This window comes from Terriglobus albidus (genome assembly GCF_008000815.1).
GTDB lineage: Bacteria > Acidobacteriota > Terriglobia > Terriglobales > Acidobacteriaceae > Terriglobus > Terriglobus albidus_A.
On record NZ_CP042806.1, the window covers coordinates 1,554,800 to 1,611,008 of the forward strand.

Sequence of the window (56,209 nt, forward strand, 5' to 3'; positions counted from 1 at the left end):
TCGCCGACATTGACCTCAACCTCAACCCGCCGGCGAAGGTCCTCTACCAGCGTCAGGTTCTCGCGGGCCTGTTTGATCTGTTCCTGTCGCTTCAGCGCTTCGTAGAACGCCCGCTGCGTATCGGCCATCACGTTCAGCCCAACGCCGCGCTCAGCCGCTCGCGCGCTTGCGGCGATGGATTCCGCTGCTTTCCGGCGGGCACTGCGCTCCGAGGGAATCTCGATCGTCTGGTAACCCGCATAGTGCTGCAACAGGCCCGGAGTGCCGGGTGTCTTGATAGGCCGCGCATACTGCCGGCCCTGAAAGACCTCGACATTCGGGTTCGTATAAGCGCGGGCCGTCTGTACCGCAGCCTGGCCACGCTGCGTCGCCGCAAGCGCCTCGTGCAGGCGTGGGCTATTGCGACGCGCCATTGCCAGCGCATCATCGAGTGTCAGCCGCAGCTCGCTGGACCCATGGGCCGCTGCCGCCTGCTGCGGTGCGGGCTCTGCCGGCATCGCAGCATCCACAGGCGTCTGGGCTACCAGCAAAGCCGCCGGCAACAATGGGAGGAGGAGCAACTTTCCAAGCGTCACACGGCTTCTATGGCAATTCGCTAGCCAAATAGAAATCCCCATGTTTCATAGGGATTTGGGCTTCCACGATGTCCCATTTGGTACACCGCTGTCCGCAATCCGGCACTCTGGACAGGCCATACCCGGGTGCCCCATATCTGCGAAGCAGATGTGGGAGTATCGAGCGAAGCTCGATCCGTTCGTTCTTCCAAGAAGTTGATGTTCTCCGAACTCGACGCGTCAGCCGGCGTTATCTCGTCCCCTAAATTGGCTCCGGAATTGCTATACAACTCAGCGATGCCCGCCGTTGCTCAGCTTCGCTGGCCCATGCCATCGCCGCCTGCATGGGAAAATGACACTATGGCCCAGCTTCCATCTGCGCTGCGATCGTCGCATGCCAAGGCGGTGCTTGTCGGTACCCTCGTGGTGTTGTTGGCCATCTTTACCTGGGCTGTTCCGCCACGCTATGTGGTGTTGCACAACATCCTGCACCATCTCAACATCCTGCCTTTTATGCTCGCCGGGCTCTTCTTCGGCTGGCGTGGCGCGGCACGGACTGTCCTGTTTGCGGCTCTTCTGTTCCTTCCTTTGATCTACCGTCATTGGTTCCGCGCCCCGCTTGACGCGCAGGATCAGGTCGTCGAGCTCAGCACCTTCGGCGCTGCCGGTATCATTGCCGGCCTGCTTGCGGACCGCGAGCGCATGCAGCGCCGCCGGGTCGAGACCACCAAGCGGGAGCTGGAGCACGTCTACACCGAACTGCGTCAGAATATCGATCAGCTTCGTAAATCAGAGCGTCTCAGCGCGGCCGGCCAACTCTCCGCCAGTCTCGCGCATGAGATCCGCAATCCCCTGGCCAGCATCAGCGGCGCCGCCGGTATCCTGGCCCGCGGACAGGCATCCGCAGAGGCTCGCGCTGAGTGTCTGGAGATTCTTACCAAGGAGTCTCAGCGCCTCAATAAGCTCCTCACGAACTTCCTCGACTTTGCCCGGCCTCGACTTCCACGCATGCAATGGATGGAGCCTGCCGAGATGGTCTCCTCCGTCGCCGCTCTCGCCCAGCACGCAGCCAGCCGTCAGAACGTGACTTTGGAGGTCCTCCATGACACGGAACTGCCGCCGGTCGAATGCGATCCGGAGCAGATCAAACAGCTTCTGCTGAACCTTGTTCTGAATGCTATCCAGGCAACCGAGGGCGAAGGAATGGTTACCCTCAACAGCTTTGTGCACGGTGGCAACCTCTGCATTGAGGTGCGCGATCAGGGGAAAGGTATAAGTCCCGAAGTTCGCGCTCGCATCTTCGAGCCCTTCTTCACAACCCGCGAAAATGGCACCGGACTCGGTCTTGCAATCGCCGCCAATATTGCCGGCCAGCACGGTGGAACGCTCACCTGCGCGCCGAATGTTGGCCACGGCGCTATCTTCCGTGTCGAGCTTCCCACCGCATCCGCGCCGTTACATCGGCCCGTGGAGGTGGCGTGAGCAATCACGTTCTTGTTGTCGATGACGACGTCAGTCTCCGGCGAGTCATGAAGCTGCAGCTTGAGGAAGCGGGCTACCAGGTCTCCGTCGCTTCCGATGGTGAAGAGGCGTGGCGCATGCTCCGCGAGTCCGAGCCTCAGCTGGTCATCACTGATCTGCGCATGCCTACAACGGGACTGGAATTGCTCTCGCGCATTACTCAGGCAGGTCTTCGTACGACGGTTATTGTTGTCACGGCCTTCGGCACGGTCGAGACTGCCGTCGAGGCGATGAAGCTTGGCGCTTATGATTACGTCACCAAGCCTCTCGACTTTGACGCGCTTGTCCTTGTTGTGCATCGCGCGATGGAACGTCAGAACCTCATCGAAGAGGTCCAGACTCTGCGTTCCGCGCTCGATCAGCGCTATGGCTTCGAAGCGATCGTCGGTCACTCCAAGGGACTTCTACGAGTTCTCGATCAGGCGGCACGTGTCGCTCAGCGTGACGCAACGGTGCTCATCCAGGGAGAGACCGGCACTGGCAAGGAGCTTGTCGCGCGCGCCATCCATCACAACAGCCGACGTGGCAAACGCCCGTTTACCGCCATCAACTGCGGCGCCATCCCTCGTGACCTCGTCGAAAGTGAACTCTTCGGCTACACCAAAGGCGCGTTCACCGGAGCTGTTGCGAACAAAGAAGGCCGGATCGAGTCCACCAACGGTGGCACGCTCTTTCTCGACGAAGTCGGAGAGCTTCCACTTGAAGCTCAGGTCAAGCTGCTGCGAGTCCTGCAGGAAGGAGAGCTTGCCAAGCTCGGCGCCACCGATCCCATCAAGGTAGATGTTCGCGTCATTGCAGCCACCCATCGTGACCTCTCCGCGATGGTCGAGGATGGAACCTTTCGTGAAGACCTCTACTATCGCCTTGCCGTCGTTCCGCTCCGTATTCCGCCATTGCGTGAGCGGAGGGAAGATTTACCGGAACTGATCGAGGTGCTCTTTGAGCGCGCTCGCAAGCGACACGCTATCGAGCATCTGCGTCTCTCACCCACGGTGCTGCAGCATCTTATCGCCTATCACTGGCCAGGGAATGTCCGTCAGCTTGAAAATGTGATGGAGCGTCTGGTGGTGCTCTCGACCTCTGAAGTCATCTCCACAGAAGACCTTCCGCCAGAGCTTACTGCTCCACCGCGTCCTGCTCCCTTTTGGCTCGACCTTCCAGAGCAGGGCATCAGTCTTGAAGCTCTCGAGCGAGACCTCATCCGCCGCGCGTTGGAGAAGTTCAACGGCAACCAGACCCAGGCTGCCCGCTATCTCGATATCAGCCGCCGCACACTCATCTACCGCATGGAAAAGCACGGCCTCGCCCCGGAATCGGCTGCTAAAGAGGATCTCTAGCTCGTATGTCCTGAGTCCTGAGTTTTCGGGGCATAACGACAAATTTGGGAATCCATACTCTGGGTGCCCCATCCACTGCAATCGGGGTCCCCAACGGACTTGTTCGTTGGGGTGATAACGCAATGGGGGGGGATATTTGCGAAACTCTTGCCCGGGCGGTTAAACACAAAACAGCCCTATAGGCTGTTTTGTGTTTGACCGCATTCGTCTAAGCCGCTTTTCGCCGATCACGCGCGCTACGGACATAATCATGGGCTGTCTGGATATGCGCATACTGCTCGCTCAGCATCTTATGCACCGGCAGCGGTAGCGCCTCCTGAACAGCTTTGGAATAGACCTTCTTGGTGCTGTCTTCGCCCTGCTCGGCTGTCGACAACAGGGTGTAGTCTCCACCGCCAAGCTTGGCCTTCAGGTCGCCCCAGGAGCGGCGCATCGTACCTGTCATCGTTCCGCTTTCTTTCACGTCGTGAAAGCCGGCATGATGCAATTCGTTTTCCAGGTCAGCCCTGAAGCGTGCCCGCTTCAGGCTTTCCGCCAGAAAGTAACGCCGCAGCATGTCATCCTTCAAGTGTTCGCCGATCGTCTGGAAACCTTCTTGTCCGTCGATCAGGATTTGAATCACTTCCCGTAATGTGCTGTTGATTCGGTTCTGCTTTTCAGCATCGCTCATTGCCATGGGTATCCTCCATCAGTTTCGAGATGTTGATGTGGCCAGTGCAGGGTCCGCCGGCTGCGTTGCGATTCTCCTCCGCCGGCGACAAGCAGGAGAAATCGCGAAAATCCTACTCCCCTGCCAGCCACTTCTGCATCTCCGCCGGCAAATAATTCACCGGCGCCATGTATCACCGTGGGATGCCTCTGATCCAGAGAGGTTTGCCCCCAAAAAGCAGATACGGAACGGCTCGCCGTTCCGTATCTATCTGTAAGAAAAAGCTGCTACAGTCCGAGTTCAAGAATTAACGCATCGCCGGATCCGTCTCACGCAACCAGTCCGGACTCTTGAGAATCTCCCGTGGTTTGGATCCTTCTGCCGGGCCTACCAGACCGTCCCGCTCCATCATGTCGATCAAATGCGCCGCGCGGCCGTATCCAATACGCAGACGGCGCTGCAGCAGGCTTGTCGATGCCTTGCCGAACTCGAAGACCAGCTTTACGGCATCGTCGAAGAGTTCATCGTTCGTATCGTCACCGTCCATCGCATCCAGGTCACGGCCTTTGTCGTCCTTCGGACCCTCCAGGAAGCCCTGGACATACTCGGCTTCGCCCTGCTGCTTCCAGAAGTCGGTAACGGCGGCGATCTCCTTTTCTGTAACAAACGGAGCGTGCACACGCTGCAGACGCGAGGTTCCTGGCGGCAGGAAGAGCATGTCGCCGCGCCCCAGCAGGCTCTCAGCGCCGTTGGAATCGATGATGGTGCGCGAGTCCACCTTGGTCGCCAGGCGGAAGCTCATACGCGTAGGCACATTCGCCTTGATCAGGCCGGTGATTACATCGACCGAAGGACGTTGCGTCGCCAGCACCAGGTGAATTCCAACAGCGCGCGCCATCTGCGCCAGGCGGGTAATCGCCTCTTCGACGTTTGCTTTATCCAGCATCATCAGATCAGCGAGCTCGTCGATGATGATCATGATGTACGGCAGCGGCTGCTGCTCTTCATCGTCCTCAAACATCGAAGGCGTGCCGTTTTCAAAGAGCTTGTTGTACTGATCGATGTTGCGAACGTGCTTGGAAGCAAGCAGTTTCAGGCGCCGTTCCATCTCTCGTACCGCATTGCGAAGCGCATTCGCCGCCAGCTTCGGCTCCGTGATGATCGGTGTGAAGAGATGCGGAATGCCCTCGTACATACCCAGTTCCACACGCTTCGGATCGACCAGGATCATGCGCACCTGTTCCGGTGTCGCCTTGAAAAGCACGCTCATAATCATGGCGTTGATCGCCACTGACTTACCCGAACCGGTGGATCCGGCAATCAGGACGTGGGGCATGGCGGCCAGGTCGGCCGTGACAATGCGGCCATTGATGTCTTTGCCCATCGCCATCGCCAGGCGGGACTTCGTGTTGGCGAAGTGTTCGCTCTCGACAACGTCACGCAGCCAGATTGTTTCGCGCTCGCTATTCGGCACCTGGATGCCGACGGTGCTCTTGCCGGCCATACGTTCGATCAGAATGCTCTCGGCCGCCATCGCCAGGCAGAGGTCATCAGCAAGGCCCGTAACGCGCGAATACTTTACGCCGGCCTCCGGACGGAACTCGAAGGTCGTAACTACTGGTCCGGGGTTGATCTGCGTGACCTGACCGTGAACGTCAAATTCAGCACACTTCTCGACCAGCGTGCGGGCCTCTTCGCGAAGAGCCTCTTCCCGCACAATAGTCGGCTCCTCACTGCGGTGCAGCAGGCTCGACGGGGGCAGCTTGTAGCCATGAACGCTCTTAGCGGTCAGGGTAACGGTCTTCAACTTCTCGTCAGCGCGCTTGCCAAATGAGATCTCTTTTTCCTCGGTCTCCGGCTGCTGAGCTGCCGGGGCAACCGGGGCAGGGAAACTGACGACCTTACGCGGCGTCTCCGGCTCGGCTTGTGCCGGATGGTGAGCCCACTCGGGAGTAGGCTCCTCGATGGTCGCCTGGTGAAGGCGTTCCTCGGCAGCGGCGGCATACGCCGCGGGCAACGCGGGCTCTCCGCTCTCGGCTGGGGCATCGACCATAGTGCGCGGCACTTTCGCCCAAACAGAGGGTGCCGGTGACCCTTCCGCCTCCACCGGATCGGCGTTGTCGCGCTCACCCAGAGGCTGCGGCTGTGCCTTCTTCCTCCCCCACCAGCCGAACAGGCTGCTGAGCAGGGAGGTGCTTTCGGTCGCAGTGGCCTTCTGCGCCTTGCGGTCGGCCTTTTCCTGGCTGCGGCGGTCGCGCTGCATGGCGCGTTCGCGCTTGCTCTCGTACTCCGCAATCGCCCGGTCTGCCCGGGAGGCACGGTTGCCCCTCCAGTTGCGCCAACGATCCTGCATCGCCTGCAGGAAGGCGAAGCGGGCCGTCGCCCATTCACGAGCGGTGTTGAAGGTGAAGGTCGTGGAGAGATAGGTGGCCATCACCACCATCAGGCCGACGACAATGCAGGCGCCAGGGAAGTTCAAGAGGGCAATGACGGCATCAGCCATCAGGCGGCCTTCCACGCCTTCAATGGGCAATGTGCTGCGCCAGAGCATATGTCCCGGCAGCAGAGCGAACATGGCCGGACCGAAGAAAATCCAGATTGCCAGGCCTGCGAGCTTGGCAACAGGAGAACCCGCCGGTCGCGAACGCATCCAGCAGTAGCCCAGCCGCATGAGTGAGAGTGGCACGGCGAACGCGGCGATCCCAAGAAGCTGCAATGTGGCGTCGCTGATAAAGGCGCCGACAATGCCTGTCCAGTTGTGTGCCGGACGCCCTGTGGCGTAGCCCCCGACGGTGTTCCATGAGGGATCGGTCGGCGTATAACTGACCAGCGCCAGCGCCAGCAGCCCACCCGCTACCAGAACGGCCAGGCCAATCAGCTCGTTCAGGCGGCGATTACGCGTTGGCGTTGTAACAAAACGGAGTGGCTTCATCGACACCTCGGAACAAAAGCGGACCGCTTCCGCGCGCTTTGCGCGCGGAAGTACCTTTCATTGTCCTCGCTTAGGGCTGGATTCCGGGCCGGAAATCACCATCCGGGGAACCTATCTGGCTACCCTTGGAACACCATTCTGGAATCTCTAAATCTCCAGAATTACCGGCATGATCAGCGGCCGCCGGCTCGTATTCTTCTGGATGTAGCGCTTCAGGTCCGTCCGGATCTTCTCCTTGATCACGCCATAGTCGCCTTTCTCTTCGTTAGAGGAGGCATCCAGGGTGCGCGCGATCACCTGCCGCGCCTCGGTCAGGATCGAAGGATCAGGTACTGCAAAGCCGCGCGCAATGATCTCCGGCGCTCCTTCCACCAGGCCGGTGAGCTTATTGATGGCAAGGATCGGCAGCAGCAGCCCTGCCTCCGAAAGGTGCCGGCGGTCACGGATTACCAGATCGTCCACTACGTCTGCCGTCGATCCATCATCGATCAGGATTCTGCCCGCCCGCACTTTGTCCCTGCGGGTGGCTGAGTCGCGCGTCAGTTCCAGCACGTCTCCGTCTTCCAGCAAGAAGGTCTGCTTCGGAATCCCGGTAGAAGCGGCAAGCTCCGCGTGGCGCTTCAGATGCCGATAGTCGCCGTGCACCGGGATGAAGTACTTCGGCTTCACCAGGTTGATCATCAGGCGAAGCTCTTCCTGGCTGGCATGCCCGCTCACATGGATGATTCCCTGGGTGCCATCGTCGAAGATCACGTTTGCATCCCGGCGGACCAGGTGATCGATCATGCGGAAGATGCCTTTTTCGTTGCCGGGAATGATGCGGCTCGAAAGCAGAACGGTGTCGCCGGGTTCAATCCGCGCGTGCTTGTGGTTATCCACCGCGGCACGGGAAAGGGCCGACATCGGCTCGCCCTGGGTGCCGGAGATCAGGACACAGACCTTCTCCGGTGGGTAGTCCTTGATCTGCCCGCCATTGATTAAAATGCCTGGCGGTATATCGATATATCCAAGGTCCGTGGCAATCTCGGTCGAGTTGTCCAGCGACCGCCCGATGACGGCGACCTTGCGGTCATGTTTGTCTGCTAGCTCGAAGGCAAGCTTCAGCCGGTGGATCGAGGAGGAGAAGCAGGAGAAGAAGAGTCTCTTCTTCGTTCGTCCGAAGATTTCGTCCAGCCGCGGCCGAACTGCCAGTTCGCTCGGCGTGTGTCCTGGCCGGTCGACATTAGTCGAATCCTGCAGGAGGGCAAGAACGCCACCGTTCCGTCCCAGCTCGGCAAACGCCTGCAGGTCGAAGGGATGGCCGTCCGGAGAAGCCAGGTCGACCTTGAAATCTCCTGTATGCAGGATTGTCCCTACCGGGGTATGGATCGCCAGGGAGACGCAGTCCACGAGGGAGTGCGTGACCCGGATCGGCTGAATCCTGAACGGTCCGATCTGAAACTGCTCGCCGGGAATCATCTCCAGCATCTCGGTGTCGTCCAGCAGCTTGTGCTCTTCCAACTTGCCTTCGACATAGGCGAGGGTGAACTCGGTGCCGTAGACGGGAACATCCCGCAGTTCGGTCAAAATCCAGGGCAGGCCGCCAATGTGGTCTTCGTGACCGTGTGTCAGCAGAATGGCCTTGACCTGCTCGCGGTTCTCGACCAGGTACCCGATATCGGGCACGACAATGTCGACACCTAAGAGTTCCTCGTCCGGAAACATGAGTCCGGCATCGATAACGAGAATATGGTCGCCATAGCGAATGGCACAGCAGTTCATGCCAAATTCGCCAAGGCCGCCGAGCGGGATGATTTGCAGCTTGTCGAGACTCATCAAATCTTCATGCTAGAGCATTTTTCCTGTTGCCGGGTATCCCGGAAGAAGAGTGCTGCGGCGTTTTCATTGCGGAAACGCCCATAAATGCGGAAACCCTACACTACGCCTACAGAAAAAATGCTCTAACGCAGCAAGTCTTCGAGTGCCGTCGAGAGGTCGGTCTTCTCGTCGCGGTACTTCACAATAATCGGGGTGTAGACGGAAAGCCCCCACTCCGTTCCTTTTCCTTTGGTGACAGCACGCGCGCCAGGAACCACAACCGCGCCTGACGGGATAATAAGCGGCTGGTCCGCCGTCGCCTTCAGAACGGTTCCGTTCACCGTGTCATAGACCGGAGTTCCGCGCGTCAATACGGTACCTGCAGCCAGTACGGCCTTTGAACGAACAATCGTCCCTTCATAAACACCCGTATTGCCACCTACCAGAACGTCATCTTCGATGATCACGGGCGAGGCATTCACGGGTTCAAGCACACCGCCGATCTGGCATGCCGCGGAGAGGTGGACACGCTTGCCGATCTGCGCGCAAGAGCCTACCAGAGCGTGCGAATCCACCATGGTGCCTTCATCCACATACGCGCCAACGTTTACATAGGCAGGAGGCATCATCACCACACCCTTGGCGAGATAAGCTCCGCTGCGTACCGACGACCCGCCGGGTACAACCCGGACGCCCTGTTCGGGGGTAAAGGTGCGTGCCGGATAGGTGGCCTTATCGATAAAACTCAGGCGGCCGCAGGACTGATCTTCGAGCTGGCCGATACGGAAACCCAACAGGATGCCGCGTTTGACCCATGCATTGACCGTCCAACCGATGGACGAGGCGGCATCGGGGGAGGCTGAGCGCAGCGTACCGGCTTCGAGCTGACCGCGGAGCTCCAGAAAAGCCTTTTCAGCATCGGGATTACCGATCGCTGCGGCTCCGGAGGCGAAGTGATGTTCAATGGTCTGCTCGAGGGTAGTGCTCAAAAAGCTATCTCCTTGAAAGGCGGTATGTCTCCAGTGTAGGTGATGGTTGTCCCACAGGCGAATTCCACCCATCGTTAAATATCTGCAGCGTAAAATGCGTCCGTGCGAGCCTTCCTGGTTCTTTCCTCTTCTCTACTTTTCATCGCATTGTCTTCACCCGCGCAGGTCGTGACTCTGCCGCTGTGGCCCAACGGAACACCCGAACCGTGGTCTCCGGGCGCCGAAGTGGAGACCATGAAGCCAACGGACAAGCTGGTTGGCGGCCATTCAGTCTCGAAATTAAGCAGTATCGAACAGCCGACGCTGGCTCTCTACCAGCCGCCGAAAGAAAAGCGTACAGGTGCAGCAGTAGTTGTTTTCCCCGGAGGCGGCTACCGCATCCTTGCTCAGGATCTTGAAGGAACAGAGGTCTGCCAGTGGCTCAATGCAGAAGGCATCGCATGTGTTCTGGTGAAGTATCGCGTGCCTGTGAAAGAGCATTATCCGGCCAGTACGATCGACCTGGAGGATGCTCAGAAGGCGGTTCGCCTTACAAGGATGCATGCGGCTGAGTGGGGCATCAATCCCTCGCAGGTAGGTGTCCTGGGCTTTTCGGCGGGTGGCCATCTTGCCGCAGTTTTGAGTAATCATGCCGATTTCAAGCGCGCCGCCGCCGAACCTGCCGACGAGGCGTCTGTGAGCGCCAGGCCCGACTTTACAGTTCTGATCTATCCGGCGTACCTGACCGATGCAAGTCTGAAACAGATCGACGAAGGTGTTAAGCCGACTTCGGAGACACCGCCCACCTTTCTGCTGCAGGCAGAAGACGACCCAGTGCACGAAGAGAATGTGCTTGTCTACTTCCAGGCCCTGAAGGAGGCCAAGATCAAAGCCGAGCTACACGTCTATGCTGAAGGCGGGCATGGCTACGGATTGCGCACAAACGGGCTACCGATTGTGAAGTGGCCTTCGCTGGTCACGACATGGCTTCACACAATCGGGGTACTGCATTAGGACGTGCCATCAAACTCAGGCCGGGATAGGTAACCCCGGGTTGTGTCCACGCAGGCTTAATGATGGCGTCAGCAGCGTATGTATGAGATCCAGCAGATAAGGCAGGCTGACAGGTTTCTGTACGAAACGCCAGGATCGGGAAAGAATCTCCGCGGCCCGGCTCTGGCCCAGGTCTTCGCCGCTGATCAGGATGACCGGCATCTCAGGTTTTGCTGCCGTGAGGGTTTGTGCCAGCTCTACGCCTGAACCCTCAGGCATGTGAATGTCGGTCAGCAAAAGATCGACGTTCGGCCGGCTGGCAAAGACTTCCGCCGCACGATGCGCATTGTGGCAACTCAGTACGGCGTAACCTGCGTGCCGCAGGAACGCTTTGTAGAGCGACCGGATATCAGAGTCATCGTCGACGAGCAGGATGGTGCGATGAGGGAACTGCGAATTCATGACAGCAACTTCTCGTACTCAGGTAAAACGTGCGTAAAGTGAATCGGCTGTAAATTGCCCGGCCGGTCCCTATGTACAGGACCCGATACTCTGACGCTGATTGAGCTGTGGAAGTTTGCCCGTTTGCGGGACATGGAAAGCCATGTCCCTGCAAGTCATTCATTACAGGTTAAAAAACGCGCAGATCTTCTCCCGTCGGTAGGACATCGACCAATAGGCCAAGTTCCCCGATGAGGATATCGAGTTTCCTGCGCGTGACGGGAGAGACCTCGGTCATAGGCAGACGAAGCCCCCCGTGGATTTTGCCCATCAGGGTCAGAATCGCTTTGGTCGGTGAGGGATTCGGTTCCCAGTAAAGTGCGTTGAGGAACTTGCTGTAGTGCCTCTGAATACGGCGAGCTGTCGACCAATCGTTATTCACTGCGGCGTCGATCATCTGTGCCATATGGCGCGGAATGACGTTGGAACCGACAGAGATGAGTCCCGATGCACCTTGAGCAATGGCCGGCAGGGCCATGCCATCGTCACCGGCAAAGACACGGAAGTTGCGAGGGGCCGTGGCGATGATCTCGGAGATCTGGGCTATGTTGCCGGAGCTTTCCTTGATGCCGATGATGTTGCTGTGCTCTGCCAGGCGAAGCACTGTAGCCGGCTCAAGGTTTACCGCCGTACGGCCGGGGATGTTGTAGAGCACTACGGGCAGGGCCGAGGCATCGGCAATTGCCTTGAAGTGAAGGTACTGACCTTCCTGGGAAGGCTTGTTGTAGTAGGGATTTGCCGTCAGGATGCCGGAGAGGCCGGGAATGCGGGAAAGCTTTTCAACACGCGCAGCAGCTTCAGCCGTATTGTTGTGGGTGCATCCGGCCAGTACGGGAACCCGCCCTGCGGCTGAGCCGACAACCGTCTCGATCAGGCGGACGGTCTCGTATTCAGTAAGCGTGGACGCTTCTCCAGTAGAGCCGGCGGCGACCAGAAAGCTGATGCCGGAGTCGATCTGCCAGTGAACCAGAGAGCTAATCGCAGGTTCGTCGAGTGTGTTGTCTGGTCGGAAGGGCGTAATCAGCGCTGTCCCGCAGCCTTGTAGTTCCATAACAAATGCTAGTTTACCGTTGTGGGCGGGTGCTTGTCAGGAAGGACGACGGCGCGTCGCGAAGGTTGGGGTAACCCAAAGTGTTGTCACCACCGCAGCCAGCAGGAAAGAGATCCATGGCCGCAGGTAGGCGGCTGGTATGGCGAGCAGGTACAGAGCAATGCTCATTACATGTTTGCGGCGAGTAGCGTGGTCGGCCGGCTCCAGTTCTCCCTGCTCAGCAAGTAGGCTGTTGACCGCGAGGCGCAAAGACATGAACCCAAGCGCCTGCACCAGGAGTGTGACGGCGTAGAGAGCGGCGGAGAAAGAAGACATTCGGTGCTCAATGACCCATCCGGTAAAGAACGGCAGCAGCGAGAGGGTGAAGAGGAAGAAGAGATTCGTCCACAGAATGCGATGGTTCACTGTGGGAATACGGTGGATCATTGCATGGTGATTCACCCAGTACATGCTGGTGAACAGAAAGCTGAGCGCATAGACGCCGAGTATCGGCAGAATCGACCGCAATCCTTCCCAGCCGTCTATATGGGGAATCTTCAACTCCAGCACCATGATGGTGATGATGATGGCGATTACGCCGTCAGAGAAGGCTTCCGTGCGGGCTGGAGTGACTGGATGGTTCGCCATGCTTTATTCGCTGGATTTTAGCTGATGCCACTCGCTAAAGGCGCCACACAAAAGCGAATGCCCATGCCCCGGAGGGCATGGGCACCTGATGCAGTTGTGAGCCTAAGCCCAGTTTCCGTTGCGCATCAGCGGTTCGTTGGAACCGTCGGCGTATACGCCATCAACATTCATATTGGCGTTGCCGATCATCCAGTCCACGTGAATGAGCGAGCTGTTGGCGCCGAGTTTGTTTAGTTCCTCCTCGCTCATCTTTTCGCCACCGATGATGCAGGTGGAGTATGCCTGTCCAAGTGCGATGTGGCTGGCAGCGTTCTCGTCGAAGAGTGTGTTCCAGAACAGCAGACCACTCTCAGCGATTGGGGAGTGATGCGGAACAAGCGCCACCTCGCCGAGCCGGGCTGCGCCTTCATCCGTGGAGATCAGCTTCTTCAGCGCATCTTCTCCTGCAGAGGCGGAGGCATCCACAATACGGCCGTTCTCAAAGTGAACCGAGATGTTCTCGATCAGTGTTCCCTGGTGCGAGAGCGGTTTTGAGGCTCGAACGCGGCCGTTCACGCGATCTTTATGCGGCGTGGTGAAGCACTCTTCCGTCGGGATATTGGGCTGGCAGTAGACGCCGTTACCTGCGGTTGTCCCGCCGCCTGCCCACAGATGGTCATCGGCCAGGCCGACCGTCACGTCGGTGAGGCCGTCGTTCGAGTGGAACCGAAGCGCGTAGTATCGCTTGTTGTTCAGGAAATCCACGCGTTCCTTCAGGCGGCCGCCATGTGCTTCCCAGGCCGCGACTGGATCGGGCTGATCGCTGCGCGAGGCTGCGAAGATGGCATCCCACAGCTTGGCTACGGCCTCTTCCTCTGGAAGGTCAGGGAAGACGAGCTTCGCCCAGGCTGGGGTTGCGCAGGCGACGATGGTCCAGTTGATTTCGTGACGGGTAATGATCTCCATCGCCGGCTTGGCGGCTTTGCTCGCGGCGACATTGGCGCGCGAGACCTTTCCTGGATCCTGTCCGGCAAGTAGAGAGGGATTGGCGCCTGTAATGCCGAGGCGGGCAGAACCGGAACGATAGGCATTGGCAATTCCTTCGGAGAGCCAGACCGCTGTTTTATCGAAACTATCGTCGGGAGCGTACCGGTAGCGCGCCAGGGTGAGCTCATCGTCATTGAAAAGTGTGGTCACCAGTGTGGCGCCGGCTTTGTAAGCGTGTTCCGTAATGCGGCGAACAAAGGGGAGGGCTTCCATGGGAGCGGTGATGACCAGTTCCTGTCCAGCGCGAAGGTTGAGGCCGACACGGACAGTGACCAGTGCAAGGGCGTCGAGCTTTTCTTCGAAGGTTTTGGGGACAACGGGAGCAAGAACGGTTGCAGAAGACATAGTGTTTCTAGGGTAGGAGCCGATGTGCCAGTCCGCAAGTCCGGAAGATGCGATCCGAAAATGAGATTCTAGAAGTACATGAAAACTCTGGTATTGCTTGCGTGCCTGATCGGTGTGAGCGGATGGACGCGGGCGCAGAAGTCACAAGATACGCCTGAAGTAAGAACGACGGTTGTTGTGGTGGGTGCTCCGGATGCCCTGGCCGAGGAGGACTCGGCAAGATCGACGCGAGTGCTGGGGATCGAAGACCGGCGCCTGGCGCTGAGCGACAGCAACGATGTGCTGCGCAGCGACCCGGCGGTGGACATCCAGCAGCGCGGAGGCGCCGGAGTGCAGGCGGATTTATCGATCCGTGGCAGCTCCTACGAGCAGACCCTGGTGCTGTTGAACGGTTTGCGCATCAACGATGCCGAAACCTCCCACTTCAACCTGGACCTTCCAGTGCCCATGGCAGCGCTTGCGACCGCACATGTACTGCATGGTGCAGGATCGACACTCTATGGCTCTGATGCTGTGAGCGGCGTCGTGAATTTTGTCACCGCTCCGGCGCAGGACGGACTGCGGTTACGGCTGCAGGCGGGCGGGGGCAGCTTCGGCGGCCAGGAACAGTCGGCGTTAGCCTCGTGGGGAAAAGGGAAGCTGAGCCAGGTTTTTGCGGCTGGACGCGACTTCTCTTCCGGGTTCATGCCCGACCGGGACTACCGCTCTGAGGAGGCCGGTTCAGAGACCCGGTTTCACTCGGTGCTGGGTGACTCCGATGTACTGCTGGCAGGCAGCGATCGCGCCTTCGGTGCGAATGGCTTCTACGGAAACTACACCTCGTGGGAGCGGACAAAGGGATGGTTTGCCGGTCTGAGCCAGCAGATCGATCCAAAGACGCAGGCGGCAGTGGCATTCCGGCGTCATACGGATATCTTTCTCCTGACCCGGAGCAATCCGCTGGGCTACAAGAACCAACACATCGATACAAGCTGGCAGGGTGTTGTGCGTCGTCAGGATGCCTTGCCGTGGAAGCCCGCGAAGCTCTTTTACGGGCTGGAGACAAATGCCGACCAGATCGACAGCACCAACCTCGGACGTCATGGACGGAATCGCGGTGCGGGTTATATGGATCTGGAAGTTCGTGGACGAGGGAAGGGAACCCTTTCGGTTGGGTTGCGTGAGGAAGTCTTCAGCGGTGGCAACGCCGTGCTGGTGCCATCGGTCGCCGGAAGCTTCTGGATGGGCCAGAGCCTGAAGGCAAGGGCATCTGTCGGCCGCGGATACAGGCTGCCGACGTATACGGACCTGTACTACAACGACCCGACAACGGTGGGAAATGCTGCTCTGAAGCCTGAGTCGGCCTGGAGCTTCGATGGAGGACTGGACTGGTATCAGGGGCACAGGTTCTCCGCTTCGGTGACGGGCTTCCATTCGCGGCAGACCAATGCGATCGACTATGTACGCGCCAGCACTTCAGAGAAGTGGCGTGCAGCTAACCTGACTGGTGTACGGCTGACCGGAGCTGAAACCGCGATTGATTGGCGGCCGGTGAGTGGACAGACAGTGCGTGTCGCTTTCACTCAAATCTCAGGTGCGCGTGAGGCGTTGCAGGGGCTGCAGTCTGTCTATGTCTTCAACTTCCCCACACAGAATGCAGGTGTGGAGTGGATCGGACGCTGGAAAAACGGTGTTCTCTTGCGGCAAAGAGTGCGTGCCGTGCATCGGCTTGCGCGGGATGTGTACCCCGTCTGGGATGCATCGGCGGCATGGGAGGGAAGACAGGTGCAACCTTACTTCCGCATGACCAACGGCAGTGACTCGCAATACCAGGAGCTTCTCGGTGTACCAATGCCTGGGCGGGCGTATATCGCCGGAGTTGTTGTGTTGTGGGGGAAGGCAAAGTAATGGAAGGATTGAAAAAATGAAGAATTGAATAAGGGTTTGAGCTTCGCTCGAATTCTTTTTCTTTGTCATTTCGCAGTGACCGAAGGGAACGGAGAAATCTGCTTCTCTGCCCACCCCGAAACCGAATTGCTGGTTAAAAACAAAACCGCGGTTCTGATCGGAACCGCGGTTTTATTTTTTGTTCCGCTTACAACTCCGAGAAGATGTCTTTGAAGTCGTAGCAGCCTCTACGAGTAGAGAGCCATTCAGCGGCGCGAACAGCACCGTCGGCGAAGGCGCGGCGGCTGAAGGCCTCGTGGGTCAGAACGATTTTGTCGCCTTTGGAGGTGGCTGTGAGGGTATGAAGACCGACGGCATCGCCTTCGCGGTGACTGGTGATGGGAGCTCTCACTCCTCCGAGAGCCTGCTCCAGGCTGATGGCTGTGCCGCTGGGCGCATCGAGCTTGGTAACGTGATGGGTCTCGTCGATCGTGAATGTGTAGCCGGCCTTTGCAAGTCCCTTGGCTAGAACGGCAGCGGCCTGGAACATCACCTGGGTTCCGATGGAGTAGTTGGTGCCGTAGAGCAGACCCGCCTCTTTGCGTTCGGCGAGGCTGCGCATGTCGGCGAGCTTCTCGTACCAGCCGGTGGTGCCGACCACAACGCGGGCGCCGGTTGCGAGACAGGCGCGCAGGTTGGGGATGACGGCTTCGGGCGTGGTGAAATCGATCACTACATCGAAACCGGTGACGAATGGAGGCGTCAGCGCGGCGGCGTTAGGGTTCTCTTTCGCGTCGAGAACGTGCACGCCATGGCCGCGCTCATGCGCGACGTCGGCGACAAGTTTGCCAGTCTTACCATGTCCGAGGACGAGGATACGCATCAAAGATCTCTCTGATCAGGCTTTTGCGGTTGCAGGTTCGGTCTGTACTGCAGTGCGAGCTTCCACATCGAAGACGTCAGGGTCGGGGTTGGCGAAGAACTTCTTGTGCAGAGAGCGCACCGCCTCTTCGACATCCGACTCTTCGATCATGAAGCTCATGTTGATTTCGCTGGCTCCCTGGCTGATCATGCGCACATTGACGTGGCTGACAGCCGTAAAAACCTGACCGGAGATGCCCGCGTGACCGCGGATATCTTCGCCTACCAGGCAGATAAGAGCTTTGTTCGGATCCAGTTTGACATCGGCGATGGCGCTGAGATCTTCGATCACTGCATCGAGACCGATCGTCGAATCGACCGTCAGCGAGATCGAAACCTCAGACGTGGAGACCATATCGACGACGACCTTGTGCCGGTCAAAGATGTCGAAGACAGCCTTCATATAACCATGCGACATCAGCATGCCGGAGCTGACGATGTCGATGATGGTCAGCTTGCGCTTCGCCGCAATGCACTTGAAGGGCGACTTGCAGGGCGGAGCGGCGGCGATGATCTTGGTGCCTTCGTTGGCCGCGTTGCGCGAGTTGAGCACCCATACAGGGATGTTCTTCTGCACGGCCGGAAGGATGGTTGCAGGATGCAGTACCTTCGCGCCGAAGTAAGCGAGCTCAGCTGCCTCTTCGAAACTGATGGTCTTTACACGGAGCGCATCGGAGGTGATGCGCGGGTCCGTTGTCATGATGCCGTTGACGTCGGTCCAGATCTCGATAGCTCCAGCGTGCAGGCCACCACCAATCAGAGCGCCGGTGTAGTCAGAACCGCCGCGGCCCAGAGTGGTCGTAATGCCCTGCTCGTTGGAAGCGATAAAGCCGCCCATGACGGGCGTCTTACCGGCATCGATCAGCGGCAGAACATTCGCGACCAGCTTCTCCTCGATCTTGTCGGTGAGGGGCTTGGCTTTGCCGAAGGCTGAATCCGTGATGATGGACTCACGCGCATCATGATGAATGCCGTTCAGCCCGCGCTGGTCGAAGGCCGCGGCAACCATCCGCGACGAAAGACGCTCACCGTAGCTGACAACATTGTCCGTCGTGCGGGGCGTGAGTTCTCCAACTGCCGCAATGCCGCGCAGCAGATCATCAAGCGAGTCGAACTCATTCCCAATAACTGGCTGAAGCGCGGTGAAGTGCTCGTTGTCCAGCAACTCAGCGGCAGTGTCGATGTGGCGATTGCGCAGGCGGGCAGAGATTGCGAGCGCGCCCATCTTGTCGCCTTTACCGGCAGCAGCAGCGGCAGCCAGAAGCTGGTCCGTGACCTTGGCCATGGCTGAGACGACAACTACCGGAGATAGACCCTTCTCCGTACGGGTGCGGACGATAGCGGCGGTACGGTCAATCGCCTTGGCGTCCTCGACCGAGGTGCCACCGAACTTCATGACGACGATGTGATTGCGGGGTGTGCTCATGCGTTTACCAGCGCTTCCTGTCGCGCGCCGGCGAACTTGAACTTACCCATTACTGCCAGGATCTCGGCGTTGAGGATAGCCGCACCTGCAGCGCCACGAACCGTGTTGTGCGAGAGCAGGACAAACTTCCAGTCCAGCAGCGAGCACGGACGTAGACGACCCACGGTGGTGGCCATGCCATTGCCGCGGGCGATGTCCAGGCGCGGCTGCGGGCGATTTTCAGCTTCGTCGTACTCGACCGGGTGCAACGGGGCCGAGGGCAGATGATGCGCGCGCAGAGGCTGGAATTCGCGCCACGCGGCGACCATCTGTTCGTAGGAGGCCGGGGTCTTCAGCTTGATGCTGACGCACTCGGTGTGGCCGTCGATCACGGGAACCCGGTTGCAGTGCGCCGAGACCTTTGCGTCAAGCAGGTCGATGGAGCCGGTGCCGGCGGTCTCATCCGCCTTGAAGGCGCCGAGCAGCTTGCCGACCTCTTCCTCCAGCTTCTCTTCTTCGTTCTTGATGAAGGGAACGACGTTGCCGAGGATGTCGAGTGACGGAACGCCGGGGTAACCGGCGCCGGACACAGCCTGCATGGTTGTCACAAAAAGACTCTCAATGCCGAACTTCTGCTCAAGCGGAGCCAGTGCCAGCACCAGGCCGATGGCGCAGCAGTTCGGATTCGTGACCAGGAAGCCGCCGTTCTGCTTACGCGAGACCTGGGTTTCGAGCAGGCCGAAGTGATCGGAGTTTACTTCGGGTACGACCAAAGGAACATCCGGAGCCATGCGGAAGGCCGAGGAGTTGGAGATCACGGCGCAGCCTGCATTGGCGTAGGCGGGCTCCAGTTCCTTGGCGATCGGCGAATCGACAGACGAAAAGATAATGCGCGGCACTTCGCCGGACGCGAGCTGCTCCGCCGTAGGAACGGTGTTGGGCTGCACGATCATTTTGGCGATCTGCGCCGGCAGCGGCGTGTCGAGCTTCCAGTTGGTGGCCTCGCCGTACGGTTTACCGGCGGAGCGGTCCGATGCCGCGAGCCACGTAATCTCGAACCAGGGGTGGTTGGCGAGAAGTTGGATAAAGCGCTGACCCACCATGCCGGTGGCGCCAAGGATGCCTACTTTACGTCGTTCCATACTGTCCTTGCGCATAGTTACTGCGCGTCTTTGACTGAAAGCGTGATTTGTCTAGGATACCAAGGATCGTCCGTTTAGCGGCCAAACTGACGCAGGTGGTGGTCGGTATGGAGCCAGGCCCAGCGGTGCCATTCCCCGGTGGTCATACCAGCAAAGATGGGATGGGGCGGCCAGTCCTCCCGGTTGGCGGCAAAGGCGTCGAGGGCCTGTAGCAGAGCCTCGCGATCGCATTGGAATTCCGCCGGTGGGGTACCGCCAACCCCCTGTTTCATCTCGGGAGTGGTCGGAACGCCTTTCGGCCATTTGGTGGGAAAGTTCAGGGCAAGCCACTTGTAGACCCCGACCGGGAGCGGAGGCTTGATCCGGGTATGGATCGTACGACGGTTGAGGCCATAGAGTAGAGAGTCTGTCATATGACAGACCGCCTGTGCCGCTGTCATATCGCCCCACTGCGGAGGCGTGTCCGGGGTGAGAGAGGCGATACGGGATCTGAGCTTCTGAAGGTCGGCCGGATTGGCGATGGTAGAGGGCACGGCCAACAGTGTAGCCGCAACCGCTGTTGCCAGTTGGACTAGCGATACAGCGATGGGTTGCTTGAATTGGGGTGTTGAGAATGCTAAGACGCGTCCGTGCCGTACTTCGTCAACTGGAACTGTTAACTGGCAACTGCTTTTAGGGCCCGTTGGACTATTTGTTGTTTTGTCTGAGAAGGTTGCATCTCTTAGGGAAGGTTGAAAAGAGACATGCTTGATGGTTTTCTCGCGGAACTGGAGATCGACTCGAATCTCTTTGGTAGAGAGGGGCTGCGGAGGCGCATCGATGCGCTGGACCGGTTGGATTTCTTTTTGGGAAGCGCTGGGCCGCGGAGCGGTGTGGCGGTGCGACGCGCCGTGACGATGCGTGCGCGGCTTGATGCGGCCAATGCGGCCGTTTATGACACGATTCGCGAGGAGATACGGCATGGTTTCGTGGCAGACGTCTGGCAATGGTTACGAGGGCAACGCGAGACGGAGTTGCCGCGGCCGGGGCTCTCGTATGACTCGCTGGACGAGATTGTGAGCGGCCTGCTGCAGCTTCACGTGCCAGAGATGGAGTTGCCGGAGCTGGCAGAGGAGATGGTGTTCTATCAGCCGACACCGGTGCGACATATTCTCGACCTGATCGAGCGTCTTGGCTTGCAGGAGACGGATTGTCTGGTTGACTTCGGCGCGGGGATGGGCCATGTGTCTTTGCTGGCGTCGATGCTCTCCGGATGTCAGAGCTTCGGGATTGAGGTGCAGGCCGCCTATGTGGCAGCCGCGCGACAGTGTGCGGTGGGCCTGGGGTTGGGACGGGCACGTTTTCTTGAGCAGGATGCCAGGGAGGCTGATCTAAGCTGGGGAACGGTCTTCTATCTCTACACGCCCTTCCGGGGTACGATGCTGGCGGACGTATTGCAGCGGTTAGGGGAGGAGAGCCGCAGGAGGCCGATTCGGATTGCTTCGCTCGGGCCCTGCACCTCGGAGATTGCGGCGCAGCGCTGGGTGAGGAGTGTGTCGACTATGGAAGAGGGGCGTGTGAGCCTCTTTGAGGCCGGTTGAAAATATCGCCTCGTCAGAAGTCTTCGGAGCGGCGTCGTCTGCGGGCGGGTTGTGAGCCAGCTCCGGCGAAGACACAGACCATCACGACGGCGTGGATGAGGAACCAGACTGAGAGGCCCTGGCTCTGGTAGATGAGGACCAGGATCAGAATGCGTGGCACGAGGATGGCGGCGAGCAGCGGCACCCAGCCCAGGAGATGGAACGGAACGAGATTGCCTTGCAGCCATGCGATGGCGAGGCAGATACGCGGCAGAAAGAGCGAGAGGACGAGGAACCAGAAGGGAAGGGTCATGGTCGTTCGGTTGAAGAGAGACGATCGGTGGCTACTGGTTCAGATGCTTCGTGGGAGGGTGGCGTTACGCCGAAGGGCTGAAAGTATGCGGCGTTTCTGCCGGAGCGTTTGACGTGATACAGGGCCTCATCGGCGCGTGCCAGCAAGGTGCGGGTGGTGTCGTGGGGCTCTCCCTCGGCGATGCCGATGGAGAGTGTGACGGGAAGCTTGCCGTGGATGGGAGGTATCCGGTGGATCGCATCGCGAATGCGTTCGGCAACCGTGACGGCATCAGCCCCCTCGGTCCCTGGCAGCAGGAGTAACAGCTCGTCGCCGCCGAAGCGGCCGAAGGTGTCATAGGCGCGGAGCTGTTCCTGAATGGCCTGGGCGACCAGGCGAAGAGCTTCATCGCCGGCAGCGTGTCCGGCGGTGTCGTTGAAGGCTTTGAAGTTGTCGATGTCGACAAGCATGAGGGACAGGGCCAGGCCGCTGCGGCCGGCGTGTTCGAGCTCCTGCGCGAACTTCGATTCGGCGGCGGCGCGGGTGAGCGCTCCGGTAAGCGAGTCGATCTGGGCGGTGCGGAGAGTGGCTGCACGCAGCTCACTGGTGATCATCGCGAGCAGAAACATACCGGTAACACCGATGTGAAGGAAACCGGTAAGGATGCTGATGGTCTGTACACTGTCGCGCTGCATGAAGTTCTGCGGGGCTCCCTGCACCAAAAGAAGAACAATGCGCTGAAAGCTGAGCAGAGCGAAGATACCGAACGCAACGGCCCCGAAACGAAGGAATCGTTTGGTGTTGGAGTATCTCCAAAGAGTGATGGCGGGAAGCAGGCGGCCAATGCCGATCGACCATGCCGCTGCGATAGAGCGGATAACGATGTCCTGTTTGACCAGGGTGAAGTAGAAGAGCGCCGCGATACACACGGCGCCCGATATCTCCATCACCCAGCCATACCGGGAGCGGTCTTTCAGGAAGAGCTGGATGCCGCGAACGACGAGGTAATAGCTGAAAAAACCGACGGTATTGCCGATTGCGGCGGAGACCACCAGGGGAACTGCCCCACGCGCGGCCACCAGCAGCAGCGCAACGACACCCAGGGCAAAGCCCCCGGACATTAGGCCGATGCCACGCATGGCAGGATTCACCCGCCGCAGGATCAGGAAGGCAGAGGCCATCAGCAGCTCTAGAAGGAGCTGGCAGACCAGCAGCGTCCTGTTATCGAACCACGAGAGGAGGTGATCCATTCAAGTGACTAGATCCTAGTTTGGACTTTTTGGCTGCCAGTTGCCAGTTGCCAGTTGCCAGTTGCCAGTTGCCAGTTGCCAGTTGCCAGTTGCCAGTTGCCAGTTGCCAGTTGCCAGTTGCCAGTTGCCAGTTGCCAGTTGCCAGTTGCCAGTTGCCAGTTGCCAGTTGCCAGTTGCCAGTTGCCAGTTGCCAGTTGCCAGTTGCCAGTTGCCAGTTGCCAGTTGCCAGTTGCCAGTTGCCAGTTGCCAGTTGCCAGTTGCCAGTTGCCAGTTGCCAGTTGGATCGGAACGCCGCTCCGGGTTGCCTGAGATTTTTTTCTGGGTGTGTCGAGAGCGCTGGAGTTGCCCATGCCGTACCTCGTCAACTGGAAACTGTTAACTGGCAACCGCCGTTAGGCAACTGGTCCTACTTTCCCTGGACTAGCCAGGTGAACTGCTCTTTGGTCAGTGGTACTACCGAGAGACGGAACTGACGGAACATGATGGAGTCCGCGAAGAGGGGATTGTCACGAATCTCGCCCAGAGGCTTCGGGCGCGCGATCGCTTTGACCGGCTTGATGCGGACAGCCGGGTTCTTCGGGTCAGAGGCATCGACCGAGACAACCTTGGCATGACCGACGGCGGCTTTGCCGACATTGGAGTGATAGATAACCAGGTCTTCGCCTGGCTTCATGCCACGCAGCGTGATCAGTGCCTGGGGGTTCTTGATGCCATCCCATACGGTTTCGCCGTCACGCTGCAGGTCTTCGAAGGAGTAGACGTCGGGTTCGGATTTGAGAAGGTAGGCAGCCATGGGGAGATTCTAGTTGCTAGTTGCTGGTTCCTAGTTGCTAGTTTCTCGCCCGTGGGCCGTATCGCCACTGCTCTGGATGCCCCATCGAAACGCGATGGGTGGGATGCCTCGCTGGTTCTAGCCGCCGAGATCGAGTAAGTTGACTTCGGGCAGTGGCTGGCCGAGAAAGCGGGTACCGAGGGCCCGGAACTTCTCTGTCGAATCGGTGGCGTAGAAGGTCAGATTGCTCGATGGGCGGCCGGGTAAGGCGTGGAGCATCTCTGCCACTTTGCCGGCGGTGGTCTCTGCCGAGTCGATGACGGTGATCGGCTGCGGGCTCAGTTCCGCGAGAAGCCGTGTGATGAGCGGACGAAGCAGAGGATAGTGCGTGCACCCCAGAAGCACAGTCGAGGGCGAGAGTCCGGCTTTGGCGGCATCGGCGAGAGCTTCGGTGAGGTAAATGCGCGCCACCTGTTCGGTGACGTCGTGGTCGATCCATCCCTCTTCAACGAGCGGCACCAGAAGCGGGCAGGCTTTCTGCGTGGCTTCGAGGCCAACGGCCTGCAGGGCTTTGAAGTAGGCGTTGGACTGAACAGTGGCCTGGGTAGCCAGTACCAGAGTAGAGCCTGACGCAGTGGCTTCACGCGCAGCCTCTGCCCCGGGTTCGATCACGCCGAGAACAGGAAGACTGGTGGATGCTCTGAGTTCATCCATCGCGAGTGCGGAGGCGGTGTTGCAGGCGATGACGAGCATCTCCGCGCCGTGATCTTCGAGAAACTTTGCTGAGGAGACAGCGTAGCGCGCGATGGTCTGGCGGGACTTTGCGCCATAGGGAAGACGGGCGGTGTCCCCCAGGTAGGTGTAGCGGGCTCCTGGAATCAGCGGCAGGAGTGCGCGCAATACGGTCAAGCCTCCGAAGCCGGAGTCAAAGACGCCAACATGCACGGCGGTCATGGTGTCTCTTTCGTCGATTGAAGGGTGGTGTCGGTAGAAGGATACACCCGATCCAGAGAGAAATGCCCAGCCAATGTGGGCCTTGTTTTGCCATCCACGAGGAACCGAATCCGGCTGACTTGTGGAAAATTTGCGTGGACAGTACCCAGTACGGAGAGCACGGTCAAGGTCTCGACTTCGATTCCTGAGGGATGTGCATCGGCGAAGCTCTGCCGGAGATTGATCACGGCCATGTATCCGTTCCGAGCCGCCATGTCGGTAAAGGCGGTGGGTGAGGGTGTGATCTTGTCTCCGGCGTTTTTATCGGCGGCCTGGTGTGGTTTGGGAGGTGTGAGCGGGAGTGGAAGGAAGAAGACGTCGGCAATAGCGGTGCCATCGAACTTGAGGGGATGGGGCGAGTCTGACTGTCCGTAATCGCTAAAAAGCCGTTCAAGGATGGCGCGCAGCCGGATCGTCGGCTCTGTGGGGAGCGCGATCTGGCGGTCGGTGGGAGTAATGGTGCCTGCGGCGTCGTCTGCCAGCAGGAAGGTAACGGCCTCAGTCTGGGTCGTGGCGCCGCTTGGAGCCTCAATGGGCGTTGCTGCGCTCGAGATGGAGTTCAACCGGGCGATGGTGCGCTGGTGGACGCGCCACAAATAACCCGCCATGAGAACGGAGAGCGTCATCAGCGCCAGAAACAGGATGCGCTGGTAGCGAGGGATCATCGCACGGCTCCGGTGCCGGTAACGGCGTTTGGATGTCCTCGCCAGAAGAGCAGGGCACCAGCGATGGCTTCCGCGACCCGCTGTTGATAGGTGGGGTCCTGGGCGGTGGCCTCATCAAGCGGACCAAGCTCGATTGCAACCGCGGGGCAAGTGAGGGAATCGAGTTCAGCCAGCCAGGTGCGGTTATTGGTAACGGGTGTACGGGAGCGGGAAATCGCCGCCTGCAGCTCTGAGGCGAGGCGAAGCGAACGTGTGACCCATGGCGCCTGGGCTTCATTCCAGAGGACAGGTTTGGAGCCCTGGAGAGCCGACTCAGTTTCCGGAAGCGCAGAGGTGAAGAGGTGGACTCCAGCGGTGTTGCCGGAGGCATGCAGTGTGAGACAGGCAATGGCACCGGAGCGGTTGGCAAGCTCAACCCGGCCATCGCTGGTGAGTTTGGCGGCATCGTCCGGTGTCGTGTGCGTCAGAACAACTTTGAAGCCGCGGACGATCAGTAAGGATTGCAGGCGGTTAGCGAAGGCAATGGTCACGTCGCGTTCCGGAAGTTTTTCCGTAAGCCGTGCTCCGGTATCGGGACCACCGTGAGCTGCGTCGAGAAGAATAATGGGGGACTGTGCAGGGGTTTGCGCGCGGGCGGCGGGCAGCAGGAGCGCCGCTACCGCCGCCGCAAACAACGCGGGTTTGGAGCATTTTTCCTGTAGGTGTAAAGTCGGGCTTCCGCATCGACGGGCGTTTTCCGTAATGAAAACGCCGCTGCTCTCCTCTATCGGGATACCCAACAACAGGAAAAATGCTCTAATCCAGGGCATAGATGGCAAGACCGCTCAGCAATTTCGGATAGAAGTCCGTGGACTTCTGCGGCATGACTTCGTTCGCGAAGGCGACATCGCGGAGCTGTTGCAGCGTTACCGGCTTGGTAAGGAAAGCAACGTCTGCCTCGCCTTTATTTACCAGTTCCACGGCCTCGGATGCTTCGCGAAGGTACTTCACATTGCCCAGCTTCGTCACCTGTTCCTGCGAGAGACCGAGGATCTGCGCAAAGAGCAGGCCATGGAGCTGGACGACATCGAGCTGGCGCTGGCGCGGAGAAAACTCCTGCAGCTTCGGAGCAATGGCCTCAGATTTTGCGGTGAGCAGCCAGCTTCCATGGGCGGTGACAGCGACGAAGGCTACACCTTCGGTGGCATCGAGCGCAGCCTTGAGGGCTACATGGTTGCTGCCGTTCAGCGGAGCGGCGTCAAAGTACGGACCAGCCTTGGCGAGTAGATCATCGGCCGAGAAGTTCTGCAGGCCATTGAGCACGCGGTGCGTCGGCAGAATGGTGATTCCGGGGGCGGCCATATTGACGAAGGTCATCATCATGGCAGCTTCGGGGTAGGCCGGCGTGGGCAGATCCGTGGCGGTGACGTGCAGCTTTTCTGCCTCATCGGCGCCGGCGGTTTCAGAGCCCGGAGCAGGATTGAAAGGCAGACCGAGCTCGGCGGCGCGCTCCTTGGAGTAGGCGACCGAGGTCTCGTAGCGGTGATGTCCGTCAGCGATGATGAGCTTCTTGTCCTGCATGGCGCCGACGATGATGCGGATCAGGGATGGGTCGGTGATCTTCCAGAGTTTGTGGAGGACGCCATAGTCGTCGACGACGGCCTGATCGGGGGCGGGGCCGTTCTCAAAGAGAAGGCGCTCCACGCTGAAGCCGGGGTCGTTGTAGAGCATGTAGATCTGCTCGCAGTAGGCACGGGTGGCTTTGAACAACGCCAGGCGATCGGACTTGTGCTTAGGGAAGGTCTGTTCGTGGCGATAGACCACCTGATCGGCGTAATCGTAGAGGTGGCCGAGGGCGATAAAGCCGCGGCGCTCACGTGTTTCGGTGGTGCCGGGGACGGTATAGACCTGCGAGTAGCCGTAGATGGCCGGTTCCGCCTCTTCGACGAGCACCTGGTCCTTGCGCCACGCGTTGAGGGTATCGGCGGCGCGGGTGTAGACGTTCTCTCCCTCTTCGGTATCGCCGGGGAAGTGTTTACCCAGGATCACACGGATGAGATTTAGCGGGTTCCTCGCGTAGTAGCGGTCCTGCATCTCCGGGGTGATCTTGTCATAAGGCTGGGTGACGACATCCTCCAGCTTGACCTTGGCGGGGTTATAACGAAAGGCGCGGAACGGGTAAATGCGAGCCATGCGTGCGGAAGGCAACACTCCAATCTTTAGGTTCTAGGAGAGATTGTACTTGGGGGCCGCAGGGACCTGCGGCCCGGTTGAATAGTGGAATCGTTGAATTATTGAATGGTTTAAGACGGTCTGCAGCGAATATCGGGCTAGGGAATGACATTTTGTTGACAGTGCGGGGGCCGGTTTTCCCGATCATGGAATGAGAGGCTGCGATTTCACCGGGGGATGCGTCAAACAGGAAAACGGTGGATTACACTCGTACTTCCTGGAGGTGATCTCCGGAGCGAGGCTAACGGTGGCGGGTCTAGGGCTCAAGGGTCGGCTGGAGCGTGGGCAGCGCATATGGCGCCGCCTGGCAGTGCTGCTCGTAATGGGTACGGCGCTGTGCGCGAGCATGTGGGCGCAGGAGAATCCCCTGGGAGACGTGAATACCGCGGTGCCTCCACCTCCGAAGCCGCCGGTTGAGCCGAAAAAGGTAATTGAGGGGGGAGAGAATGTCGCCCGTGAGGCGGCTTCTGCCCCGCGCGGCGCCAGCATCCGTGTCTCGGTCAACCTTGTGCTGGTGCCGATGACGGTAACCGACCCAATGAACCGTCTGGTGACCGGCCTGGAGAGGGAAAACTTCTGGGTCTATGAGAACAACCAGCCGCAGGAGATCCGTACCTTTTCGCTGGATGACGCTCCGGTGACCATCGGGATCATCTTCGATATGAGCGGAAGCATGGGGTCGAAGTTTCAGCGGGCGCGCAAGGCGTTGAGTGCATTTATGCGGACCTCGAATCCTGAGGATGAATTCTTTGTGGTCGCATTCAATGACCGTCCTGCCGTGGTGGTAGACAACACCTCGAATGTGGATGACGTCGAAGCCCGCATGGCGATGATGAAACCGGAGAGCCGGACGGCGCTGATCGATGCCGTCTACCTGGGCCTGCATAAGTTGAAAGATGCCAAGTATGACCGCAAGGCGCTTTTGATTATTTCGGACGGCGGCGATAACCGCAGCCGCTATACGGAAGGGGAGCTGCGCCGGGCCGTGCGTGAGAGCGACGTGCAGATTTATTCCATCGGCATCTTCGATACGTATGCCTCGACTCCGGAGGAGATTGCCGGTCCCATCATGCTGAACGACATCTGCGAGATGACCGGCGGGCGCATGTTCCGCGTGACCGACGTCGCTGAACTGGGCGATATCGCGGCCCGTATCTCGCAGGAACTGCGCAACGAGTACGTTGTCGGCTTCCGACCGGGCGACCTGAAGCATGACGGCACCTGGCGCAAATTGAAGGTGAAACTCAACCCACCGCCCGGACTACCCCCTCTGACCGTGCATAATCGACAGGGGTACTATGCACCTGCGGACTAAGGTTTTTGGCGCCATCCTGGCAGTTGGAAGTTTCACGGCGGGCTGGGCACAACAGCAGCCTTCTTTGACAGTGGACCGGGATCCGATCGCGTCGCCGGATCCAGAAACGGCTCCCGCGCAATCGACTGCGCCGGTGGGGCCTGGAGGCGCGCCTACAGACAAGATCTCCGGCGGCAAGGGCGGCTATGTACTGCACCGCGATGCCTACGAGGTGCGCCTGAACGCGACCGTGCTGGACGGCAATGGACGCACCATCCTGACACTGCCGCAGGATGCCTTCCATGTCTTCGAGGATGGAACTCCGCAGACGGTTAACTCGTTCCGGCAGGAGGATCTTCCGGTCTCGATGGGAATCCTGATTGACAGCTCGGGATCGATGTACGACAAGCGGGACGCCGTGAACAAGGCGGCGGTGCGGTTGATCAAACTTTCGAATCCCAAGGATGAAGCGTTCCTGGTGGATTTTTCGTTCGAGCCGTATATCGATACGGACTTTACCAGCGACATCTCCAAGCTGGAGCAGGGCTTGAACTACGTGAAGTCTTCCGGCGGAACGGCGATGTATGACGCGCTGCTGGCCTCGGCGGACTACCTGGCGAAGAATGCCAAACAGCCAAAGCAGGTGTTGCTGGTGGTGACGGACGGTGAGGATAACGCCTCGGCGACCTCGCTTGAGGATGCGATTGCGCGTATCCAGGAGCTGGACGGGCCGGTGATCTACGCTGTCGGTCTGCTCTTCGGCAAGGACACGGATAAGCGCGAGAGCCGCCACGCGAAGCGCGTGCTGGAGAGTCTGGCGGAACAGACAGGCGGCATCGCCTTCTTCCCGCGCAATCTGCAGGAAGTAGATTCGGTTGCCGACCAGATGGCCAAGGATATTCGCGAGCAGTACACGATTACTTACCACTCGACGAAGTCGCCTGCGCTTGGCGGCTACCGTCAGGTGCATGTAGATGCCAAGTACAAAGGCTTCAACAAGCTGACGGTGCGTACCCGTACCGGCTACTACCCGAAGGTCTCGGGAGCAGCCGCGGCAGCAGACAAATCCAGCAAGTAAGGCGTGTTCGCGACGATGGACTACCAGGGGTTTTCCACGAAGGCAATTCATGCCGGTCAGGAGCCGGATGAGTTGACCGGTGCTGTGAATGTACCGGTGTATCTCACTTCCACCTATCAGCAGCAGGAGATCGGCAAGAACAAAGGCTGGGAGTATGCCCGGCTGGACAATCCGACGCGTTCAGCGCTGGAGGAGAGCCTGGCGAAGCTCGAAGGCGGAACCAGCGGCCATGTCTTCGGCAGCGGTATGGCTGCGATTGCGGCTCTGTGCACGATGATGAAGGCCGGCGATCATGTGGTCTGCAGCGAGAACATCTACGGCGGAACAGCGCGGCTCTTCGACAAGATTTTTGTTCACTATGGACTCACGTTTACCTATGTGGACGCCGGTGATCCGGCGAAGGTGGAGGCTGCGATTACGCCTGCGACCAGGCTGGTGCATATCGAGAGCCCAACGAATCCGATGATGTCGATTGTGGACATCGCCGCGGTAGCGGAGGTGGCTCATCGCCATGGCGTAGAGCTCTCGATCGACAATACGTTTCTATCGCCGTACCTCCAGCGCCCGATCGAGCTGGGGGCGGATATCGTGATGCACTCGACGACCAAGTTCCTGAATGGACATTCGGATGGACTGGGTGGTGTGCTGATCGGAACAAAGCCGGAGCATAAGGAGCGCTTCGAGTTTGTCCAGAAATGTACCGGCGGCATCCTGGCGCCGTTCGACTGCTACCTGGTGCTGCGCGGTATCAAGACGCTGGCATTGCGAATGCGGCAGCACGATACGAATGGCCGCGTGGTGGCGGAGTTCCTGTCGAAACATCCGAAGGTGAAACAGGTGTTTTATCCCGGGTTGCCGTCGCATGCCGGACATGCGATCGCGGTGCGTCAACAGAAGGGATTCGGTTCGATGATGTCATTCGAGCTCGGAAGCAAGGAAGCAGCGAATGCGTTTGTGCGGTCGTTGAAACTTTGCTATCTGGCGGAGTCTCTGGGCGGAGTGGAGACGCTGGTCTCGCACTCGGCTTCGATGACCCATGCGGCAATGACTCAGGAGCAGCGCGATGCGCTGGGGATTACGGATGGGCTGATCCGTTTGTCAGTGGGGTGTGAGGATGTTGAGGATATCCTCGCGGATCTGGAGCAAGCGCTTGCAGGAATTGAATGATTGAAGGATTGAATAAGGTCCTTCCCGTCGGAGCGAATTGAGCTAGCGAATACTCTAGTTGCCCCATTCTTCGCGGTTTTATCGCGAAGAAATGGGGTCCCCGGCGAACTTGTTCGCTGGGGCTTAGTGTGGGGTATCGCGCTGTGCGCGACTGCTTTTGTTTGTCATTTCGCAGCGACCAACGGGAGCGGAGAAATCTGCTTCTTCTCCCACATAATTCTTCCGGCACCAAGGTCAGAAAGCGGTCTCGCTTCGCGAGATATCCCACCCATCGCGTTGCGATGGATGGGGCACCCAGTTCCGAGGTCAATTTGTCGACATCGCGTAATAGCTAGTGTTTGGCTGATGGCGTGTTGGCCGGGTCGGTGTAGGGGACATCCTTACCCGGTACGTGTTTGGTGATTTTTCTTCCGAGAAGTTCTCGTGCAACTGCGCCCATGGCTCTGCCGCCGATGCCGATGGCTGCGTTGGTGAAGACCAGGTCCCAACCACGATCGGCATGGGGATAGTAGAGGTTGGAGAGCGCTCCCGAGGTCATGGCTCCGAGAAGGTAAGAGTAGTTCGGCATCATCGTGCCGCTGTCGCTGCGGGCGACGAAGGCGCTGGCGATGGCGTGATAGACGCGGGATTTGGTGGTACCGGTGCCCTGGTAGAAGTAGCGGGGATCCTGGTGAAAGAGTGAGGCGTAGATGGCGTGGTCGAAGTAGTCGCTGATGCGGCCGTCTCCAAAGCGTGCCGCCCAGCGTTTGGCATACCCGGCGGCTCCCTGGCCGTAGCCGGCATAGGAGTTGTTGGCTTGTTCGACTCCGGCGCTGACGGTGACACCGATGAACGATGTCCAATCGAGCGTGTCGCGGGTTGCAAGCTGGAACTTCTGCTTTGTCGTCATCGGTACGGGATGAGGTTCGAAGCTCGTGTAGAAGTTCGGAACAACGCCGAAGACCCGCTGCTGCTCCTGGGCTTTGATCTGAGCCTCGGCGATGACCTCCGTGGGAAGGACGGTGATCTCTGTGTTGGTCGATGCGATGGAGAGCGAGATGTCAGGTAGAACGTAAGTCTGCTCCCCGGAGAGATCGAATGCCGGCGAGGCATAGGGAGCAAAGCCATTGCAGATAATGCGGAGCATGTAGCGCCCGGCGGGTAGTCGAGCGAACAGGAATCCTCCTCTGGCATCGACCGATGTGGATCGCACTGGAGCGCCTGCTTCGTTAAGCAGGGTGACCTCGGCGCCGGGAACGATGGCGCCTGTGCTGTCGAAAACCGAACCTGAGATCTGTGCTGAGCCTGCGGGCAGGGCGGCGAGTGCTTGCGAGGTGGATGCCTGGAGTGGTGACGTCTGGAATTGGGGAGCAGGCGCGTCCGGAAGCTCGAGTGAAGCAGCCACGACGCCGGCCTGTTGTGCAGATAATGCAGTCGTCGAGACGAGAAGGAAGGCCGAAGCGGCACATTTCAACATGAATCAGAAGTCCGATCTGTGATGGTTTGCCAGGTGCTTTGTCATCTTCCGTACGTTTGGGGCTGAAGGGAAGATGAGGAGACGGGCACCTGCGTCTATCGACGGCCCGCCCTGGGAAACGGAAGGTGTAGACGACGATTCACGACAAACCAATTCCCGGGAGGATCGAATGTCGTGAAGTGTCGACGCTTGAAAAGAAAACGGATCAAATTCTGAGAGAGCGCGTCCTATACACAGCGATCGGTTTGTATAGGAACTCATTCCCTCTGAAGTGCGTTCTGTTACCCCGACCTCCTCTTGAGATGACCAGGTTTCTACAAAAAGAGCATCCGTATGGGTTACGGATTGCCGTGGCGTGCTTCATCCCCGCGGTTGTCGCGTTGCTTGGTTTTAACCGGCCGCTTGAACCCGTCGCGCCTGCAACGTCTCAAAGTATGGTGCAACCGGAGGAAGCCAAGGCGCAGGTGCTGCAACCGGACCTGCTGGAAGGCGCCTGGACCGTGGTATGGGGTACGTCACCGACTGACAAACACCGCAGCACTTTCCGCATCGTCTCCGCAGGTCAGCAATTAAGTGCGGTCACCGCTGCGGATATGAATGATTTTCTCCCCCTGCGGGGCTCGCGCCGCACGGTTCCGGTGCATGTGGATGGGATGAGCGTATCGTTCGTTGGAGGCAGCGCAGGCACCGTAAGAGGAGACTATGTCGGTGGGGTCCTGCGCGGGACCACAGATCGCGGAGCGCAATGGATTGCAGTTCGATCGCCGCGCGAGGTGCACGAGCATCACCATAGATCTCGCTCTGCGGACCACACGACGCCCTTCGTGGAGACGCGCGATCAGAACAGGTGACGACCTAGAGCATTTCTCCTAATGCTGTAACTTTGGATAAATCTGCGAATGCCGTTTTCTTCGCGGAAAACGGACGCAAACAGCCAAAACTCCGCACACTACACCTTAGGAGAAGTGCTCTATCGTGACAGCAAACGTGCAAGCGCCGAGGGCCCGTGTCTCGCTTCTGTTGATTGACGATGACCGCTCGCTGGGGGCGCTGCTGGCGGAGTACTGCGAACCTTCAGGCTTCAGCGTGACGTGCGCGCGCAGTGGAGAAGAGGGGATTCAGCGCGTGACGGAACGCCCGTTTCACTTCATCGTGCTGGATGTGATGCTGCCGGGCATCGATGGCTTTGAGACACTGCGGCGGCTGCGGGAGATCACGCGGACTCCGGTGCTGATGCTGACCACGCGAGGAGCGACGCGCGATCGCGTCCATGGTTTGAACGATGGCGCCGACGACTATCTGACGAAGCCCTTTCAGCCGGAAGAGCTGGTCGCGAGAATTGGCAGTATTCTGCGCCGGACACAACCTGCTGCGGTGGAGAGCTCAAACAGACTTGTAGGCGATCTCTTCCTGGATGAGGGCTCTCGTACGGTGTCGTGTAGCGGCAGGCTGGTAGAGCTGACCGGAGGTCAATATGAGTTGCTGCGGCTTCTGCTGGAGTGCCCTGGTGAAGCGCGTCCGCGGGAGGACCTGATCCGGCGCATCTTCGGACGCGAACCGCATGGTGTCGACCGCTCTATCGACAACCTGGTGAACAACCTCAGGAAGCGGTTGGGAGTTCATCCGGACGGTACAGATCGCTTCAAGTGTGTCCGCAACCTTGGATATAGCTATGTGCTCCCACAGGATGGAACCGGCCCGTGAGTGTCTTCTTCCGTATTTTCCGCACCTTCTGGTTTTTGATTCTGCTGGGCAGCCTGCTGATCATGCTGGTATTGCCCATCAGTAGAGAGCCGAGGATGGTGTTGTTCGAACGGCCGCGAGAGTTACCGATCGCGAAGATACAGGAGTGTGCAGCTCTCGCTGTTCAGAAGAGTGCGCAGGACTTTCATGGAAGCCTGGGGCCAGAGTGTTTCAACGGATATCTCCTGTCATCTAACGGCTCCGCTACGGCAATGGGCGGTGTGAGGCTTCCGTACGGCGAGTCTGAATTGCTGGAGTGGGCGAGAAACCGGATCAGCCCGATGGTGATGGCGACGATCGACGAGACGGTTGTTGCGGTGCGGACCGACCCTGCCGTGAACACATCGCCCCTATTTGTCGCCAGGCTACCTTATCCAGGCACGAGGCGTGCGAAGACCAAGTTCGGATTTGCTATGCTGCTGCGCTTTATCGCGTTTTCTGCGATTGCTGCGCTGGTACTGAGTCTCTACTTCACGCGGCCGATTACGCTGCTCTCCGAGGCGACCCAGGCGTTTGGCACCGGGGATCTTCGCGTACGCCTCAAGCCCGCACTGACAAAACGTCGCGACGAGATCGGCAGGGTAAGCCGTGGCTTCAATGAGATGGCTGAAAGGATCGAGTCGCTAGTGTTGCAACAGAAGACATTTCTGGCGCATGCAGCGCATGAGCTTGGTTCGCCGCTGACGCGCCTGAATATTGCTCTTGCGCTCTGCAAGCGCAGGTTGGGAGCGACGAATGCTCCGGAACTGGAACGAATTGAAGATGAGTCGGAACAGCTCAATGCTCTGGTGCAGCAGTTGCTGCTCTTTGCTCGCCTGGAGAGCGGCAATGAGATGGATCAGAACCGGACTAGATTTTTTGTTTCAAGGGTTCTGACGGCGGCCGTGGAAAATGCACGGTTTGAGGGCGAGCATCAGGGAAAGGTAGTCACGTTTGTCCGGGAGGAGCCATTTGCGATCGAAGGCTATCCCGATCTGTTGCAGCGCGCCTTCGATAATGTGCTTCGCAATGCTCTTCGATTCGCACGGGTGATCACGGTCGAAAGTCATGTGGATGATAGCCGCGATGTGGGTCTGGTGGAGATCTATGACGATGGCCCGGGCATTCCGGAGGGGATGGAAGAGACGATCTTCGAACCCTTTCAGCGTGTCTCGGAGTCTGACGGTTCTGCCGAAACGAAGGGCGCTGGCTTAGGGCTGGCGATTGCAAGACAGACTGTGCTGGCAAATGGTGGAACGATCTCTGCGCACAAGTCGCCGATGGGCGGGCTGCTGGTCCGGTATGAATTTCCGCTGCGGCGCGGAAATTGAATGATTGAAGAATTGACTAAGGGTTGGGATGGAGGTCAGGGCCTCTTCGCGATGGGAGATTGCGGGCGATCGGCTGAAGGTTTGTCGGGCAGGGATGTCGCTGCTGCTTCGGACTGATGGTCGTATGCCTTCACGACCTCTTCGGTGATATCGAGGTTATCGGCGGCATACCAAACGACTGGTGCGGCGTCGGAACCACGTTCAAGAATCGCGGCGTAAGCGTGTTGCTGTGCGTATTTCTGGAGAAATACGTAGAGTCTCTGCGCTACCCGTTGATAGATTTGCTGCGATTCTGTCTCGAAATCACTTTTGAGGTTGTCGGCTTCACGCTGGAGCTGCTTGTCCTTCAAATTGATGCTCGAGATACTCTGGGCTTTTTCGGCATCTGTCAGCTTTGAGTTGCCTTCTGTGAGCTGCTTTTTCTCTACTTCAAGCGCGTCACTCAGCTTTTGTAATTGCTGTTGACGGGGCGTGAGCTTCTTCTGCAGGCTGTCGAGATCTCGCTGTGCTTCTGCGGTTCCAAGAACGGCACTGTTGAAACTGAATGTGACGATGCCCGCCATGGGAAGAGCATGTCCGGGAGCCTGGCCTGCCTGCGCTGCTATCGTCTTCCCGATGCTCAAACTCGCTAAAACAAAGACAAGTACTCTTACCTGCTGCATGAGGGGCCTCGTTACGGGGTGATCTGTCGTTATTGCGTTTTGCCGTTGCTCTTAGGAAAGAGGGCGGGAAGATCAAAGTGGGCGATGTGCTTGTCGCGCGAGGAGGAGGGATCATCATCAGCCCATAGTTGAGGGAGCGAAGTCAGAGCAAATGTCTTGATGGTAATTGGGTGCAATGTGTCCCAATTCGCAGGGTGCGAGAGTTTGAAGACAAGTGGCTCTTTTGAGGTTGTGATGCCGTCCATCAGGTTCAGTTGAGGTGAGAACTGGAACTGCGTGCGGTATCTCACGTGGCTAACCTGTAGCGTCAGTCTTTCCGTTGTATGCCTGCGTTTGCTGGGGCTGCTTGCAACGACAGAAGCTGGAGTGCGGGCCCTGGTGAGATCTAGTGGTGCCTGTGAGATTTGTCTCGTGCTCGACAGATTGTTCGCCTGCATATCGTGAGGAATATCTCGGGATGTAATGAGTGCTCTGCACAGGAAGAGCGTAACGACTGCGATCGCGAACGCCCCTATTGGTAGCAGTACAAGGCGATTTGTTAAGTTTCTTGATGACGCATGCGATAGTGGGATTCCAAGGGCTGACGCGCGTCGGAGAAATCTATCGTGAGCGCCTGACGGCAGGGTGGCGGTCTTTTCCGAGCGGGCTGCAAAGAGAAAAAAATATTCCTGGCTGACAGCTTCTGCTTCTATAAGACAGCGACGGCAACCTTCGCAGTAAAGGCAATGGTTCTTGAGGTCCCGCCGGTCCATTTCGGAAAGCTGTTCGACAGCGGCCAAAGCACATAGCTTCTCAAATTCTTTGTGTGTGCCCGTCATCGTGTCTTCCTTTCGCCGGCGTAGCCTGGATGGTGTTCGCAGAAGGCTTTGCGAAGTCTCTCGAGGCTGCGGTAGAGATTGTGGCGAACCACGCGCACACTTTCCCCAGTGCGCGCGGAGATCTCTTCTGCTGTAAGACCTTCGTAGTAGGTAAGTTCCAGCGTGCGTCGTTGATGTGGTTGCAACGTCCGCAGGACCTGTTCGACGAGAATTTTGTTTTCGGCGCCTGAGCTGCGTCCGTTGGCAACAGGAAGTCTTGGAACGTCTTCTCCGTCAAAGGGATCTGTGTCAAAGAATCTGGTCGCGAGCTGTGTCCGGCGGCTGTTGAAGACTCGCTGGTAGGTAAACATCAACAACCAGGTCTTGAACGTCCCTTTCTCCGCATCGAATTGCTGTATCGATCGGTAGACATCCAGGAATATCTGTTGAACGGTATCTTCGGCCTCCGCATCATTCCTTAGAATGCGGCGAGCAATTCCAAACAGGAGTGGGCTGTGCCGCTTGAATAGAACGGTCAGAGCATCTGCGTTTCCGTTCTGTAGAAGTCTGGCCACTTCTTCATCGGAAGCAAACCGCCATTTAAAGAAGGCAAAGATGGAATCATTTTTCGAAAGCGTCTTGCTATCCGCTGGAAAGACGTCCGCATCGAGCTGAAGTGTAGGAGGGATCATGTCGCCCTTGCCCTCTTTCGCTTTGGCACGTTCATCGCAGGCGCGCTCCTGCCAGAGTTTGCACGGAGGACCATTCTTTTTCCCCACCCATGGAGAACTTTTTGTTAGACCGTGATTTGCGGGTGGGGTAATTGAATGGATTGAAGAATTTGAATAAGGGGTTTTGTGGCGGCTTGCAGATGATTGCCCTCAGGGGGCTGACAGCCGTCCCTCAAAGCGAGCATTCGCACCTGTGGTGCGAACTGGCTGCAATGCATGCAGCATAAACAGGTCCTTCGCTCGCGCTCAGGATGGCAAATAAAGAGCGACTATCGGTGCCCGTAGTCTCAGTGGACGACCGTGAGTTTTACCGGGTCAGCGGCGGTGACGCGTGAGCCTGGTGCGGGGGATTGGGCGATGACTGTGCCCATGACCTTGACCGGTTGTGGCGCGGGTGTGGCGCCGACGGAGGGAATTGCGGGAATGGCTGTGGCGGCTTCCTGGGCGTAGGCAATGTGCAGGCCCATGGCGGAGACGCGTGCGCCGGCCTCTGTCAGCGTGAGGCCGGAGAGGTTGGGCATGACCCAGGCCTTCGGCTCCGCGTCTTCCTCTTCTGAGAGCAGTAGGCTGACTGCGGGTTTGTCTACACCTTCCGCATTGGGTGGAGGCGACTGTGCCAGGACATAATCTGCCTCGCCGGCGATGGGGAGGTGAGCGAGCGAGCCGAGTTCGAGACTGCCGCGGCGAAGGGTGACCGAGGCCTCTCGCAGTGGCATACCGACGGCGTTGGGGATGGTGACGCGCTGCGGTCCAAGTGACTGGGTGACGCGCACCTGCCAGGAGCGCCGTACACGTACTCCCGCTACGGGGTACTGCTGCAGGACGCGTCCGGCGGGAACAACCGCGGAGTAATAGCGGTTTTCGAGCGTCATGTTCAGGCCGGTGCCGCGTGCCTTCGCTGCGGCCTCTTCATAGGTCATGCCTGCGAAGTTGGGGATCTGCACTTCGCGGCCGTGAATGGCGAGGCGCATGGTGATAAAGGCCGAAAGCAGCGCTACGGTCATCATGGCGACCGCACCCAGCAGGATGCGGAAGAAGCGGATCATGGTGGTTCGCAGTTTCACGGTATGCAGCTCAGGATACAGCTATTGGGGCAGGATACAGCCATTGGAGGGATGCAGGGTCAACGGCGGTTGTCGGTTGCCGGTTCTGGGTGAATGAGGACGCGTGAGACCTCAGGGTGCTGGCGCTTCATGCGGCTTTCCACTTCGGTGATGATGGCATGTACCTCCGACATGGGCAGATCGTCAGGGAGAGTGCAATGGCAGTTGATCTGCAGGTGGTCGCCGGTGCGGGTGATCAGGACGTCATGGATATCGAGGATCTGCGGGAACTCCTGTGCGGCGCGGCGCAGGCCGCGTTCGAGCTGCGTGTCTCGCGCAATGGCGTCCGTATGCTCGATGGTCGCGGGTTCACTTTCAATGTGGGTTAGGATGCTGGCGATACGGGGTTCTTCGCGGCGCATCTCGGCCTCGAGCTTGGTAACCAGATCATGCGCGGCACGGAGGTGCATGATCTCCGGAACTTCGAGGTGGAGCTCGATGTAGAGCTTGTCTTTGATCTCGCGGACGCTGAGATCGTGAATGCTGAGATTGCGGCGCGCGGCTACCGCTTTGACGCGATCGAAGACCGATTCGGAGTCAGAGGCCGTCGGCACAGTATTGATGTCGATGTCGGCGCCAGGAACGATGCGCAGTACGGCGGCGCGTGCGCCTTTGGTGACCTGCTCGGCGCGCTGGAAGGTTAGGTTGCGGGGAAGCGCCAGGGTGAGATCGACGAAATGCTCTGAGCCCGCGCGACGCACGCGCACCTGGTCGACAGAGAGGACGTCGGGGACTTGCGCGAGAGCGCGAAGAAGCTCGCGGCGGGTCTCTGTGGGAGTTGCGTCCATCAGGTCGTCGAGCGTGCGGCGGGCGAGGCGGTAGCTGACCTGCAGAATGATGACGGAGACGAGGAGCGCCGCGATGGGATCAGCGCGATGCAGCCAGGGGATGTGGAGGTAGCTGCCGGCCCAGGTTACGGCGAGACCAGCCAGAACGGCGACGGAGGACCAGATATCGGTGCTGAAGTGCAGCGCATCAGCTTCGAGCGCCTGCGAGCCGGACTGTTTGGCGACACGAAAGAGATGCCGGGAGCGGCTGTAGTCGACGGCGATGGAGAGGATCAGCACGAGGACGGGCCAGATGCTGCTGTGAACCTCGACCGGATGCAACAGGCGGCGGACAGCTTCGAGGACGATCCAGAGGCAGGATGCGCCCATGAGGAAGGTCTCGACGAAGGATGAGAGATTCTCGATCTTGCCATGACCGAAGTTGTGATCTTCGTCAGCGGGTTTGTCGGAGACTTGGACGGAGAAGAGGGTGATGCCGGCGGCGGCGAGATCCAGGCCGGAGTGCGCGGCTTCGCTCAGCATGCCGAGTGAGTGAGTCGCGATGCCTGCGATGAGCTTTAGTGCCGTAATGCCCGCTGCCGCCAGGACGGAGCTGAGCGCGGCGCGGCGTTTTTCGGCCTGCTGGGCAGTGGGTGGGACTGGTTGGACCGCGGCAGGCATGAGGGACTTCTAGCTTATCCCAGTCTGGTTCCGCTACCCCAGTTTGGCTCCGCGATAGAGGCCGGCGATGCCGAAGGTGTAGGGGGTCCAGGTGGTGTGGGTGTATCCGGCGGTTTCCATCTTGCGCAGCATTTCGGGGGGCTTGGGGAAGCGGCCTACGGATGCGGGAAGGTAAGCATAGGCGGATGCGCTGCGGGAGATGGCGGCCCCGATGGCCGGTAGCACGCGGCGGAAGTAGAAAGCATAGAGCTTGCCAATCGGCCCGCCGGGCTGGTTGAAGTCGAGGATGCCGACCTGTCCGCCGGGCTTAAGCACGCGTGCGATCTCGCGCAGGCCGGCGTCATAGTTGGCGAGGTTGCGGAAGCCGAAGGCGGAGACGACGAGGTCAAAGGAGTTGTCAGGCATCGGCAGGTTGAGAGCATCGGCTTCGACGAAGCAGACGTTGTGCCCGCGATGCTTTTCGATACCACGCGAGATCATCTCGTGCGAGAAGTCGACGGCCATCATCTGCTCGGCGGGTGAGGGCCGAAGCGCCAGTAAGGCGGAGGTCATGTCGCCGGTGCCGCAACAGAGATCGAGGACGGCTGCCTCAGGCTTTGTGAGGGTATCGCGGAAGGTGGTGGCACAGCGGCGCCACCATCGGCGATCGATGCCGGCGGAGAGCACATGGTTGAGCAGGTCGTACTTCGGCGCGATGGAGTCGAACATCTGCTGCACGGCCGCGGCGGCCTGCTGCTCGGTCATGTTCTTCCCGGGTTGCGCTCCGGTTGCGCTCATGCTCCGCGCTCCTGCATGAGTTTGAGTGTCTGCTCGGTGGCGTGCAGCATCTCCGCCTCGGTGACATCGGTGACAATCTCTACCTTGCCGACGGAGACGGGAAGGATGAAGCGGCGTTGACCGGAGCGGTTCTTCTTGTCGGAGCCGGTGAGATCCACGATCTGCTGCACCGGTGCGCGAAACTTCGGGATCGGGCCGTAGGCAAGCACGGTATTGACGATGCGTATGGCGTCGGCCTCAGGGAGTATGCCGCGTTCCACGGAGATCAGGGTAGCGGCGATCATGCCCCAGGCGATGGCCTGGCCGTGCAGAAGCTGCTTGTACTTCGTGGCTGCTTCGATGGCGTGTCCAAGCGTGTGACCGAAGTTGAGGATCATGCGCAGGCCGTTCTCGCGCTCGTCGATGCCGACGACCTCTGCCTTCATCTTCACGGAAGCGGTGACGACCTTTTCAAGAGCTTTGGGATCGCCTTTGAGAATGGCCTTCGACTCCGACTCCATGTAGCGGAAGAGACGCGGCATGCGGATGACACCGGCTTTGACAGACTCCTGCAGACCGGCGCGCAGCTCGGCGGGGGGCAGAGTCTTGAGGATGTCGATATCGATGAAGACGCCAAGGGGTTGATGGAAGCTGCCGACGAGGTTTTTGCCGGCTCGCAGATTGACGCCGGTCTTGCCGCCGACCGAGGAGTCCACCTGTGCGAGCAGCGTGGTGGGCACCTGGATGAAGCGGATGCCGCGCATGTAGATGGCCGCCAGGAAACCGGTGATGTCTCCGATCACACCGCCGCCAAGGGCGATGAGGACGGAGTCGCGGTCGGCCTTGTTCTCGGCGAGATGCTCAAGAAGGCTCTCAACCGCTGCGAAGCGCTTGTGCGACTCGCCGGAGGGATGCAGCAGCACGACGGGCTTCGCGTCCTTGGGGAAGGAGGCGAGGAACTTTCGCTGCCACAGCTTCCAGATCTCAGGAGTCGTGACGACGAAGAGCCGTGTCGAGGGAGAACCGGTGAGTTTGGCGATGCGGCGGGAGAGCGTTGGCAGAAGGCCGCGGCCGATGACGACGTTGTAGTTCGCCGTAGGCGTATTTACTGCGATAACTGGCACAGCTTTATGGTATCGCGATCAGAAGCGTACCCTGTGAGGGTGAGTGCCGCGGAACGTTTTGATTTTGTTGTGGTGGGCGCTGGAATCGCCGGGCTTCGGGCAGCGATGACGCTGGCAAAGGCCGGCAGCGTACTGGTGGTGACCAAGGAAAAGATGGCCGAGTCGAACACGGCCTATGCGCAGGGCGGCATTGCCGTGGCCATGGGCGGTGCCGAGGACGTCGCCGAGCATCTGGATGACACGGTGATGGCAGGCGATGGCCTGGTAAACCGCGAGGCCGCTCAGGTGCTGGTAGAGCAGGGGCCAGCCCGCGTGGAAGAGCTGCTGGCTTGGGGGACGGAGTTCGATCGCGAACAGGGCGAGCTGATGCGGACTCGCGAAGGTGCGCACTCGCGATCGCGCATTCTGCATGCGCATGGTGACGCCACCGGTTGGGAGATCGCCCGTTCGCTGTTACGGATGGTGACAGCGAATTCAGGCATTGAAGTGCGTGAGTTCGTCACGACGATCGATCTGTTGCGGGCGGATACGGACGGTATCCGCGGTGTGGTGCTGGAAGATGCGCAGGGTGAGACGCGTGTGGTGGAGGCGTGTGCGGTGCTGCTTGCCTCCGGTGGTGCGGGACAGGTCTACAGCGATACGACGAATCCTGCGGTGGCGACGGGCGATGGCATTGCGATGGCATGGCGCGCGGGTGCCGCGCTCAGCGATATGGAGTTCTACCAGTTTCACCCCACGGCCTTTTCGCAGAGGGGAGCACCGCGCTTTCTGCTGTCAGAGGCTCTGCGCGGTGAGGGAGCCTATCTGCGCAATGCGGCAGGGGAGCGCTTCATGCCGCGGTATCACAAGCTGGCAGAACTTGCCCCGCGCGATGTGGTGGCGCGTGCGATCACACGTGAGGGTCTGACGGGCGAGGTCTATCTCGACATGCGTCATGTGCAGAAGGACCTGAAGGGGCGTTTCCCGGGTATATCGGCGTTCCTGGAGAGATACGGATTTGAGCTGGGGCGGGATCTGATTCCGGTACGGCCGGCGGCGCACTACCTGATGGGCGGTGTGCGTACGGATACGCACGGGCGAACGTCGCTGCCGGGCTTGTATGCGGCAGGTGAGTGTGCCTGCACTGGTGTGCACGGAGCGAACCGTTTGGCGAGTAATTCATTGCTCGAGGGGCTGGTCTTTGGAGCTCTGGCCGCGGAGGCGATGGTCGAGGAGTGTGGGGAGCCCCGGGCTTCAAAGGCTGTTGTTCCGTCCTCGGTTCAGGAGGGCAGCGACGTGGGAGATGTCGAGGCCTGGATTACGCATCTGCGTGCGTTGATGTGGGAGAAGGCCGGGCTGCTACGCGATGCAGCGCGACTGCGCGAAGCGAAGGCTGAGCTTCAGGCGATGGTGTTGCCTGCAGGAGAGACGCGGCGATGCGTCGAGGCGCGGAATCTGCATGCGATTGCGATGATGATTGTGATCGCGGCGCTGGCGCGGGAAGAGAGCCGTGGAGCGCATTTTCGGAATGATTTTCCGCAACGGGATGATGTGAAGTTTGGGAAGCATTCGGTGTTGCGTGGTAGTGTCGTTGGTTTTGAGTAGTTGAACCCACACCGGGTGCCCACCTCGGGGTCCCCAACGAACTTTGTTCGTTGGGGTGAACCCCCGCAACGCTTAGGTATGTAAGAAATTAACTGCGAGTGTCCTAGGGATTGCTTTTCGTTCGCGCAAGGCGCGAATGTTTTGTTTAAGGGCACGGCTTTCAGCCGTGCCGCAGAAGACTTGGGAAGGGTGTGGCTTTAGCCACTGAGGGCATCTTTTGGGGAATAGATTTGCCCTCAGCGGTTAAAACCGCTGTCTCTGTTGGCGTTTGTATGGGACGGCTGAAAGCCGTCCCCTTAAGCAAGACATTCGCACCTGCGGTGCGAATTGGCTGCACTGTGTGCAGCAGCGAAAAAGCAGGTCCTTCGCTTCGCTCAGGATGACAAAGTTTGAAGGCTGGGTGTTCCTCAGGCGGTAGCGTGCTTCTTCGGCAGCAGTAATGAGATCACGATGGTGATGCCAAGCAGGCCAAGGATGATAGCGAGCGAGACCAGAGCGGAGACCTCGATCCAATTTGCCGCGAGCATCTTGAAGGCGGCGAAGCCGAGCACTGCGGCGAGGCCGTAGTGCAGGAAGGCGAGCTTTTCGAGAAGGTGCGCCAGCAGGAAGTAGAGCGAGCGCAGACCCATCACCGCCATGACGTTGGAGCTGTAGGCGATGAACGGGTGCCGCGTGATGGAGAGCACGGCAGGGATAGAGTCGAGCGCGAAAACGAAGTCCGTGAAGGCGATGGCGATGAGCGCCAGCGAGAGCATGGTCAGGTGCACCTTGCCCTGTTCACGCAGGAAGAACCTTGACTGGTTGCTGGAGACGGGAATGATGCGTTCGACCCACTTTGTCCACGCGGGTTTGCCGGGTTTCTTTTCACCGTGCGGCATCAGCAGGCGTACGGCGGCGAAGAGGAGGAAGGCTCCGAAGATGTAGGTGACCCACGCAAAGTGTTCCAGTAGCTCGATGCCGAGGCCGATAAAGCCCGCACGCATAATGACTGCTCCGAGGATTCCCCAGAAGAGTACCCGGCGCTGGTGCGGACCCTCGATGTGGAACTCGCGGAAGAGCAGAAGAAAGACGAAGAGATTGTCGACTGAGAGTGACTCTTCGATGGCATAGCCTGAGATGAATTCGATGTCGTAGGGGCTGCCCAGGGTGTACCAGACATACCCGGCAAACGCGAGAGCCGCGCCGACCCACATGCAGGTCGCCCAGACGGCGCGCGCAGGCGTCTGTTTGCGGCGGAGCATGAGGAACTCCCCTACAAAGAGCAGCAGCAGGAAGACGTGGAAGCCGATCCAGTCGTAGAGAGGGATCTCGCTCATCGGTTCTAGTGACCGCTCTGGTTGATGAGCCGGATCATCTCCACGAACAGGTCACCGGAGATCTGCAGGCTCGCGGCCGAGATCTTGTCCAGCGTGTCATCGGCGGTGTGATGGTATCCGTCGGGATGCATGAAGCTGGAGGGACCGTAGTTGATGTCGATGATGTCGAGGACGGGCACTCCGCGCTGTTTGAAGGGGAGGTGATCGTCTTCGACGGCGGACTCGAGTTTGAAGATGGAGTTCGAGTGACCAGTATTCTTGGCCGCCTGCTTAAGCAGATCCGTGAGCCAGGGAGTGCTGTTGGTCTCGCGGTTGATGTTCAGGTCCTTGTCGGCGCACATGTCGGCGAGAAGAAAGGCCTTGATCTTTGGCAAAGTGCCATTGGCCGCCCACTTCGCGGCGATATGCTTGGTGCCGTAGAGGGCGTCACGCTGCGTATCCCAGTGGTCGCCGACCGCCTCTTCCGCGTCATCGAAGAGCAGCCATACGGAGTAGCCCTCGGGCGGATGGGTACGGAGGACGTTGGCCATCTCCATCAACAGGGCTGTGGTGGCTCCGCCGTCATTGGCGCCAACGAAGTTGATGTTGCGCAGCGGATAGTTGGTCTCGTAATGCGATGCCAGGACGATGATGCCGTCCTTCTTGCCGGGGAACTTCACGATGAAGTTCTTACCGGGAAGGTAGCCTGCCGGGGTGCTGGCGGTGAAGGCATCCTCTTCGAACTGACCTTTCGCGATCTCAGGCGCGAAGAACTTTTTGATGAAGGCTTCGGCTTTGGCGTGACCGGGCGAGCCCAGCCAACGTGGTCCGCTGGTGGTGACGTATTGCCGGGTTAGGTCCATGGCGCGCACGCCACTGAACTTTTGTCCCTGCGCGAAAGCACTGAGCACTGCCAGGGAGAGGAGTGCGCGGGCTACAAGACGAAGCTTCATGCCTTCTTTGCCTTGGCCTCACGGCGCTTCGGGTGGACCATGTAGGCAACCAGAATCGAGAGGAAGTAGAGCGCCAGCATGGGTGAGGCGAAGAGGCACATGCCAAAAGGATCCGGCGTCGGGCAGATGATGGCCGCGATGACAAAGATGATCATGACGGCGTAGCGCACGTTCTTCCAGAGGAACTTGGCATCGACGATGCCGAAGAGCGCGAGGAAGAAGATGAGCACCGGCAGCTCAAAACAGGCTCCGAGACCGAGGATCACGGCAAGAAAGAAGTTGGTGTAGTCCTCAATGGTGATGATGGGATTGAATTGCTTGCCGAAGCCAAGAATGAGGACGCGGAGGCCTTCGGGTAGCACCCAGCGGTAACCGAACCAAGCGCCGGCGAAGAAGAGGCCAATGGTCGCCACCATGAAGGGCGTGACGTACTTCTTTTCGTTCTGGTAGAGACCGGGAGCGATGAAGAGCCAGACCTGGTAGAGGATGAAAGGCGCGGCGAGGATCGCTCCGCCATAAAGCGCCGTCTTGAGTGAAAGGTTCAGGCCGTCGGTCGGGTGGGTGAAGTTGAGCTTCAGGTGCAGGTCGGTGAGCGGCTTCTGCACGATGTCGTAGAGGCGCTCGTGGAAGGCGTAGGCGACGGCCATTCCGATCACCAGGAAGATGACGGCGCGGATCAGGCGCTTGCGGAGCTCGTCGAGATGCTCCATCAGGCTCATGCCTGGCAGTTCGGCGCGGTCCGTTACTGCCGCCCGGGCGCGATCGATGACGTCAGCCATGGGTCTCCTGCGTGGTGTGCGTGTGGGCTGGATCCAGATGCTGATCGAGCTCGGAAGGAATTTGCGGGATGGGCTCGGACAGAATGGGCTCGGCCCCAATGGTCTCGGATCTAACGGCCTCGACCGGAACGGAATCTACCAAAGCGCTGACGGCGTCAGCTTCAGTCTGCGTAGCCGGGTCGGCTGACGTGGAGGCTTCCGTTTCGCTGGAGCCGGCCGGAGTCGGCAGGCCGGTGGAGGGAGGCATGATGCTTACCTCACCCTCGGTCGCAATAGGCTTGACGGCCTCGGGGCCTGCTTCCTTGGCTTGCTCGGCGAGTTTTTTGCGTTCCTCGGCTTGCTCGGAGAGGCGTAACTCCTCTTCCATCTGATACTTGAACTCATTGGAGGCGCGGCGGAACTCGGCCATCAGCTTTCCGAGCTGACGGGCGAGTTCCGGCAGCTTCTTGGGCCCGAAGAGGAGCAGGGCCAGGAAGAAAAGAAAGACGCTATCGGCAAAGCTGGGCATCGCTACCAGCATCATAGCGGAGCCGACCCAATGCTGTAGACTGAGGTTGTTACGGGGCGTTCACCGCCCTGTAAAGAAGCTTGCATCGGAGGGCTGCCCTGGGGCGTCTTATGGGTGCAGGACGTGGTTGCAACATCCCCGTGGGCTGGGCCGAAGGGCAGCGAGTCCACTGCAGCCATCGCAGTAATGCTTTCAACATCCCCGTTGCGCCAAGAGCGTGACTGAAGGCAGGAAGAGAAGTGAGTGTTCTGGAAGAAGTACTGGAATCGCCGCAGGCTGACGTCTGCTCGCTGGACAACTATCTGTCCCAACCCGACCACACCATGGATGCCCGTATCGCAACCGCACGCAAGATTCTGGGCAAAACCACCATCATCCTGGGGCATCACTACCAGCGCGATGAGGTGATCCGCTTTGCCGACTACACCGGCGACAGTTACAAGCTTTCGAAGGTGGCGGCGCAGACCGACGCGAAGTATCTGATCTTCTGCGGCGTGCACTTCATGGCTGAGAGCGCCGATGTCCTGGGCAAGGGCGGGCAGCAGGTAATACTGCCGGATCTGAACGCCGGATGTTCCATGGCGGATATGGCAGAGATCGGCCAGGTAGAGGACTGTTGGGAGCAGTTAGAACGGGCCGGGGTTGCGGCGGATGTGATGCCGCTGACCTATATGAACTCCTCGGCGGCAATCAAAGCCTTCTGCGGCGAGCGCGGCGGACTGGTCTGTACCTCGTCGAACGCACCGGGAGCCTTTACCTGGGCCTTCGACCGCAAAGAAAAGATTTTGTTCCTCCCCGACCAGCATCTTGGCCGTAATACGGCGTATGCGATGGGCATCGGGCTGGACGAGATGGTGGTATGGGATCCGTGGGTGATCGGCGGCGGTGTCTCGCCGGCGAAGCTGAAGGCCGCGAAGGTGATCCTGTGGAAGGGCCATTGTTCAGTGCATCAGCGCTTCCTGCCGCAGCATGTGGACCAGGTGCGGGCGAACTATCCGGGGATCCAGGTAATTGTGCATCCGGAGTGCCGGTGGGAGGTCTGCCAGAAGGCAGACGCTACGGGATCGACCGAGAAGCTGATTGAGGTGATTGAGCGTGCACCCGAGGGCGCGATGTTTGCCGTGGGGACCGAGATCCACCTGGTCAATCGCATGGCGAAGCTCTTCGAAGGCCGCAAGAAGATTATCACGCTGGATGATTCGGGCTGTCTGTGCACGACGATGTATCGCATCAGCCCGCAGCACCTGGCATGGGCGCTGGAGAACCTGGTTGAGGGCAACGTTGTCAACCGCATCAAGGTGGATGACGACGTGAAGCACTGGGCCCGAGTGGCGCTGGATCGGATGCTGGAAATCACGGTCTAGCCATGGGCATGCTGGGTGCCATATTCAGCTCCTGGTTCCCGTCGCAGGCTGAGGAGAATGCGGCTTTCGGGCGGGTGGTTACGGACCAGATGCCGTATCTCTTTGCAGGGGCGGGAGCGAAACTCCTGCCTCTCTACGGTCCGAATCGGCGCGCGACCGGAGGGGTTCTGGTAACTGCAGAGCTCGATGACCTGCGCTTTCAATTCACAAGTTTCAGAGGTGAACTCTGCTGCTATGTCGTGGTCCTGGCAGAGCCAATTGAGCTGCATCGGCTTATTCAGGGCCTCCATTGGAGTAGCTGGTCTGAGCTGGATGAGTACCTTCGATATCGTCTTCCAGATCTGAGGGCCGCAGTCGCAGAGTTAGGGGCATAATGGTCGTATGCGGACCTTTACCCTTTCCGAGGCGCAGACCATGTTGCCGGTGCTGGAAAGCCTGCTAAAGCGGGCACAAACGGCAGCGCGCCTGGCGGCGCAGGTTGATGGGGAGTTGCAGGACCTCTCGCAGAGGATCTTCCTGTATGGCGGCATGCATGTCGATATCGCTGCTGTGGCCCGTCGGCGCGGGCAGCGCGAGAAGGCCGTGCAGGAAGCCAAGGACACCCTGGCGGAGATCGACGCTATTGGGGTTCAGGTGAAGGATCTGGACACCGGTCTGTTGGATTTTCCCTTCCAGCTTGAGGACCGCGTGGTGCTTCTCTGCTGGAAACAGGGCGAGTCTGCAATCACCCACTGGCACACCATGGAAGATGGCTTTGCTGGACGGAAGCCGCTGGACGAGCGGTTTACGCGCGGCGAAAAGCTGCAGTAATCTTCCTTTATTCCCATAGAGATATCTATTTCCCTGCGCGCTCCGGTGTTCGTTATCGGATGGCCAGCTGTTTTCCAGGGATAGTGTTTGACAGACGATAAAAATTATCGTTTACTAAGTCTTGATGGAATTCTCTGCAACAACCTTCCGCGAACTGTGCCAGCAACACGGCATTGCGGTGACGCATCAGCGCCAGGTTCTGTTTGAGATCATGCAGGGCATGCACGGGCACCCCTCTCCGGAAGAGGTTTACGCTCGTGTGAAGAAGAAGATTCCTGCCATCAGTCTGGCGACCGTCTACAAGAACATTCATCTGTTTGTGGAGAGCGGTATCTTTCGCGAGGTCAGCATGCACCATGGCACGCTGCGCGTGGAGATGAACAGCCGGCCGCATCATCACATGGTGTGCTCCATGTGCAAGTCGATTTCGGATATCGATGAAGCCGATCTTGGCCTATTGCCTTCTCATCAGAAACTGCCAGGCGGGTTCCTCGTCGAGCGGTACGCGGTGGATGTCATCGGCATCTGCCCGGAGTGCCAGGCAAAGAAGATCAACTAGCAACCGTATTTCGCCGCAGTCGACTACGAGAGTTTTGCAGTTCCGAGTTTCGCGGACCGGTGTGCCGGTCTGCACGCGATAACTACACCCCAAGGAGAGACACATGCTTCAGATTGGCGAGAAGTTTCCGAATTTTTCCGTGGTAGCCACGGTCAGCCGCGATAAGGACAAGGCCTTTGAGACGATCACCGAGGAGTCCTTCCCCGGCAAGTGGAAGCTTTACTTCTTCTGGCCGAAGGATTTCACGTTCGTTTGTCCGACCGAGATTGCAGGCTTCGGCAAGCTGAACCAGGAGTTTGCGGATCGTGACTGCCAGGTCCTGGGCGGATCGACCGACTCCGAGTTCGTGCACCTGGCGTGGCGCAACAACCACGAGGACCTGCGCGACCTGCCCTTCCCCATGCTTGCCGATATCAAGCGTGACCTGTCGGGCCAGCTCGGCATTCTGGATCCGGATGGCGGCGTCTGCCAGCGTGCGACCTTCCTGGTGGATCCGAACAACGTGATCCAGTTTGTGTACGTCACCGCCGGTTCGGTGGGCCGCAATCCGCAGGAAGTGCTGCGTGTTCTGGACGCTCTGCAGACCGACGAGCTCTGCCCCTGCAACTGGCAGAAGGGCGAAGAGACCCTGGCCGTCTAAACAGAGTTGAACCGAAGAGGTGGCCGCTGTTGGAGTGGCCGCCTTTTCTTGCGCCCGAATGGCGCAGTGAGAGGAGATTTCATGGCACTCGATGATTTGATCGGCAGCCTGCCCGCCTATGCGAAGGACCTGAAGCTGAACTTCAGCTCGCTGGTCCGGCAGAACACTGAGCTCAGCCCGCAGCAGCTTTGGGGAACCGTGGTGAGCACCGCGATCGCAACCCGTAATCCTGAGCTGACGGCGGCCACGATTGAAGAAGCAGCCAAGGTGTTGACCCCGGTCGCCCTGGACGCCGCCAAGGCAGCCGCGGCGATCATGGGCATGAACAACATCTACTACCGTTTTCATCACCTGACGGACAACGAGAAGTACGCGACACTGCCCGCGCGCCTGCGCATGAACGTGCTACGCACCCACAACGTCGACCACGTGGACTTTGAGCTGTGGTGCCTGGCTGTTTCCGCGGTGAACGCCTGCGGCAAGTGCGTGAGCTCGCACGAGAACGTGGTTCGCCAGAAGGGAATGACGGAAGAGGTGGTGAATGCCGCCATCCGCGTGACCTCAGTGATTCACGCCATCGGCGTAGTGCTGGATGGGGAGAAGGCGTCGCCTACGCCCGCGGCGTAGGCGAAGTTGAATGGTTGAAAAGTTGAATGGTTGAATAGTGAATCCGTGGTGAGGTGGATGATTAGCCTCATCACGGATTTCTTCTTTCACGTGATCGCGGAATTGTCTGGGTTAGGAACCATTCAACTATTCAACAATTCAACCATTCAACAAATCGTGCCACCTTAGTCCTAAGGTTTCTTCTCCGGCTTCCCACCCGGATTCCACGTGGGCTTCCAGTTGGTGTCGATGAGCCACTCTACAGGCGCTTCCATGGAGGCGATGGCGGTGGTCATGTGTTTGAAGTCGATGGTGGTGATCTCGTCGGTGACCTGGTGGTAGTCGGTGTGGAGGCCGTAGCTGGAGACAGTGTGGGCGATGATGCCTTCGAGGGCCAGGCCGTAGTTGTCGCTGCGCATGAAGAAGTTTTCCTTCGGATGCGGATCCTGCACGAGGTGGGCGCCGTGCTTGGCGAGCTCCGGCCCGAGGGTGCTGCGCTCAAAGCCGGTGAGCCAGAGGGTGCCTTCGGGGACGGCTGAGTCAGAACGGCCGATCATCTCGAATTCCAGGTTGGCAACGATGCTGGTGAGCGGAATGGGAGGATGGGCGAGGAAGGCCTGGGATCCCAGGCCGCCGAACTCCTCCGCACCAAAGAGGGCGAAGACAACGGTGCGCTTGGGCGGCTTGGCGTGGGCGAGATAGCGGGCGAGGTTGAGAACGGCAGTCGTGCCAGAGGCGTCGTCATCTGCTCCGTTGTAAATCGCGTCTCCATTCACGGGCTGTTTGGCAACGCCCAGGTGGTCGAGATGGGCGGTGAGCAGAATGACTTCAGACTTCAGCTTCGGATCGGTGCCGGGAAGGATGGCGACGGCGTTCCAGGTCTCGAAGCGGTCGGCGGGAGCATAGCGTTGTTCGATGCGTTGTTTGGCGCGCTCCGGGAGCTCGACCGGGGCTTTTTGAAGGTAGCTGCCATTGTTGCCGGGTTGCAGGCCGATCTCCTGGAAGACGGCTGCGGCGTACTGGGCTGCAATGTGTTCATCACGTGTGGCGGAACCGCGGCCCTGCAGTGCATCGGATGCGAGAAAATTCATGTCGGCGCGAACCTGCTGTTCCAGAACGGATTGCGGGCTTTGTGCGTCCAACAGGCAGGTCGTCAGGGTCAGCAGCGCGGCGGCGCCAAAGGTCATGCAAGAGCGTTTGAACATGGCCGGATTATAGGCAAAGGCACGGACCAGACCCAATTCCTGCGACAATGGTGAGCGTGTTGAGGCTGCGTCGTGCATTGCGCTTCTTTGTGGTTCTGCCAATCGTTCTACTGGCGGGTTGCGGTGACTTCTTTCCGCCGATCAATGGTGGCGGGAGCAGTTCGGGATCGGACATCGTGTACGTTGCGAATGCCAGTTCGACCTCGGTGACGGCCTATGCCATGTCGACAGGAGCGCTGGTAGCCGTAAGCGGATCGCCGTACACGCTGAGCTTTACGCCCACGGCGATTGCGGTGACTCCTGCGAATACCTTTGTGTATGTCGCGGGTAGCGGCGTGGTGTATGTGTATTCCATCGGTACCGGTGGTGTGCTGACGGCGGCGAACAACGGCGCGGCGGTGGCCAATGGCAATGTGGTGTCGATGGACATCTCGCCGGACGGGAAGTGGCTGTTTACGTTGGATGCCGACGGGACCACGATTGAGGAGTACTCCATCAACACATCGACCGGCATACTGACGGCTGCCAGCGGAGCGTTGTATACCTTCGGCGCGGGAACGACGCCAGTACCTAAAGCGATCAAGGTCGCTCCTAATGGCAACTACGTCATCGTGGCTCTGGGAACCGCGGGAGAGATCGTCTACGGCTTCAATACGTCGACAGGTGCGATGAGCGAGAGTCAGCGGCTGTCGGCTCCGGGGTCGACCAGCGATAACGCCATTGCGATGGACAAGAATACGGCGTATCTGTTCATCGCCCGCAGCGGGAACTCGGCGGGGCTGGGGGTCTATACCATCGGCACTGGCGGGGCGCTGACAATTGTGAGCGGATCGCCCTTTGCGACGAGTGGCCAGTCGACTTCGGTAGTGGTAGATAACACAGCAACGTACGTCTATGTGGGGAACCAGGGTGACGGTACGATCTCTGGTTTCACTATCGGTACCGGAGGCGCGCTGACAGCGCTCAGTGGATCGCCGTACTCGGCCGGCAAGACCATGACCGCGCTGGCAGCGGACTCCACGGGCAAGTACATTCTGGCGGCGGCCAATGGAGGCTCGCCAGATCTGGGGATGTACGCCTTCGACTCTTCGACAGCGGGACGGATTTATACGGTCAGCTCGACGACGACAGCGTACGGTCCGGTAGCCGTGGCAGTGACGCACTAACGTGGACGCACTAACGTGGACGCACTAACGTGACGCCCCAATCCCAATGGAAGCCTTACAGGTGACGCACTAGGTGCATGCCGCGAACCGTGATTCACGCAAGATCATCTGCAGATAGTATCCTCGGAGCTGTCCCGGCGTGATCTTCCCGTCATTCCAACGTAGATTGTTCGCGCTCGCCGCAGCCTTTGCGCTGCTGTCGGGCTGCAGCCGCCTGCGCCCTAAACCCAAGGACGAGTATGTCTATGTCACCGCCAAGGGAACGTATCTGCGCGACCGTTTGGCCGCCGTGTCAAATCGTACGGGAAATGTCGACAACGGGCAGAAGCTGAAGATACTCGAGCGCCAGCGGCACTACTTCCGCGTGGTGACCGATAAGGGCGAGACGGGCTGGATCAACGAGCGGGCGGTTGTGACGCAGGATATCGTCGATCAGTTTGAGGCATTGAAGAAGGAATATGCACGGCAGCCTGCGGTGGCCAGCGGTGTGGTGCGGGACGATGTGTACCTGCACCTGAAGCCGGGCCGCGATACAGACCGTTTCTACCGGCTGAATGAGGGAGAGAAGCTGGGGCTCATTGCCAGGGCTACGCTGCCCAAACCTGTGCCAGGTGGAGTTCCGCAGCAGCAGGCGAAGGAAGGTGAGCCGCCCGCGCCTCCTCCGATGGAGGACTGGTGGATGGTGCGCTCGGGAGACCGGTCGGGCTGGTTGCTCTCGCGCATGATGGACGTCGACGTGCCTGATTCGGTGGCGCGGTATGCCGAAGGGCAGCGCATTGTGGGCAACTATGTGCTGACGAAGGTCGAAGACGATGAGGTTGAAGGCACGGACAAGATGGTGCCCATCTTCGTCACACTCATGAATAGCTGGAAGGCCGGGCTGCCGTACGACTTCGACCAGGTGCGCGTCTTCACCTGGAACCGGGCCAAGCACCGGTATGAGACGGCGTTCCGCGATCGCAATATCCAGGGTTTCCTGCCGGTGGAGGTCAAGACCGATCCGGGGCAGCCGAATGCACCGCGGTCGAGCGCCAGCACGCTGCCGGCGCCGTCGTTTATTTATCGGGTCTTGGCTGCGGACAACGGGCCAGTGATCCCCGATCCTGTGACCGGAATCTCGAAGCCCTCAAAGCTGGTACAGAAGACCTACCGGCTTGAGGGAAATATCACGCGGCGGGTGCTGCGGCCGGGCGAGACTCCGCAGGCGGAGGCGAAGGCCAGCGAAGATGTGGCGACCAAGGCGGCCGCGAAGAAGCCTGCCAAAAAACGCAAGTAGTTGCGAGGCAAAGGTTTGTCTGGGGCCTCCGCGGCCCGACTTTACAGACGTTGCTCGGTTCAGGCATTCTCTCTCCACTGAGGCGTACTTAGAGCAATTCTCCTGATCTGTAGTTTTGGATAAATCTGCGAATGCCGTTTTCTTCGAAGGAAAACGGCGCAAACAGCCAAAACTCCGCTCTACACCTTTAGGAGATTTGCTCCACAGTACGGTCTCAGACGCAGAACTCATTCAGTACCTTGAGAGGAAGAAGCGACACATGAAGACCTGGACCCGTCCTGATTTCAAAGAAGTAAGCCTCGGCTGCGAGATCAACAGCTACTCCCCCGCCGAAATCTAACCCTTGTTTACATTGCAATTGCTGGGAACCGCCGCTGGCGGCGGTTTTCCGCAGTGGAACTGTGCCTGTGCTCTGTGCGATTTGAGCCGCAGAGATCCCGTGCGTTGCACGCCCCGGCTGCAGCTACAGGCCGTGGTGCGTTCGCATGGGCGGAATGTCCTGTTGAACGCAGGTCCAGACCTGCGCGTGCAGATTGAAGCAACACCCACGCTGCAGCCCAAGCCGGAGAATGGCCGGCGGAATACGCCGATTGGGGGCATCGTGCTGACCTCGGCGGATCTGGACCAGGTGCTGGGCCTCTTGCTGATGCGTGAGTTTCAGCCGCTGCGGGTCTATGCGACGCCACTGGTCCGGCGGGTGCTGGAAGCCAATAGTTTTTTCCGGATGCTGGAACGTGTGCCGCAACAGTTGACCTGGATCACGATGCTTCCCGATGAGCCGTTTGAGCTGCTGCCGGGAGTCACGTGTACGGCGATTCCGATGTCCGACGATCTGCCGTATTACGCGAAGAGTTTCGCTGCAGGTGCGGAGCCGGGGCAGGCAGTGGTTGGGCTAGTGCTGGCGAGTGAGGGGAAGAAGGTCGTGTATACGCCGGCGGTGGGACATATCTCGGAGGCCCTGTATAGCAAATACGCGGCGGCGGATGCGATCGCCACCGACGGTACTTTCTGGAGCGATGATGAGCTGCAACAGGCGCAGCCCGGGACGCCGCTGGCGCGTGAGATTGGTCATATCCCGATGAGCGGTGAGGATGGCATGATGGCACGGCTTGCGGAGCTCCGAGGACCGCGCAAGGTCTTCGTACACCTGAACAATACGAATCCCATTCTCGACCGTCAGAGTGATGAGCGTAAGGCCGTGCTCGCCGGGGGCTGGGAGATCGCGGAGGATGGATGGGAGCTGTAACGATGTTGACTGCGGACGAGCTGCGTGCGCGGCTGCAGGCGGTAGGAGAGGCGAAGTACCACCACCGGCATCCGTTTCATGAGCGGATGCACCGGGGCGAGCTTACACGCGGGCAACTGCAGGCGTGGGCGCTGAACCGGTACTACTACCAGAGCCGCATTCCCATCAAGGA

At 59.3% G+C, this 56,209-nt stretch carries 57 protein-coding genes (2 of these 57 cut by a window edge); 23 read left to right on the forward strand and 34 right to left on the reverse strand.

All coding sequences use genetic code 11. The features are described 5' to 3' along the window. On the reverse strand, positions 1-575 hold the 5' portion of the coding sequence (locus FTW19_RS06160) for a TolC family protein (protein ID WP_246153599.1). 736 nt of this gene lie to the left of the window's left edge; the window shows 575 of its 1,311 coding nt (coding positions 1-575); it begins with the start codon at positions 573-575; the stop codon falls past the left edge of the window. Positions 576-773: 198 nt separating this feature from the next. Between FTW19_RS06160 and FTW19_RS06165 the strand changes: the two genes are divergently transcribed. After that, the gene (locus tag FTW19_RS06165; protein WP_246153600.1) at positions 774-2,036 is read left to right on the forward strand and encodes a two-component system sensor histidine kinase NtrB; all 1,263 of its coding nucleotides are present in this window, start codon (positions 774-776) and stop codon (positions 2,034-2,036) included. Then, positions 2,033-3,412 (forward strand): sigma-54-dependent transcriptional regulator, encoded by a 1,380-nt coding sequence (locus FTW19_RS06170; protein WP_147646810.1) that lies wholly within the window; start codon positions 2,033-2,035, stop codon positions 3,410-3,412. The genes FTW19_RS06165 and FTW19_RS06170 overlap by 4 nt, the downstream gene beginning before the upstream one ends. A 208-nt stretch (positions 3,413-3,620) precedes the next feature. Here FTW19_RS06170 and FTW19_RS06175 read toward each other — a convergent pair whose 3' ends face one another. From FTW19_RS06175 to FTW19_RS06190, 4 genes are all read right to left on the reverse strand, one after another. Then, entirely contained in the window at positions 3,621-4,082 is a 462-nt protein-coding gene (locus FTW19_RS06175) for a PA2169 family four-helix-bundle protein (protein ID WP_147646811.1), read from the reverse strand. Between the two features lie 286 nt (positions 4,083-4,368). Beyond that, positions 4,369-6,993 carry a DNA translocase FtsK gene (locus FTW19_RS06180; protein WP_147646812.1) on the reverse strand — a complete coding sequence of 875 codons (2,625 nt, stop codon included), beginning with the start codon at positions 6,991-6,993 and terminating at the stop codon, positions 4,369-4,371. 147 nt (positions 6,994-7,140) lie between these two features. Next, a complete protein-coding gene (locus FTW19_RS06185) occupies positions 7,141-8,808 on the reverse strand; it encodes a ribonuclease J (protein WP_147646813.1) in 1,668 nt (555 codons plus the stop codon). Between the two features lie 125 nt (positions 8,809-8,933). Beyond that, complete coding sequence (locus tag FTW19_RS06190; protein ID WP_246153601.1) at positions 8,934-9,779, reverse strand: 2,3,4,5-tetrahydropyridine-2,6-dicarboxylate N-succinyltransferase; 846 nt, start codon at positions 9,777-9,779, stop codon at positions 8,934-8,936. Between the two features lie 102 nt (positions 9,780-9,881). Here FTW19_RS06190 and FTW19_RS06195 point away from each other — a divergent pair, with 102 nt between their 5' ends. Then, complete coding sequence (locus FTW19_RS06195) at positions 9,882-10,772, forward strand: alpha/beta hydrolase (RefSeq protein WP_246153602.1); 891 nt, start codon at positions 9,882-9,884, stop codon at positions 10,770-10,772. 15 nt (positions 10,773-10,787) lie between these two features. Here FTW19_RS06195 and FTW19_RS06200 read toward each other — a convergent pair whose 3' ends face one another. From FTW19_RS06200 to FTW19_RS06215, 4 genes are all read right to left on the reverse strand, one after another. After that, on the reverse strand, positions 10,788-11,213 hold the full coding sequence (locus FTW19_RS06200) for a response regulator (RefSeq protein ID WP_147646815.1): 426 nt from the start codon (positions 11,211-11,213) through the stop codon (positions 10,788-10,790). A 169-nt stretch (positions 11,214-11,382) separates the two neighbouring features. After that, the gene (gene dapA, locus FTW19_RS06205; RefSeq protein ID WP_147646816.1) at positions 11,383-12,303 is read right to left on the reverse strand and encodes a 4-hydroxy-tetrahydrodipicolinate synthase; all 921 of its coding nucleotides are present in this window, start codon (positions 12,301-12,303) and stop codon (positions 11,383-11,385) included. A 36-nt stretch (positions 12,304-12,339) separates the two neighbouring features. Further along, complete coding sequence (locus FTW19_RS06210; protein WP_147646817.1) at positions 12,340-12,930, reverse strand: TMEM175 family protein; 591 nt, start codon at positions 12,928-12,930, stop codon at positions 12,340-12,342. Positions 12,931-13,032: 102 nt separating this feature from the next. Beyond that, entirely contained in the window at positions 13,033-14,301 is a 1,269-nt protein-coding gene (locus FTW19_RS06215) for an aminopeptidase (RefSeq protein ID WP_147646818.1), read from the reverse strand. A 78-nt stretch (positions 14,302-14,379) separates the two neighbouring features. On the opposite strand from FTW19_RS06215, the gene FTW19_RS06220 reads away from it, so the two are divergent. Beyond that, positions 14,380-16,188: a TonB-dependent receptor plug domain-containing protein gene (locus tag FTW19_RS06220; RefSeq protein WP_147646819.1), complete on the forward strand. Its 1,809-nt coding sequence runs from the start codon at positions 14,380-14,382 to the stop codon at positions 16,186-16,188. A 187-nt stretch (positions 16,189-16,375) separates the two neighbouring features. Here the strand turns inward: FTW19_RS06220 and FTW19_RS06225 are convergent, their stop codons facing one another. The 4 genes from FTW19_RS06225 to FTW19_RS06240 all read right to left on the reverse strand — a co-directional run bounded on the left by FTW19_RS06225 (position 16,376) and on the right by FTW19_RS06240 (position 20,168). Beyond that, positions 16,376-17,050: a 4-hydroxy-tetrahydrodipicolinate reductase gene (locus FTW19_RS06225; RefSeq protein ID WP_147646820.1), complete on the reverse strand. Its 675-nt coding sequence runs from the start codon at positions 17,048-17,050 to the stop codon at positions 16,376-16,378. Between the two features lie 15 nt (positions 17,051-17,065). Then, on the reverse strand, positions 17,066-18,514 hold the full coding sequence (lysC, locus tag FTW19_RS06230) for a lysine-sensitive aspartokinase 3 (protein ID WP_147646821.1): 1,449 nt from the start codon (positions 18,512-18,514) through the stop codon (positions 17,066-17,068). Then, positions 18,511-19,635: an aspartate-semialdehyde dehydrogenase gene (gene asd, locus FTW19_RS06235; RefSeq protein ID WP_147646822.1), complete on the reverse strand. Its 1,125-nt coding sequence runs from the start codon at positions 19,633-19,635 to the stop codon at positions 18,511-18,513. The genes lysC and asd overlap by 4 nt, the downstream gene beginning before the upstream one ends. Positions 19,636-19,709: 74 nt before the next feature. Then, positions 19,710-20,168, reverse strand: coding sequence for a DUF1569 domain-containing protein (locus FTW19_RS06240; RefSeq protein WP_246153732.1), 459 nt, complete (start codon positions 20,166-20,168; stop codon positions 19,710-19,712). Between the two features lie 210 nt (positions 20,169-20,378). On the opposite strand from FTW19_RS06240, the gene FTW19_RS06245 reads away from it, so the two are divergent. Next, a complete protein-coding gene (locus FTW19_RS06245; protein WP_147646823.1) occupies positions 20,379-21,215 on the forward strand; it encodes an SAM-dependent methyltransferase in 837 nt (278 codons plus the stop codon). Positions 21,216-21,228: 13 nt separating this feature from the next. Here the strand turns inward: FTW19_RS06245 and FTW19_RS06250 are convergent, their stop codons facing one another. The 8 genes from FTW19_RS06250 to FTW19_RS06285 all read right to left on the reverse strand — a co-directional run bounded on the left by FTW19_RS06250 (position 21,229) and on the right by FTW19_RS06285 (position 27,338). Continuing rightward, a complete protein-coding gene (locus FTW19_RS06250) occupies positions 21,229-21,507 on the reverse strand; it encodes a hypothetical protein (protein WP_147646824.1) in 279 nt (92 codons plus the stop codon). Next, positions 21,504-22,736, reverse strand: coding sequence for a GGDEF domain-containing protein (locus FTW19_RS06255; protein WP_147646825.1), 1,233 nt, complete (start codon positions 22,734-22,736; stop codon positions 21,504-21,506). The genes FTW19_RS06250 and FTW19_RS06255 overlap by 4 nt, the downstream gene beginning before the upstream one ends. 8 nt (positions 22,737-22,744) lie before the next feature. Beyond that, positions 22,745-23,086 (reverse strand): hypothetical protein, encoded by a 342-nt coding sequence (locus FTW19_RS25715; RefSeq protein ID WP_187143323.1) that lies wholly within the window; start codon positions 23,084-23,086, stop codon positions 22,745-22,747. Positions 23,087-23,142: 56 nt separating this feature from the next. After that, positions 23,143-23,529 carry an EVE domain-containing protein gene (locus FTW19_RS06265; RefSeq protein WP_147646826.1) on the reverse strand — a complete coding sequence of 129 codons (387 nt, stop codon included), beginning with the start codon at positions 23,527-23,529 and terminating at the stop codon, positions 23,143-23,145. 117 nt (positions 23,530-23,646) lie between these two features. Then, a complete protein-coding gene (gene murI, locus FTW19_RS06270) occupies positions 23,647-24,462 on the reverse strand; it encodes a glutamate racemase (RefSeq protein ID WP_147646827.1) in 816 nt (271 codons plus the stop codon). Beyond that, positions 24,459-25,166, reverse strand: a complete 708-nt coding sequence (locus tag FTW19_RS06275) for a GerMN domain-containing protein (protein WP_147646828.1) — start codon at positions 25,164-25,166, stop codon at positions 24,459-24,461. The genes murI and FTW19_RS06275 overlap by 4 nt, the downstream gene beginning before the upstream one ends. Next, positions 25,163-25,840: an N-acetylmuramoyl-L-alanine amidase family protein gene (locus FTW19_RS06280; protein ID WP_187143325.1), complete on the reverse strand. Its 678-nt coding sequence runs from the start codon at positions 25,838-25,840 to the stop codon at positions 25,163-25,165. Before FTW19_RS06280 ends, FTW19_RS06275 begins: the two co-directional genes overlap by 4 nt. A gap of 121 nt (positions 25,841-25,961) precedes the next feature. Next, positions 25,962-27,338: a DUF1015 domain-containing protein gene (locus FTW19_RS06285; protein ID WP_147646830.1), complete on the reverse strand. Its 1,377-nt coding sequence runs from the start codon at positions 27,336-27,338 to the stop codon at positions 25,962-25,964. Between the two features lie 190 nt (positions 27,339-27,528). Between FTW19_RS06285 and FTW19_RS06290 the strand changes: the two genes are divergently transcribed. From FTW19_RS06290 to FTW19_RS06300, 3 genes are read left to right on the forward strand one after another with little or no spacing between them, the layout of a single operon-like run. After that, complete coding sequence (locus FTW19_RS06290) at positions 27,529-28,692, forward strand: VWA domain-containing protein (RefSeq protein WP_246153603.1); 1,164 nt, start codon at positions 27,529-27,531, stop codon at positions 28,690-28,692. Then, positions 28,676-29,749 carry a VWA domain-containing protein gene (locus tag FTW19_RS06295; protein WP_147646831.1) on the forward strand — a complete coding sequence of 358 codons (1,074 nt, stop codon included), beginning with the start codon at positions 28,676-28,678 and terminating at the stop codon, positions 29,747-29,749. The genes FTW19_RS06290 and FTW19_RS06295 overlap by 17 nt, the downstream gene beginning before the upstream one ends. Before the next feature lie 3 nt (positions 29,750-29,752). Next, positions 29,753-30,916, forward strand: a complete 1,164-nt coding sequence (locus FTW19_RS06300) for a trans-sulfuration enzyme family protein (RefSeq protein WP_246153604.1) — start codon at positions 29,753-29,755, stop codon at positions 30,914-30,916. 331 nt (positions 30,917-31,247) lie between these two features. Here the strand turns inward: FTW19_RS06300 and FTW19_RS06305 are convergent, their stop codons facing one another. After that, entirely contained in the window at positions 31,248-32,372 is a 1,125-nt protein-coding gene (locus tag FTW19_RS06305; protein ID WP_147646832.1) for a carboxypeptidase-like regulatory domain-containing protein, read from the reverse strand. Positions 32,373-32,722: 350 nt separating this feature from the next. On the opposite strand from FTW19_RS06305, the gene FTW19_RS06310 reads away from it, so the two are divergent. The 3 genes from FTW19_RS06310 (at position 32,723) to FTW19_RS06320 (ending at position 35,425) form a co-directional block, all read left to right on the forward strand. Next, on the forward strand, positions 32,723-33,223 hold the full coding sequence (locus tag FTW19_RS06310; protein WP_187143327.1) for a hypothetical protein: 501 nt from the start codon (positions 32,723-32,725) through the stop codon (positions 33,221-33,223). A gap of 124 nt (positions 33,224-33,347) precedes the next feature. Next, complete coding sequence (locus tag FTW19_RS06315) at positions 33,348-34,076, forward strand: response regulator transcription factor (protein WP_147646834.1); 729 nt, start codon at positions 33,348-33,350, stop codon at positions 34,074-34,076. Continuing rightward, entirely contained in the window at positions 34,073-35,425 is a 1,353-nt protein-coding gene (locus tag FTW19_RS06320) for an ATP-binding protein (protein ID WP_147646835.1), read from the forward strand. The genes FTW19_RS06315 and FTW19_RS06320 overlap by 4 nt, the downstream gene beginning before the upstream one ends. A 35-nt stretch (positions 35,426-35,460) precedes the next feature. Here the strand turns inward: FTW19_RS06320 and FTW19_RS06325 are convergent, their stop codons facing one another. From FTW19_RS06325 to aroB, 7 genes are all read right to left on the reverse strand, one after another. Further along, positions 35,461-36,087, reverse strand: coding sequence for an OmpH family outer membrane protein (locus tag FTW19_RS06325; protein ID WP_147646836.1), 627 nt, complete (start codon positions 36,085-36,087; stop codon positions 35,461-35,463). A gap of 29 nt (positions 36,088-36,116) precedes the next feature. Then, positions 36,117-36,905: a hypothetical protein gene (locus FTW19_RS06330; protein WP_147646837.1), complete on the reverse strand. Its 789-nt coding sequence runs from the start codon at positions 36,903-36,905 to the stop codon at positions 36,117-36,119. Continuing rightward, a complete protein-coding gene (locus FTW19_RS06335) occupies positions 36,902-37,576 on the reverse strand; it encodes an RNA polymerase sigma factor (RefSeq protein ID WP_147646838.1) in 675 nt (224 codons plus the stop codon). The genes FTW19_RS06330 and FTW19_RS06335 overlap by 4 nt, the downstream gene beginning before the upstream one ends. 326 nt (positions 37,577-37,902) lie before the next feature. After that, a complete protein-coding gene (locus FTW19_RS06340; protein WP_147646839.1) occupies positions 37,903-38,679 on the reverse strand; it encodes a PASTA domain-containing protein in 777 nt (258 codons plus the stop codon). 59 nt (positions 38,680-38,738) lie between these two features. Next, on the reverse strand, positions 38,739-40,166 hold the full coding sequence (locus tag FTW19_RS06345; RefSeq protein ID WP_147646840.1) for a cation-efflux pump: 1,428 nt from the start codon (positions 40,164-40,166) through the stop codon (positions 38,739-38,741). 33 nt (positions 40,167-40,199) lie between these two features. Further along, entirely contained in the window at positions 40,200-40,943 is a 744-nt protein-coding gene (gene ubiE / locus FTW19_RS06350; RefSeq protein WP_147646841.1) for a bifunctional demethylmenaquinone methyltransferase/2-methoxy-6-polyprenyl-1,4-benzoquinol methylase UbiE, read from the reverse strand. After that, the gene (aroB, locus tag FTW19_RS06355; RefSeq protein WP_147646842.1) at positions 40,940-42,046 is read right to left on the reverse strand and encodes a 3-dehydroquinate synthase; all 1,107 of its coding nucleotides are present in this window, start codon (positions 42,044-42,046) and stop codon (positions 40,940-40,942) included. The genes ubiE and aroB overlap by 4 nt, the downstream gene beginning before the upstream one ends. Positions 42,047-42,079: 33 nt before the next feature. Here aroB and nadB point away from each other — a divergent pair, with 33 nt between their 5' ends. Further along, the gene (nadB, locus tag FTW19_RS06360) at positions 42,080-43,630 is read left to right on the forward strand and encodes an L-aspartate oxidase (RefSeq protein WP_348641842.1); all 1,551 of its coding nucleotides are present in this window, start codon (positions 42,080-42,082) and stop codon (positions 43,628-43,630) included. Between the two features lie 407 nt (positions 43,631-44,037). On the opposite strand, the gene FTW19_RS06365 is transcribed toward nadB, so the two are convergent. Genes FTW19_RS06365 through FTW19_RS06380 form a run of 4 tightly spaced genes read right to left on the reverse strand, consistent with a single transcriptional unit; the run spans position 44,038 to position 47,165 of the window. Then, positions 44,038-44,946, reverse strand: coding sequence for a TerC/Alx family metal homeostasis membrane protein (locus tag FTW19_RS06365; protein ID WP_147646844.1), 909 nt, complete (start codon positions 44,944-44,946; stop codon positions 44,038-44,040). A gap of 5 nt (positions 44,947-44,951) precedes the next feature. Further along, the gene (locus FTW19_RS06370) at positions 44,952-45,878 is read right to left on the reverse strand and encodes a M28 family peptidase (RefSeq protein ID WP_147646845.1); all 927 of its coding nucleotides are present in this window, start codon (positions 45,876-45,878) and stop codon (positions 44,952-44,954) included. Then, positions 45,875-46,657 carry a twin-arginine translocase subunit TatC gene (tatC, locus tag FTW19_RS06375; RefSeq protein WP_147646846.1) on the reverse strand — a complete coding sequence of 261 codons (783 nt, stop codon included), beginning with the start codon at positions 46,655-46,657 and terminating at the stop codon, positions 45,875-45,877. Before tatC ends, FTW19_RS06370 begins: the two co-directional genes overlap by 4 nt. Further along, positions 46,650-47,165 carry a twin-arginine translocase TatA/TatE family subunit gene (locus tag FTW19_RS06380; RefSeq protein ID WP_147646847.1) on the reverse strand — a complete coding sequence of 172 codons (516 nt, stop codon included), beginning with the start codon at positions 47,163-47,165 and terminating at the stop codon, positions 46,650-46,652. Before FTW19_RS06380 ends, tatC begins: the two co-directional genes overlap by 8 nt. Before the next feature lie 239 nt (positions 47,166-47,404). Between FTW19_RS06380 and nadA the strand changes: the two genes are divergently transcribed. The 6 genes from nadA (at position 47,405) to FTW19_RS06410 (ending at position 51,165) form a co-directional block, all read left to right on the forward strand. Then, positions 47,405-48,529 carry a quinolinate synthase NadA gene (nadA, locus tag FTW19_RS06385; RefSeq protein ID WP_246153605.1) on the forward strand — a complete coding sequence of 375 codons (1,125 nt, stop codon included), beginning with the start codon at positions 47,405-47,407 and terminating at the stop codon, positions 48,527-48,529. Between the two features lie 2 nt (positions 48,530-48,531). Beyond that, a complete protein-coding gene (locus FTW19_RS06390) occupies positions 48,532-48,903 on the forward strand; it encodes a hypothetical protein (protein ID WP_147646848.1) in 372 nt (123 codons plus the stop codon). A 7-nt stretch (positions 48,904-48,910) separates the two neighbouring features. After that, a complete protein-coding gene (locus tag FTW19_RS06395; protein WP_147646849.1) occupies positions 48,911-49,339 on the forward strand; it encodes a DUF2203 domain-containing protein in 429 nt (142 codons plus the stop codon). Positions 49,340-49,463: 124 nt separating this feature from the next. After that, positions 49,464-49,898 carry a Fur family transcriptional regulator gene (locus FTW19_RS06400; RefSeq protein ID WP_147646850.1) on the forward strand — a complete coding sequence of 145 codons (435 nt, stop codon included), beginning with the start codon at positions 49,464-49,466 and terminating at the stop codon, positions 49,896-49,898. 103 nt (positions 49,899-50,001) lie between these two features. Further along, positions 50,002-50,538 carry a peroxiredoxin gene (locus FTW19_RS06405; protein WP_147646851.1) on the forward strand — a complete coding sequence of 179 codons (537 nt, stop codon included), beginning with the start codon at positions 50,002-50,004 and terminating at the stop codon, positions 50,536-50,538. 81 nt (positions 50,539-50,619) lie between these two features. After that, entirely contained in the window at positions 50,620-51,165 is a 546-nt protein-coding gene (locus FTW19_RS06410; RefSeq protein WP_147646852.1) for a carboxymuconolactone decarboxylase family protein, read from the forward strand. A 170-nt stretch (positions 51,166-51,335) separates the two neighbouring features. Here the strand turns inward: FTW19_RS06410 and FTW19_RS06415 are convergent, their stop codons facing one another. Next, entirely contained in the window at positions 51,336-52,427 is a 1,092-nt protein-coding gene (locus tag FTW19_RS06415; RefSeq protein WP_246153606.1) for a M20/M25/M40 family metallo-hydrolase, read from the reverse strand. Between FTW19_RS06415 and FTW19_RS06420 the strand changes: the two genes are divergently transcribed. The 5 genes from FTW19_RS06420 to pqqC form a co-directional block, all read left to right on the forward strand. Further along, positions 52,409-53,515 carry a lactonase family protein gene (locus FTW19_RS06420; protein WP_187143329.1) on the forward strand — a complete coding sequence of 369 codons (1,107 nt, stop codon included), beginning with the start codon at positions 52,409-52,411 and terminating at the stop codon, positions 53,513-53,515. The genes FTW19_RS06415 and FTW19_RS06420 overlap by 19 nt on opposite strands. 139 nt (positions 53,516-53,654) lie before the next feature. Next, positions 53,655-54,791: an SH3 domain-containing protein gene (locus FTW19_RS06425; protein ID WP_147646854.1), complete on the forward strand. Its 1,137-nt coding sequence runs from the start codon at positions 53,655-53,657 to the stop codon at positions 54,789-54,791. Between the two features lie 259 nt (positions 54,792-55,050). Then, a complete protein-coding gene (gene pqqA, locus FTW19_RS26405; RefSeq protein ID WP_147650507.1) occupies positions 55,051-55,131 on the forward strand; it encodes a pyrroloquinoline quinone precursor peptide PqqA in 81 nt (26 codons plus the stop codon). A gap of 18 nt (positions 55,132-55,149) precedes the next feature. Next, positions 55,150-56,037: a pyrroloquinoline quinone biosynthesis protein PqqB gene (gene pqqB, locus FTW19_RS06435; protein WP_432445172.1), complete on the forward strand. Its 888-nt coding sequence runs from the start codon at positions 55,150-55,152 to the stop codon at positions 56,035-56,037. Next, positions 56,025-56,209 carry the 5' portion of a pyrroloquinoline-quinone synthase PqqC gene (gene pqqC / locus FTW19_RS06440; RefSeq protein ID WP_147646856.1) on the forward strand. Its footprint extends 556 nt past the window's final position, so only the first 185 of its 741 coding nucleotides appear in the window; its start codon is at positions 56,025-56,027; its stop codon lies off the right edge, out of view. The genes pqqB and pqqC overlap by 13 nt, the downstream gene beginning before the upstream one ends.

Coding starts and splice junctions, on each gene's coding strand:
- FTW19_RS06165 (WP_246153600.1), top strand. CDS start 774: ATGTTCTCCGAACTCGACGCGTCAGCCGGCGTTATCTCGTCCCCTAAA.
- FTW19_RS06175 (WP_147646811.1), bottom strand. CDS start 4,082: ATGAGCGATGCTGAAAAGCAGAACCGAATCAACAGCACATTACGGGAA.
- FTW19_RS06180 (WP_147646812.1), bottom strand. CDS start 6,993: ATGAAGCCACTCCGTTTTGTTACAACGCCAACGCGTAATCGCCGCCTG.
- FTW19_RS06185 (WP_147646813.1), bottom strand. CDS start 8,808: ATGAGTCTCGACAAGCTGCAAATCATCCCGCTCGGCGGCCTTGGCGAA.
- FTW19_RS06200 (WP_147646815.1), bottom strand. CDS start 11,213: ATGAATTCGCAGTTCCCTCATCGCACCATCCTGCTCGTCGACGATGAC.
- dapA (WP_147646816.1), bottom strand. CDS start 12,303: ATGGAACTACAAGGCTGCGGGACAGCGCTGATTACGCCCTTCCGACCA.
- FTW19_RS06210 (WP_147646817.1), bottom strand. CDS start 12,930: ATGGCGAACCATCCAGTCACTCCAGCCCGCACGGAAGCCTTCTCTGAC.
- FTW19_RS06215 (WP_147646818.1), bottom strand. CDS start 14,301: ATGTCTTCTGCAACCGTTCTTGCTCCCGTTGTCCCCAAAACCTTCGAA.
- FTW19_RS06220 (WP_147646819.1), top strand. CDS start 14,380: ATGAAAACTCTGGTATTGCTTGCGTGCCTGATCGGTGTGAGCGGATGG.
- FTW19_RS06225 (WP_147646820.1), bottom strand. CDS start 17,050: ATGCGTATCCTCGTCCTCGGACATGGTAAGACTGGCAAACTTGTCGCC.
- lysC (WP_147646821.1), bottom strand. CDS start 18,514: ATGAGCACACCCCGCAATCACATCGTCGTCATGAAGTTCGGTGGCACC.
- asd (WP_147646822.1), bottom strand. CDS start 19,635: ATGGAACGACGTAAAGTAGGCATCCTTGGCGCCACCGGCATGGTGGGT.
- FTW19_RS06245 (WP_147646823.1), top strand. CDS start 20,379: ATGCTTGATGGTTTTCTCGCGGAACTGGAGATCGACTCGAATCTCTTT.
- FTW19_RS06250 (WP_147646824.1), bottom strand. CDS start 21,507: ATGACCCTTCCCTTCTGGTTCCTCGTCCTCTCGCTCTTTCTGCCGCGT.
- FTW19_RS06255 (WP_147646825.1), bottom strand. CDS start 22,736: ATGGATCACCTCCTCTCGTGGTTCGATAACAGGACGCTGCTGGTCTGC.
- FTW19_RS25715 (WP_187143323.1), bottom strand. CDS start 23,086: ATGGGCAACTCCAGCGCTCTCGACACACCCAGAAAAAAATCTCAGGCA.
- FTW19_RS06265 (WP_147646826.1), bottom strand. CDS start 23,529: ATGGCTGCCTACCTTCTCAAATCCGAACCCGACGTCTACTCCTTCGAA.
- murI (WP_147646827.1), bottom strand. CDS start 24,462: ATGACCGCCGTGCATGTTGGCGTCTTTGACTCCGGCTTCGGAGGCTTG.
- FTW19_RS06275 (WP_147646828.1), bottom strand. CDS start 25,166: ATGATCCCTCGCTACCAGCGCATCCTGTTTCTGGCGCTGATGACGCTC.
- FTW19_RS06285 (WP_147646830.1), bottom strand. CDS start 27,338: ATGGCTCGCATTTACCCGTTCCGCGCCTTTCGTTATAACCCCGCCAAG.
- FTW19_RS06290 (WP_246153603.1), top strand. CDS start 27,529: ATGAGAGGCTGCGATTTCACCGGGGGATGCGTCAAACAGGAAAACGGT.
- FTW19_RS06295 (WP_147646831.1), top strand. CDS start 28,676: ATGCACCTGCGGACTAAGGTTTTTGGCGCCATCCTGGCAGTTGGAAGT.
- FTW19_RS06305 (WP_147646832.1), bottom strand. CDS start 32,372: ATGTTGAAATGTGCCGCTTCGGCCTTCCTTCTCGTCTCGACGACTGCA.
- FTW19_RS06325 (WP_147646836.1), bottom strand. CDS start 36,087: ATGCAGCAGGTAAGAGTACTTGTCTTTGTTTTAGCGAGTTTGAGCATC.
- FTW19_RS06330 (WP_147646837.1), bottom strand. CDS start 36,905: ATGACGGGCACACACAAAGAATTTGAGAAGCTATGTGCTTTGGCCGCT.
- FTW19_RS06335 (WP_147646838.1), bottom strand. CDS start 37,576: ATGATCCCTCCTACACTTCAGCTCGATGCGGACGTCTTTCCAGCGGAT.
- FTW19_RS06345 (WP_147646840.1), bottom strand. CDS start 40,166: ATGCCTGCCGCGGTCCAACCAGTCCCACCCACTGCCCAGCAGGCCGAA.
- ubiE (WP_147646841.1), bottom strand. CDS start 40,943: ATGAGCGCAACCGGAGCGCAACCCGGGAAGAACATGACCGAGCAGCAG.
- FTW19_RS06365 (WP_147646844.1), bottom strand. CDS start 44,946: ATGAGCGAGATCCCTCTCTACGACTGGATCGGCTTCCACGTCTTCCTG.
- FTW19_RS06370 (WP_147646845.1), bottom strand. CDS start 45,878: ATGAAGCTTCGTCTTGTAGCCCGCGCACTCCTCTCCCTGGCAGTGCTC.
- tatC (WP_147646846.1), bottom strand. CDS start 46,657: ATGGCTGACGTCATCGATCGCGCCCGGGCGGCAGTAACGGACCGCGCC.
- FTW19_RS06380 (WP_147646847.1), bottom strand. CDS start 47,165: ATGCCCAGCTTTGCCGATAGCGTCTTTCTTTTCTTCCTGGCCCTGCTC.
- FTW19_RS06390 (WP_147646848.1), top strand. CDS start 48,532: ATGGGCATGCTGGGTGCCATATTCAGCTCCTGGTTCCCGTCGCAGGCT.
- FTW19_RS06395 (WP_147646849.1), top strand. CDS start 48,911: ATGCGGACCTTTACCCTTTCCGAGGCGCAGACCATGTTGCCGGTGCTG.
- FTW19_RS06400 (WP_147646850.1), top strand. CDS start 49,464: ATGGAATTCTCTGCAACAACCTTCCGCGAACTGTGCCAGCAACACGGC.
- FTW19_RS06405 (WP_147646851.1), top strand. CDS start 50,002: ATGCTTCAGATTGGCGAGAAGTTTCCGAATTTTTCCGTGGTAGCCACG.
- FTW19_RS06410 (WP_147646852.1), top strand. CDS start 50,620: ATGGCACTCGATGATTTGATCGGCAGCCTGCCCGCCTATGCGAAGGAC.
- FTW19_RS06415 (WP_246153606.1), bottom strand. CDS start 52,427: ATGCACGACGCAGCCTCAACACGCTCACCATTGTCGCAGGAATTGGGT.
- pqqA (WP_147650507.1), top strand. CDS start 55,051: ATGAAGACCTGGACCCGTCCTGATTTCAAAGAAGTAAGCCTCGGCTGC.